Annotated in this window: 53 protein-coding genes, 1 tRNA gene and 1 pseudogene (1 of these 55 only partly in view); 38 read left to right on the top strand and 17 right to left on the bottom strand. The window is 64.0% G+C overall.

Annotated features, from left to right (window positions below; genetic code table 11):
* From QZY01_RS14125 to QZY01_RS14100, 6 genes are all read left to right on the top strand, one after another.
* Positions 1-594: the 3' portion of an alpha/beta hydrolase gene (locus QZY01_RS14125; RefSeq protein WP_294538062.1), read on the top strand. 81 nt of this gene lie to the left of the window's left edge; only the last 594 of its 675 coding nucleotides appear in the window; the start codon falls outside the window, past its left edge; its stop codon occupies positions 592-594.
* A 122-nt stretch (positions 595-716) separates the two neighbouring features.
* A complete protein-coding gene (locus QZY01_RS14120) occupies positions 717-2,000 on the top strand; it encodes an FAD-dependent monooxygenase (protein ID WP_294538061.1) in 1,284 nt (427 codons plus the stop codon).
* A gap of 132 nt (positions 2,001-2,132) precedes the next feature.
* Complete coding sequence (locus QZY01_RS14115; protein ID WP_294538059.1) at positions 2,133-3,038, top strand: PEPxxWA-CTERM sorting domain-containing protein; 906 nt, start codon at positions 2,133-2,135, stop codon at positions 3,036-3,038.
* 150 nt (positions 3,039-3,188) lie between these two features.
* Positions 3,189-3,968 carry an exodeoxyribonuclease III gene (gene xth / locus QZY01_RS14110; RefSeq protein ID WP_294538058.1) on the top strand — a complete coding sequence of 260 codons (780 nt, stop codon included), beginning with the start codon at positions 3,189-3,191 and terminating at the stop codon, positions 3,966-3,968.
* 54 nt (positions 3,969-4,022) lie between these two features.
* Entirely contained in the window at positions 4,023-4,484 is a 462-nt protein-coding gene (gene ruvX / locus QZY01_RS14105) for a Holliday junction resolvase RuvX (protein ID WP_294538165.1), read from the top strand.
* A 135-nt stretch (positions 4,485-4,619) separates the two neighbouring features.
* Positions 4,620-4,934, top strand: a complete 315-nt coding sequence (locus tag QZY01_RS14100; RefSeq protein ID WP_294538056.1) for a hypothetical protein — start codon at positions 4,620-4,622, stop codon at positions 4,932-4,934.
* Positions 4,935-4,982: 48 nt separating this feature from the next.
* On the opposite strand, the gene dprA is transcribed toward QZY01_RS14100, so the two are convergent.
* From dprA to pyrC, 3 genes are read right to left on the bottom strand one after another with little or no spacing between them, the layout of a single operon-like run.
* Positions 4,983-6,230, bottom strand: coding sequence for a DNA-processing protein DprA (gene dprA, locus QZY01_RS14095; RefSeq protein ID WP_294538054.1), 1,248 nt, complete (start codon positions 6,228-6,230; stop codon positions 4,983-4,985).
* Positions 6,227-6,832, bottom strand: coding sequence for a glycerol-3-phosphate 1-O-acyltransferase PlsY (gene plsY / locus QZY01_RS14090; protein WP_294538053.1), 606 nt, complete (start codon positions 6,830-6,832; stop codon positions 6,227-6,229). The genes dprA and plsY overlap by 4 nt, the downstream gene beginning before the upstream one ends.
* Positions 6,829-8,154: a dihydroorotase gene (pyrC, locus tag QZY01_RS14085; RefSeq protein WP_294538052.1), complete on the bottom strand. Its 1,326-nt coding sequence runs from the start codon at positions 8,152-8,154 to the stop codon at positions 6,829-6,831. The genes plsY and pyrC overlap by 4 nt, the downstream gene beginning before the upstream one ends.
* A gap of 141 nt (positions 8,155-8,295) precedes the next feature.
* On the opposite strand from pyrC, the gene thrB reads away from it, so the two are divergent.
* The 4 genes from thrB (at position 8,296) to ubiA (ending at position 11,331) form a co-directional block, all read left to right on the top strand.
* Positions 8,296-9,363, top strand: coding sequence for a homoserine kinase (gene thrB, locus QZY01_RS14080; RefSeq protein ID WP_294538051.1), 1,068 nt, complete (start codon positions 8,296-8,298; stop codon positions 9,361-9,363).
* Complete coding sequence (gene rnhA, locus QZY01_RS14075) at positions 9,348-9,794, top strand: ribonuclease HI (protein ID WP_294538049.1); 447 nt, start codon at positions 9,348-9,350, stop codon at positions 9,792-9,794. The genes thrB and rnhA overlap by 16 nt, the downstream gene beginning before the upstream one ends.
* 127 nt (positions 9,795-9,921) lie before the next feature.
* Entirely contained in the window at positions 9,922-10,377 is a 456-nt protein-coding gene (locus tag QZY01_RS14070; RefSeq protein WP_294538047.1) for a hypothetical protein, read from the top strand.
* 3 nt (positions 10,378-10,380) lie between these two features.
* Positions 10,381-11,331 (top strand): 4-hydroxybenzoate octaprenyltransferase, encoded by a 951-nt coding sequence (ubiA, locus tag QZY01_RS14065; RefSeq protein ID WP_294538045.1) that lies wholly within the window; start codon positions 10,381-10,383, stop codon positions 11,329-11,331.
* Positions 11,332-11,333: 2 nt separating this feature from the next.
* Here ubiA and QZY01_RS14060 read toward each other — a convergent pair whose 3' ends face one another.
* Positions 11,334-11,858, bottom strand: a complete 525-nt coding sequence (locus QZY01_RS14060; protein WP_294538043.1) for a DUF6101 family protein — start codon at positions 11,856-11,858, stop codon at positions 11,334-11,336.
* Between the two features lie 349 nt (positions 11,859-12,207).
* On the opposite strand from QZY01_RS14060, the gene QZY01_RS14055 reads away from it, so the two are divergent.
* From QZY01_RS14055 to QZY01_RS14000, 12 genes and pseudogenes are all read left to right on the top strand, one after another.
* Positions 12,208-13,029 carry a 3'(2'),5'-bisphosphate nucleotidase CysQ gene (locus QZY01_RS14055; RefSeq protein ID WP_294538041.1) on the top strand — a complete coding sequence of 274 codons (822 nt, stop codon included), beginning with the start codon at positions 12,208-12,210 and terminating at the stop codon, positions 13,027-13,029.
* Positions 13,030-13,082: 53 nt separating this feature from the next.
* Entirely contained in the window at positions 13,083-13,319 is a 237-nt protein-coding gene (locus QZY01_RS14050) for a DUF4170 domain-containing protein (RefSeq protein WP_294538039.1), read from the top strand.
* Positions 13,320-13,557: 238 nt separating this feature from the next.
* A complete protein-coding gene (locus QZY01_RS14045) occupies positions 13,558-14,844 on the top strand; it encodes a 3-deoxy-D-manno-octulosonic acid transferase (RefSeq protein WP_294538037.1) in 1,287 nt (428 codons plus the stop codon).
* A 100-nt stretch (positions 14,845-14,944) separates the two neighbouring features.
* Positions 14,945-16,009: a tetraacyldisaccharide 4'-kinase gene (gene lpxK, locus QZY01_RS14040; RefSeq protein ID WP_294538035.1), complete on the top strand. Its 1,065-nt coding sequence runs from the start codon at positions 14,945-14,947 to the stop codon at positions 16,007-16,009.
* 814 nt (positions 16,010-16,823) lie between these two features.
* The gene (locus QZY01_RS14035; RefSeq protein WP_294538033.1) at positions 16,824-17,528 is read left to right on the top strand and encodes a PEP-CTERM sorting domain-containing protein; all 705 of its coding nucleotides are present in this window, start codon (positions 16,824-16,826) and stop codon (positions 17,526-17,528) included.
* Positions 17,529-17,882: 354 nt separating this feature from the next.
* Positions 17,883-19,334: an anion permease gene (locus tag QZY01_RS14030; RefSeq protein WP_294538031.1), complete on the top strand. Its 1,452-nt coding sequence runs from the start codon at positions 17,883-17,885 to the stop codon at positions 19,332-19,334.
* A 350-nt stretch (positions 19,335-19,684) separates the two neighbouring features.
* The gene (locus QZY01_RS14025) at positions 19,685-19,861 is read left to right on the top strand and encodes a CsbD family protein (protein WP_294538029.1); all 177 of its coding nucleotides are present in this window, start codon (positions 19,685-19,687) and stop codon (positions 19,859-19,861) included.
* A gap of 135 nt (positions 19,862-19,996) precedes the next feature.
* The gene (locus QZY01_RS14020; RefSeq protein WP_294538027.1) at positions 19,997-20,161 is read left to right on the top strand and encodes a DUF3309 family protein; all 165 of its coding nucleotides are present in this window, start codon (positions 19,997-19,999) and stop codon (positions 20,159-20,161) included.
* Between the two features lie 192 nt (positions 20,162-20,353).
* Positions 20,354-21,022, top strand: a complete 669-nt coding sequence (locus QZY01_RS14015) for a DsbA family protein (protein ID WP_294538025.1) — start codon at positions 20,354-20,356, stop codon at positions 21,020-21,022.
* A gap of 108 nt (positions 21,023-21,130) precedes the next feature.
* The gene (gcvPA, locus tag QZY01_RS14010; RefSeq protein ID WP_294538023.1) at positions 21,131-22,477 is read left to right on the top strand and encodes an aminomethyl-transferring glycine dehydrogenase subunit GcvPA; all 1,347 of its coding nucleotides are present in this window, start codon (positions 21,131-21,133) and stop codon (positions 22,475-22,477) included.
* On the top strand, positions 22,474-24,024 hold the full coding sequence (gene gcvPB, locus QZY01_RS14005) for an aminomethyl-transferring glycine dehydrogenase subunit GcvPB (protein WP_294538021.1): 1,551 nt from the start codon (positions 22,474-22,476) through the stop codon (positions 24,022-24,024). The genes gcvPA and gcvPB overlap by 4 nt, the downstream gene beginning before the upstream one ends.
* A gap of 50 nt (positions 24,025-24,074) precedes the next feature.
* Positions 24,075-24,449: pseudogene (locus tag QZY01_RS14000) on the top strand (DUF559 domain-containing protein); the annotation flags it as partial.
* 220 nt (positions 24,450-24,669) lie between these two features.
* On the opposite strand, the gene QZY01_RS13995 reads toward QZY01_RS14000, so the two are convergent.
* Entirely contained in the window at positions 24,670-24,924 is a 255-nt protein-coding gene (locus QZY01_RS13995; RefSeq protein ID WP_294538173.1) for a hypothetical protein, read from the bottom strand.
* A gap of 211 nt (positions 24,925-25,135) precedes the next feature.
* Positions 25,136-25,636, bottom strand: a complete 501-nt coding sequence (locus QZY01_RS13990) for a hypothetical protein (RefSeq protein ID WP_294538020.1) — start codon at positions 25,634-25,636, stop codon at positions 25,136-25,138.
* A gap of 663 nt (positions 25,637-26,299) precedes the next feature.
* Between QZY01_RS13990 and smc the strand changes: the two genes are divergently transcribed.
* Positions 26,300-29,755, top strand: a complete 3,456-nt coding sequence (smc, locus tag QZY01_RS13985) for a chromosome segregation protein SMC (RefSeq protein WP_294538018.1) — start codon at positions 26,300-26,302, stop codon at positions 29,753-29,755.
* A gap of 40 nt (positions 29,756-29,795) precedes the next feature.
* Here smc and QZY01_RS13980 read toward each other — a convergent pair whose 3' ends face one another.
* The gene (locus QZY01_RS13980; protein ID WP_294538015.1) at positions 29,796-30,377 is read right to left on the bottom strand and encodes a TMEM175 family protein; all 582 of its coding nucleotides are present in this window, start codon (positions 30,375-30,377) and stop codon (positions 29,796-29,798) included.
* A gap of 399 nt (positions 30,378-30,776) precedes the next feature.
* On the opposite strand from QZY01_RS13980, the gene QZY01_RS13975 reads away from it, so the two are divergent.
* The 7 genes from QZY01_RS13975 (at position 30,777) to QZY01_RS13945 (ending at position 34,334) form a co-directional block, all read left to right on the top strand.
* On the top strand, positions 30,777-31,133 hold the full coding sequence (locus tag QZY01_RS13975; RefSeq protein WP_294538012.1) for an AtpZ/AtpI family protein: 357 nt from the start codon (positions 30,777-30,779) through the stop codon (positions 31,131-31,133).
* Between the two features lie 51 nt (positions 31,134-31,184).
* Entirely contained in the window at positions 31,185-31,946 is a 762-nt protein-coding gene (locus QZY01_RS13970) for a F0F1 ATP synthase subunit A (protein WP_294538010.1), read from the top strand.
* 52 nt (positions 31,947-31,998) lie between these two features.
* Positions 31,999-32,226, top strand: coding sequence for a F0F1 ATP synthase subunit C (locus QZY01_RS13965; RefSeq protein WP_294538163.1), 228 nt, complete (start codon positions 31,999-32,001; stop codon positions 32,224-32,226).
* 62 nt (positions 32,227-32,288) lie between these two features.
* Positions 32,289-32,840, top strand: coding sequence for a F0F1 ATP synthase subunit B' (locus tag QZY01_RS13960; RefSeq protein WP_294538008.1), 552 nt, complete (start codon positions 32,289-32,291; stop codon positions 32,838-32,840).
* A 14-nt stretch (positions 32,841-32,854) separates the two neighbouring features.
* On the top strand, positions 32,855-33,334 hold the full coding sequence (locus QZY01_RS13955; protein ID WP_294538006.1) for an ATP F0F1 synthase subunit B: 480 nt from the start codon (positions 32,855-32,857) through the stop codon (positions 33,332-33,334).
* A 375-nt stretch (positions 33,335-33,709) separates the two neighbouring features.
* On the top strand, positions 33,710-34,018 hold the full coding sequence (locus QZY01_RS13950; protein WP_294538004.1) for an HdeA/HdeB family chaperone: 309 nt from the start codon (positions 33,710-33,712) through the stop codon (positions 34,016-34,018).
* A gap of 28 nt (positions 34,019-34,046) precedes the next feature.
* A complete protein-coding gene (locus tag QZY01_RS13945; RefSeq protein ID WP_294538002.1) occupies positions 34,047-34,334 on the top strand; it encodes an HdeA/HdeB family chaperone in 288 nt (95 codons plus the stop codon).
* Positions 34,335-34,433: 99 nt separating this feature from the next.
* On the opposite strand, the gene ppc is transcribed toward QZY01_RS13945, so the two are convergent.
* Positions 34,434-37,202, bottom strand: a complete 2,769-nt coding sequence (ppc, locus tag QZY01_RS13940; RefSeq protein WP_294538000.1) for a phosphoenolpyruvate carboxylase — start codon at positions 37,200-37,202, stop codon at positions 34,434-34,436.
* A gap of 149 nt (positions 37,203-37,351) precedes the next feature.
* A complete protein-coding gene (locus QZY01_RS13935; RefSeq protein ID WP_294537998.1) occupies positions 37,352-37,825 on the bottom strand; it encodes an NUDIX domain-containing protein in 474 nt (157 codons plus the stop codon).
* Between the two features lie 266 nt (positions 37,826-38,091).
* Between QZY01_RS13935 and mbfA the strand changes: the two genes are divergently transcribed.
* Together mbfA and QZY01_RS13925 are read left to right on the top strand one after the other, a co-directional pair.
* Positions 38,092-39,063 carry an iron exporter MbfA gene (gene mbfA, locus QZY01_RS13930; protein ID WP_294538161.1) on the top strand — a complete coding sequence of 324 codons (972 nt, stop codon included), beginning with the start codon at positions 38,092-38,094 and terminating at the stop codon, positions 39,061-39,063.
* Complete coding sequence (locus QZY01_RS13925; RefSeq protein WP_294537996.1) at positions 39,063-39,932, top strand: metallophosphoesterase; 870 nt, start codon at positions 39,063-39,065, stop codon at positions 39,930-39,932. Before mbfA ends, QZY01_RS13925 begins: the two co-directional genes overlap by 1 nt.
* A 3-nt stretch (positions 39,933-39,935) precedes the next feature.
* On the opposite strand, the gene QZY01_RS13920 is transcribed toward QZY01_RS13925, so the two are convergent.
* The 5 genes from QZY01_RS13920 to QZY01_RS13900 all read right to left on the bottom strand — a co-directional run bounded on the left by QZY01_RS13920 (position 39,936) and on the right by QZY01_RS13900 (position 43,338).
* Positions 39,936-40,529, bottom strand: coding sequence for a hypothetical protein (locus tag QZY01_RS13920; protein WP_294537994.1), 594 nt, complete (start codon positions 40,527-40,529; stop codon positions 39,936-39,938).
* A gap of 51 nt (positions 40,530-40,580) precedes the next feature.
* On the bottom strand, positions 40,581-40,829 hold the full coding sequence (locus QZY01_RS13915; protein ID WP_294537992.1) for a hypothetical protein: 249 nt from the start codon (positions 40,827-40,829) through the stop codon (positions 40,581-40,583).
* 133 nt (positions 40,830-40,962) lie between these two features.
* Positions 40,963-41,754, bottom strand: a complete 792-nt coding sequence (locus tag QZY01_RS13910; RefSeq protein WP_294537990.1) for a ferredoxin--NADP reductase — start codon at positions 41,752-41,754, stop codon at positions 40,963-40,965.
* Positions 41,755-42,171: 417 nt separating this feature from the next.
* Entirely contained in the window at positions 42,172-42,843 is a 672-nt protein-coding gene (locus QZY01_RS13905; protein ID WP_294537988.1) for a hypothetical protein, read from the bottom strand.
* Between the two features lie 420 nt (positions 42,844-43,263).
* Positions 43,264-43,338, bottom strand: a tRNA-Thr gene (locus tag QZY01_RS13900).
* A 243-nt stretch (positions 43,339-43,581) separates the two neighbouring features.
* Here QZY01_RS13900 and QZY01_RS13895 point away from each other — a divergent pair.
* Entirely contained in the window at positions 43,582-43,761 is a 180-nt protein-coding gene (locus tag QZY01_RS13895; RefSeq protein ID WP_294537986.1) for a hypothetical protein, read from the top strand.
* Positions 43,762-43,882: 121 nt separating this feature from the next.
* Positions 43,883-45,178 carry a UDP-N-acetylglucosamine 1-carboxyvinyltransferase gene (gene murA, locus QZY01_RS13890; protein WP_294537984.1) on the top strand — a complete coding sequence of 432 codons (1,296 nt, stop codon included), beginning with the start codon at positions 43,883-43,885 and terminating at the stop codon, positions 45,176-45,178.
* Positions 45,179-45,184: 6 nt separating this feature from the next.
* On the opposite strand, the gene QZY01_RS13885 is transcribed toward murA, so the two are convergent.
* Complete coding sequence (locus QZY01_RS13885) at positions 45,185-48,859, bottom strand: hypothetical protein (RefSeq protein WP_294537982.1); 3,675 nt, start codon at positions 48,857-48,859, stop codon at positions 45,185-45,187.
* 279 nt (positions 48,860-49,138) lie between these two features.
* On the opposite strand from QZY01_RS13885, the gene QZY01_RS13880 reads away from it, so the two are divergent.
* Positions 49,139-49,558: a MerR family transcriptional regulator gene (locus QZY01_RS13880; RefSeq protein WP_294537980.1), complete on the top strand. Its 420-nt coding sequence runs from the start codon at positions 49,139-49,141 to the stop codon at positions 49,556-49,558.
* A gap of 211 nt (positions 49,559-49,769) precedes the next feature.
* Here the strand turns inward: QZY01_RS13880 and QZY01_RS13875 are convergent, their stop codons facing one another.
* Positions 49,770-51,617 (bottom strand): M3 family oligoendopeptidase, encoded by a 1,848-nt coding sequence (locus QZY01_RS13875; RefSeq protein WP_294537978.1) that lies wholly within the window; start codon positions 51,615-51,617, stop codon positions 49,770-49,772.
* Between the two features lie 240 nt (positions 51,618-51,857).
* Between QZY01_RS13875 and QZY01_RS13870 the strand changes: the two genes are divergently transcribed.
* Entirely contained in the window at positions 51,858-53,336 is a 1,479-nt protein-coding gene (locus tag QZY01_RS13870) for a sigma-54 dependent transcriptional regulator (RefSeq protein WP_294537977.1), read from the top strand.
* Between the two features lie 100 nt (positions 53,337-53,436).
* Here QZY01_RS13870 and QZY01_RS13865 read toward each other — a convergent pair whose 3' ends face one another.
* A complete protein-coding gene (locus QZY01_RS13865) occupies positions 53,437-53,841 on the bottom strand; it encodes a hypothetical protein (RefSeq protein ID WP_294537975.1) in 405 nt (134 codons plus the stop codon).
* On the opposite strand from QZY01_RS13865, the gene QZY01_RS13860 reads away from it, so the two are divergent.
* Complete coding sequence (locus QZY01_RS13860) at positions 53,840-55,240, top strand: L,D-transpeptidase family protein (protein WP_294537973.1); 1,401 nt, start codon at positions 53,840-53,842, stop codon at positions 55,238-55,240. The genes QZY01_RS13865 and QZY01_RS13860 overlap by 2 nt on opposite strands.
* A 274-nt stretch (positions 55,241-55,514) precedes the next feature.
* Positions 55,515-56,058, top strand: a 544-nt coding sequence (locus tag QZY01_RS13855) for a DUF882 domain-containing protein (RefSeq protein WP_294538159.1), incomplete at its 3' end; no start/stop codon positions are given.

Genomic DNA, 56,058 nt, shown 5'->3' with positions numbered 1-56,058 from the left:
GCGATCATTTTGCATCCACATCCGCAATTTGGCGGCACGATGAACAATCAAATCGTCTATCATCTTTATTATGCCTTCGCCGAGCGCGGTTTTTCGGTGCTGCGCTTCAATTTTCGCGGCGTCGGGCGATCGCAGGGCGCGTTCGACCATGGCCAGGGCGAATTGTCCGACGCGGCTTCGGCCCTCGACTGGGCGCAGTCGATCAGCCCGGAAGCGCGCTCCTGCTGGATAGCCGGCGTTTCGTTCGGTTCCTGGATCGGCATGCAATTGCTGATGCGCCGCCCGGAAATCGAAGGCTTCATCTGTATCGCGCCGCCGGCCAACCGTTTCGATTTTACGTTTCTCGCCCCCTGCCCTTCTTCCGGCCTGTTCGTCCATGGCGACCAGGACCGCGTCGCGCCGATCAAGGAAGTCACCGCCGTGATCGAAAAACTCAAGACACAGAAGGGTATCCAGATCGAACACGTAGCGGTCGAAGGCGCCAATCATTTCTTCGAGGACCGCGTCGACGAGTTGATTGCCAAGGTCGGAGTATATCTCGACAAGCGGCTCGGCAATCCTCCGCGCATCGCCATCGCCTCCCGCACCGACTGATATTTTTTGCCGCTTCCCGCGTAAGATAACAGGCGGGATCGTTGAAACGTCCTATCTTCAAATGCGTTTTACCGTTCCTGGTTTCGCAACTTTAGAGCCTTGCGCATCGGAGTGAATACGCCATGAGCCAAACGGACGCGATTTCGGCGGACCAAACCCCTATTTCTTGCGACGTTCTGGTCGCCGGGGCCGGCGCGGCCGGGCTTTCTGCCGCCCATGCCTTCGCAACTCAGGGCCGCAAGGTGGTGATCGTCGGCAAGATCGAGACCCATGCGGCGGGCCGCACCGTCGCCCTGTTCGAGGGTTCGCTCCGTTTCTTCCGGGCTCTCGACCTTTGGCAGGCTTGCGCCGTTCATGCGAACCCGATGGAGGGCATTCGCATGATTGACGACACCGGCTCGATCTTCCCCTCGACGCCGAGGGAATTCCGCTCGCGCGAAATCGACCTCGACGCATTCGGCGAGAATATCGAGAATAATGCGCTGGTCGCGGAACTGGCCGCAGCGGCGCGGAAAAACCCCGACATCACCTTGATCGAGGATCTGATCGATTCCTTCGAATTGAACTATCTGGGCGCGAGGGCGCGGCTCGCCTCGGGCGGTTATATCGAGGCCAAATTCGTCGTCGCCGGCGAAGGCCGCAATTCCCAGGCCCGGCAGATCGCCGGCATCACGGTCAAGACCTGGACCTACCCGCAGGTCGCCTTGACCGTGCTGCTGGCTCATGAGAAGCCGCATTACAATATTTCGACCGAATTCCACAAGCGTTCCGGTCCCTTCACCTTCGTTCCGCTGCGCGGACGCGAGGGCGCGCCGCATCGTTCCAGCCTAGTCTGGCTGGTGACGCCGCGCGACGCCCTGCGCCTGCAAGCGGAGTCGGCAGAAATGCTCGCGGCCGAGATCGAGGACGAATCCCATGGACTGCTCGGCGCCATCGCCATCGACGGGCCGCTCGGCTCCTTTCCGATGGGCGGGCTGAAAACCTCCCGCGTCACCGGACTGCGCATGGCGCTGATCGGCGAATCGGCGCATCTTTTTCCGCCGATCGGCGCGCAAGGGTTGAACCTGACCCTGCGCGACATCGCCAATCTCGTCGATTGCCTCGAAGGCGTCGATCTCGACGAGACCGACCGGATCACCCGCGCGCTCGAGGATTACGAGCGGCATCGCGCGCGCGACATCGGCCTGCGCGTCAATGGCGTCGATATTTTGAACCGCTCGCTGCTGGTCCATGCCCTACCGGTGGATTTCGCCCGAGCCGCCGCGCTTAATTTCTTCGCCGCCATCGGCCCCTTGCGGCGCGCCCTGATGCGTGAGGGCGTGACGCCGCATGGGTCGACGCCGAAGCTGATGCGCGCGCGCCCGCCCCTGCGCAGGACCAGGGTTCAGGTGGCGCAAAAGTTTTAGCGCTTCGCGCGGCAGCCGGCGCGCCGCTCCCCAGCGTCGGACTGAACGAAAGCCGGGCCTCGCTCGCCCTTTGACATGACCTTTCGTTCTGCTACTTTATGTAAGTGAATTACATAAAGAGGGGTACGAACGATGAAAGCACTTCGACCGGCCATGATGGCCGGCGCCCTGACGGTCATGATGACTGCATCCGGCAACGCCAATCTGCTCATCATCGGCAATGGCATCGGCGGCAAAGTCCCGGTGACCGATGGAGAGACCTTGTGGTCGCTGGTCGGCGGGGTCCAGACCAGCACGACCGCCGGTTACAACGCCAAAAACGCCATCCTGCGCAACTATATCGTGGCGACGAGCACGACCGGCGCGCATACAACCTTCTCGCTTGGCGAGATCGACCCGTTCTTTGGCGGGACGAATGGCGCGCCCTATATTGCGGTCAGCGGCGGCGTTTACACGCTGATCGACCCCAATCCCGGCGCCTCGGGACGCGACATCGGCAATCTGAAAAGCCTGCAGGTGATCGCCGCCCCGGCCTCCAAAGGCACGGGCGGCGGCCAGTCGGCCAAAGTCAATCTCTCGGGCAACGTCATTAATCCCGGCGCTTACACATTGAGCGACCTGAAGAACGATTTTGCGCCCGCGCAGACGACTTGGAGCGGCGTTACCTATGCGGGCGTTTCCTTTTTCAATTTCGTCAACGCAAGCCGAACCTCCGATATTACCGGCCAGATTGTCGTGACCACGGCGACCGACGGTTATGTCGTGACCTTGTCGCTGGCTGAACTCGACCCGTCGCTCGGCGGCAATCCCAACGACCTGCTGGCCTATGCGGCGACGAACACCGACTTCCCGGCCAATGGCGTCGCGCGCCTCGTGTTCCCCAACGACAACAGGCGCGGACGCTGGAATTCCAATCTCGACTTTGTGAGCGTGGGCGCCGCCGTGCCGGAGCCCTCGACCTGGGCGATGATGCTTTTGGGTTTAGGCGTTCTCGGCTTTGCGGGACGCCGACGGGCGAAGGCTTCGGTCGCGGCCTGAGCAAAAGCAACCGATCGAACCAGGAGAGGCCGCCGCATGGCGGTCTCTTTTTTTGCGCTTCAGCGGCATAAGCTCCATGATGCGGGCTTGGGCGGACAAGGAATCGCTCGCGGCAGCCATCCGCCGCCGTTCGCCGCCGGGAATTTTTCGATGCGCATCGCCACCTGGAACGTCAATTCGGTCCGCCAGAGAACCGAAGCCTTGCTCGCCTATTTGCAGGAGGTTCAGCCGGATGTCTTGTGCCTGCAGGAATTGAAATGCCAGGAAGCGGCTTTTCCGCGCCTCGAAATCGAATCGGCCGGCTATAACGTCGCCATCCACGGCCAGAAAAGCTATAATGGCGTCGCCATCCTGTCGAAAACGCCGTTCGAGACCTCCCTCGGCCTGCCCGGCGACGAAAGCGATGAACAATCGCGCTATATCGAGGCCGTCATTCCCCGCGGCCGGACGGTTGTGCGGGTCGGCTGTCTTTATCTACCGAACGGCAACCCCATCGAGAGCGAAAAATACACCTACAAACTCGCCTGGATGGACCGGCTCATCGCTCATGCCCGAAAACTTCTGGCCTTTGAGGAAATCCTGGTCCTGTGCGGCGATTACAATGTCATTCCCGACGCGCGCGATGTTTACGACCCCGCCGGCTGGATCGACGACGCCTTGTTCGCGCCGGGAACGCGCGAAAAGTTCCGGCAATTGCTGGCGCTGGGTTTTATCGACGCGCTGCGCGCCGCCACCGACGCGGCCAAAAACTATACGTTCTGGGATTATCAGGCCGGCGCTTGGCCGCGCGACCATGGCTTGCGCATCGACCATCTGCTGTTGTCGCCCCAGGCCGCCGACCGCCTCGCTTCGGTAGCCATCGACCGGGACATGCGGGCCCGCGAAAAGCCCTCCGACCATGTGCCGATTCGAATCGATCTGCGCGATTGACGCCCGCCCCCGTTCCAGGCCCAAAACATGAGCGAACAGCAAAAAATTCCGGCAATGGCCACTCTGGAGGAAATCGCCGGGCTGTTGGGTCGCAACGACAGGCTGATGGGCATCGATCTCGGCACGAAAACCATCGGCCTCGCCCTGTCGGACGTCGAGCGACGGCTGGCCACGCCGCTGGAGACCATAAGAAGACTGAAATATACCGCCGATGTCGGGAAAATGCTCGATCTGGCGGACAGGCATGGCGTCGCCGCTTTCGTCATCGGCCTGCCGCTCAATATGGATGGTTCGGAAGGTCCGCGCGCTCAATCGACCCGCGCCTTTGTCCGCCAGACTTCAGGCCTGGCGCGCCGCCCCTTCGTGTTCTGGGACGAACGCCTCTCCACCGCCGCCGTCACCCGCGAACTGATCGCGCAAGACGTGTCGCGGGCCAAACGCGCCGAAGTCGTGGACCGCATGGCGGCTGCCTATATTTTGCAGGGCGCGCTGGACCGCCTCGCAAGACTCGGTTGATCCGCGATGCAAATGGAACTGTTAAAGCTTTTATGGAAAATGAAATAATGCCACACTCCCTGGCGTGGAGACTATTTCAGCCCCCGGTGAAGCCGCGTCCGTATTTTTTGGCGGCAAAAGCCCGGCGAGGCGAAATTGAATATTGATCGAGGCGTCATGTTCAAGAAATCGAAAAACGCGATGGCCGCAGAGGCCGATCCGGGCGATAGCGACCGAGGCGAGCAGCTTGCCCGCCAAGAGGCCGAACTCCGCTACGATCAAGACGAGGACGAAGAACCCGGCGAAGGTTCGACCGAGGAGACCGCGCGCTATATTTCCGACATGGTCGGGGCGCTGGCCGCCATGGCGGGCGAAGCGCGACTGGACCTCTTGACTTATCTGTTGAACATGGCGCGCGTCGAAGCCGAATTGCAGTCCCGCCAAAGCGAAGCCCCGGACGAGGATTTGTAGGGCTTTTTTCTTTACAGCGGGCGCTAAAACCGGGAAAAGCCCAAGAAATCATTGCCGCCAATCGCGGTCGATCAGCGACACCCGGTCGCCGCCGTGGCGTTCGATGCGGCCCTCGATCTCCAGTTCCTGAAGGATCAGGCGGATTTCGCCGATCGAACTGCCGCTGGCGCGGGCGAGATCGTCCATGCCGATCGGCGCCGGACCCAACAGCGCCTCGACGCGCTGGCGCGGCGGCGGCAAGGCTTCCGGGAGGGCTTCCGGCGCCCCCTCCGGCGATTCGCCGGGCGCGTTCTGTGGTTGTTTTTCGCGCGGCGGCGCTGCCGGAAAGCCGCCGGGAAAGTCAAGGCCTTCCAGTTCGTCCCACAAGGGCTCTTCGAAGGGAACCGGATCGGGTTCGAACAGCAGATCGTAGCGCGTCGCGCCGCGCGCCGCCAAGGGCGCCAGCAGGTCGATGATTTCGTCGGCTCCGCCGCACAGATAGGCGCCCTCGCGGATCAGATCATTGGCGCCTTCCGCCCGCGGGTCGAGCGGCGAGCCGGGCACGGCGAAAACCTCGCGGCCCTGTTCCTGGGCGAAGCGCGCGGTGATCAGCGACCCGGAGCGCCGCGCCGCTTCGACGACCACGGTGGCCAGCGTCAGGCCGGAGACAATACGGTTGCGGCGCGGAAAATCGCGTCCGCGCGGCTCGTAGCCGAACGGCATTTCCGAGACCACCGCGCCGGTCTGAGCGATTTGCTCGATGAGCCCGAGGTTTTCTGGCGGATAGGGCCGATCGAGTCCCCCGGCCAGCACGCCTATGGTTCCGCTCGCCAAAGCGGCGCGGTGGGCGCAGGCGTCGATGCCCCGCGCCAGCCCGGAGACCACGGCATAGCCGGCTGCGCCAAGCCCCCGGGCGAGTTTCTCGGTCATCGCCAGTCCCGCCGCCGAAGCGTTGCGCGAACCGACCAGCGCGACCATCGGCTTCTCGAAAATCTCGGCTTTTCCCCTCAGGCAAAGCAAGGGCGGCGGCGCCTCGATGGCGCGAAGGCCGGGCGGATATTCGCCTTCCCCGAGGGCGACAAACCGCGCTCCCAATCGTTCCGCGCGTTCCCATTCACGCAAGACGCTTTCGCGCGTCGCCATGACGATGGCGCGGCCCTTGCCCCTGCGGATCAGTTCCGGCAGCGCCGCCAGCGCCTGCGCGGCGCCGCCATGGCGATTGAGCAGGGCGCGGAACGTGCGCGGCCCGACGTTTTCGCAGCGGATCAGTTGCAGCCAATCCAGTTTCTGCTCGGTCGAGAGGCGCAAATCCGTCATTTCTTCTCGCCGATGCGCCCTTCGGTTCCCGCGCGCAGGCGGGCAATGTTGTCGGCGTGCTTCCACCAGAGAATCGCCGCCATGACCACGACGATCCCGGCTTGGGCGGGAAGTCCCAACGCCCACAAGACCAGCGGCGAAGCGGCGCTGGCGACGAGCGCCGAAAGCGAAGAAAAGCGCGACAGACCGGCTGTCGCCAGCCAGATCGCGGCGAAGGCGAGGCCCGCCGGCCAGGCGAGGCCGAACAGGCAGCCGAGAAAAGTGGCTACGCCTTTGCCGCCCCTGAACTTTAGCCAGACCGGAAATATATGGCCGAGAAAGGCGGCAAAGCCCGCAAGAAGCCCGGCGAGCGCCGAAAATTGCGAAAAGATCAGCACCGCCGCAGTTCCCTTGAGCCCGTCGAGCAGCAAGGTGGCGGCGGCGATATCCTTCCTCCCGGTGCGAAGAACATTGGTCGCGCCGATATTGCCGGAGCCGATGGCGCGCACGTCGCCGAGCCCCGCCGCCCGCGTCAGCAACAGGCCGAAGGGGATCGAGCCGAGCAGGTAGCCGACGACGACAGCCGCGAGAGACAGCAAGGGCGGAGGCGGAACGAAATTCATGCGCGCTCCATCTGGACCGGGGCGCCATGGGCGAACAGGCCGGCGACCAGCGTCGCCTTGACCACGCCTTGCAGGCGCGCCTCGTCGAAAGGCGTATTCTTGCAACGCGATTTTAGATGTTCTTTTCGCAGCACGAAAGGCTCGTCGGGATCGAACAAGATCAGGTCGGCCGGGGCGCCTTTCGCCAGGCGTCCCTGCGGCAGGCGCAGGATTTCCGCCGGTCGGCTGGTCATGGCGCGCAACAGGCCGGGCAAGGAGATCCGGCCGGCGTGAACCAGCCGCAAGCCTGCCGCCAGCAGGGTTTCCAGCCCGATGGCGCCGAAATCGGCCTCGGCGAAAGGCAGGCGCTTGGTTTCGACGTCCTGCGGATTATGATCGGAGAAGACAATGTCGATCAGGCCGCTGGCGACCGCTTCGACCAGCGCCAGCCTTTCCTCCTCGCGCCGCAGCGGCGGCTGGAGCTTGAGAAAGGTGCGATAGTCGCCGATGTCGTTTTCGTTCAGGGTCAGGTGATTGATCGTCACCCCGCAGGAGACGTCGAGCCCTTCCGCCTTGGCCCCGGCAATTACGTCGAGCGCCAGAGTGGTCGAGATCGGCGCGGCGCAATAGCGTGCGCCGGTCATGCGCACGAGTCTGATGTCGCGGTCGAGCGCGATGGCTTCGGCCTCGCGCGGCACGCCGGACAGGCCGAGCCGCGTCGCCAGTTCCCCGGCGTTCATTACCCCGGAGCCGGCGAGATCGCGGTCTTCCGGAAAATGCACGATCAGCGCGTCGAAATCGCGCGCATAGGTCATGGCGCGGCGCAGGGTCTGGCTGTTGCGGATCGAGCGCGACCCGTCGGTGAAGGCGACGGCGCCGGCCTCGCGCAATAGTCCGAATTCGGCGATTTCCTGGCCTTCGAGCCGCTTGCTGACGGCGGCGGCGGGCAGCACGCGGACGCGGCCGTGATCGCGGGCCCGACGCTTGAGGAAATCGACCACGGCGGGATCGTCCACCGGCGGATGGGTTTCGGGACTGGCGATCAGCGTGGTGACGCCGCCGGCGGCGGCGGCGGCGGTGGCGGTGGCGATGGTCTCGCGAAATTCCGCGCCGGGTTCGCCAACGAAGGCGCGCAAATCGATGAGGCCGGGCGACAGCACGTCGCCGCTGCAATCGTAAACGGCGATAGCTTGCGGCAGGTTTCCCACCGTCACTTGCGGCCCGAAATCCCGGATCAGGCCATCCTCGACAAGAACGCCGCCGCGCCGCTCGACGCCTTTCTCGGGGTCGATCAGGCGCGCATTGACAAAGGCCAGCGGCGGATGGGGCTTTATCTGAACCATGGCTTTCGATAACGCGCGGAACCTGTTTGGGCAATCGCGGCTTTGCAGCGCGGCGCTTTTTTTGGCCACTCGCACGTTTGACGCTTGGCCCGCGCGCCGCTAACACGAATGCGGCCATGGTGGCCATGGGTTTCCGGGGCGATGGCGGTTTACACGGATGTCACGGACGAGGCTCTGTTCGCCTTTCTCGCGGCCTATGATCTCGGCGGCGTCCTGGCCTTCAAGGGCATTGCGGAAGGCGTCGAAAATTCCAATTTCCTGCTGCATTGCGCGCGCGGCCGCTTCATCCTGACGCTTTACGAGAAACGGGTGAACCCCGCCGACCTGCCGTTTTTCATCGGCCTGATGGAGCATCTGGCGGCGAAAGGCCTGTCCTGCCCGCTGCCCGTCAAGACGCGCGACGGCAAGGCGCTCGGCGAACTGGCAGGGCGCCCCGCCGCCATCGTCACCTTTCTCGACGGCGTCTCCATGCGCCGGCCGCACACCCTGCATTGTTTCGAGACCGGCCGGGCGCTGGCGCAATTGCATCTTGCCGGCCAGGGTTTTGAACTGTCGCGGCGCAACGCGCTGGCGCTGGAGGACTGGCCGCCCCTGTTCGAAGCCTCCCGCTCCCGCGCCGAAGAAGTGGCGCCCGGCCTGGCCGATGAAATCGCCCAGGAGATCTCCGCCTTGCAGCGGCAATGGCCCTTCGACCTGCCGCAGGGCGTCATCCATGCCGACCTTTTCCCCGACAATGTGTTCTTCATCGGCGAGAAGCTTTCCGGCGTGATCGATTTTTATTTCGCCTGCAACGACGCCCTCGCCTACGATCTCGCCATTAGCCTGAACGCCTGGTGTTTCGAGCCGGACGGCGCGTTCAACGCCACCAAGGGCCGCGCCCTGCTAAAAGGCTATGGGAGTCTGCGCCCCCTCGACGAGGAAGAGCGGCTGGCCTTGCCGATTCTGGCGCGCGGCGCGGCGCTGCGCTTTCTGCTGACGCGGCTCTACGACTGGCTCAATGTGCCGCCCGGCGCGCTCGTCCGGCCGAAGGATCCCCTCGAATATCTCGGCAAGCTGCGCTTCCACCTGACCGTCGACCATGCCAGCGCCTATGGCTTGGACGAAGAAGGCTTGGACGAAGAAGGCTTGGACGAAGAAGGCTTGGGCGAAGAAGGCCTGGGCGAAGAAGGCCTGGGCGCGAACGGTTTGGGCCAGTGCCCAAAAGAGTGAAAATCTGGACCGACGGGGCCTGTTCGGGCAATCCCGGCCCCGGCGGCTGGGGCGCCATTCTGTCATTCAACGGCATCGAGAAGGAATTTTGCGGCGGCGAAGCCGCGACCACCAATAATCGCATGGAATTGATGGCCGCCATTTCGGCGCTGGAGGCTTTGACCCGCCCTTGCGCCGTCGATCTGCACACCGATTCACAATATGTCCGGCTGGGCGTCACCTCCTGGCTGCACAACTGGAAGCGCAACGGCTGGCGCACCGCCGACAAGAAGCCGGTGAAAAACGACGAACTCTGGAAAAGGCTCGACGAAGCCGCGGCGCGTCATGAGGTCGAATGGTTCTGGGTCAAGGGCCATGCCGGCGACGAGAGGAACGAACGCGCCGACGCGCTCGCCCGCGCCGGCATGGCGCCGTTTCTCGCCTCTCGCTGAAGGCTCGACCTTGCTTGCGGCGATGACCGCCCCTACATGCAAAACTTGCTTCCGCCCAGCCGCATTTGCTAAGAACGCGGCGAGGCTCCGGATCGGCGGGGCGGGGACGCAACAGAGCGGACAGTTCATGGCCATGCCTATCTTCGCCCCGGCGCGCATATTTCTGCTGCTCGCCGGCTTTCTCGCCCTCTTGCTCTGCGCCGCCTCCGGCGCGCGGGCGCAGAGTTGCAACGAAGACCTCGGCGCTTTCGGCAAGAAGCGCAATTCCGAGATCGAGGCGCTAAACGCCATCTCCAAATCCCATGGCGGCAAGCTCGATCCTATCGCCGCCTGCCCGCATTTTCGCACCATGAGCTCGATCGAGGGGCAAATGCTCGCCTATCTCGTCAAGAACAAGGAATGGTGCAACATTCCTGACGATTTCATCAACGGGTTCAAGACCAATAGCGGAAAAACCGGGAGCATGGCCAAACAGGCCTGCGATCTCGCCGCCAAGGTCAAGAAGATGCAAGGCCAGGGCGGCGGCCTTGCCGGAGGCGGGAATTTGCCGCCGCCGCCGAAATTGCCCGCCGGACCGCTCTGATAAATGGGCGCGCCGACGCGCCAGTTGAACGACACCCTCCTGCCCGACGCCGGCGCCGCGCGGATTTGGCGGATGCTGCCTGCGAGCTGGATCCCCTATGTCCAGCTGGCGCGGCTTGACCGACCGACCGGCTGGCAGTTGCTGCTGGCGCCCTGTCTCACGTCCTCCTGCCTTGCCGGCGTTTTCACGCTGCAAAAGCCAGATTTCGCTCAGCTCGCGCTGTTTGCCGTCGGCGCCGTCGTCATGCGCGGCGCGGGATCGACCTTCAACGATCTGATCGACCGCAAGATCGACTCGCAGGTCGAGCGCACGCGCGCCCGGCCTCTGGCCTCGGGCCGGGTCGGTCCGTTCAAGGCGCTCCTGTTCATGGTGGCGCAGGCGCTGATCGGGCTGGCCGTGCTTTTGAGCTTCAACCCTTTCGCGATTGTGCTGGGGATGGGCTCGCTGCTGCCGGTTGCGGTCTATCCCTTCATGAAGCGCGTCACCTCCTGGCCGCAGGCCGTTCTAGGCCTCTCCTTCTCATGGGGCGCACTGATGGGCTGGGCGGCGCGCACCGGCGATCTGCAAGCGCCGGCCCTTTGGCTTTACGCCTCCTGTGTATTCTGGACGATCGGCTATGACACGATCTACGCCCTGCAAGACAGCCGGGACGATGTCAGCGCCGGTGTCAAGTCCACTGCCCTGCTGTTCGGCGACCACGTGAAGTTGGCGGTCTCACTACTTTATCTGGCAAGCGTGCTATGCGCCGAATGGGCGCTGGCCGGCGCCGGCGCCGGAATTCTGGCGCAACTCGGCCTGATCACCTTCGCCTGCCATCTCGTCTGGCAGGTCCGAAAGCTCGACAAGGCGGACGAGGCGATGGCGCTTCGATTGTTCCGCTCGAACGGTCCCGCCGGCTTCATCCTCTTTGCCGGCCTGTTCGCGGAGAACCTGCTTTATTATCTGGTGAGTTGATTTTACTCGTAGCAGACGATTTCGCGCTCATCCCGAAACACCGCCATGACGCGGCCGCCCGGCCCCTGTTGGCGCAGGCCAGAAATTTTCGAGCGCCTCTGCTTGAGCGGCCAGCCCCGCTTGCGCGGTTGAACGGCGCCCAGAACCAGGGCGCCGAGGCTCGAATCGAGGACGACGGTTTTCAGGTCGGAGCCGAGCGTCAGGCGCGGCAACTGAAAAAATTGCGCCCAGGCTTTCCATTCGAGCGCGATCTCGCGCTCGCTTTTCGCCTCGGCCAGCGTCACCGCCAGATCGGGATCGCGGTGATCGAGCGCAACCCGATAAAACGAGCCGCGCGCGGTTTCCACCAGCGCCAGCGACACGCCGCGAAAGGACCGGATCGGCAGGGCGAGGCGCATCCGCACCCCGGCCACCCGGCGGTCGATGGCGATGGCGTCGGCGGCGATCGAAATCTGGCGCTGGCCGCCGTCGGCGCGGGGGTCGCGGGCGAAAATCCGATCGATCGCTTTGGCTTGAGGCGTCGTCATGTTGGGCTCCAGTCGGCGGGTTTCGGCTCTTGCGACAAGATTGGGCCGCAACCGCCCACCGCCCGGCTAAAAAAATAGGCGGCATTTTATGCAATCCGCGATGGCTCTCCCCGGCCCGCCTATTCCCGTCGGGCATGGCGAAAATCCCGGTAAAAGAATTGTTCAAATTGTCGACAGTTCGGCTGGCCGCTTTCGAGACGAGCCGGCTCCCCGCGCGGCCGAAATGGCTTGCGCCGGCGCGGAGCGGCGTTTACACGGGATGGATGTTCCGTTTTGGCGTCAGGCGTTTTCTTTTTGCGAAATATTTTCGCTTTCGCTTGAAAACGCCCTAGAACCCAGGCTTTCGCCCTTGCCCGATCTTTCCGCTTTTGCAGCCATTCTGCCTCGCGTCGAGGCGATTGTCCGCGAAGCCGGCGACATCGCAATGGAATATTTCCGGCATGGCGCGCCGACGCAGGCGCATGTGAGCCTGAAACACGGCGGCTCGCCCGTCACAGAGGCCGATCTGCGCATCGACCGCCTCTTGTACGCCCGCCTCGCCGAACTGGCGCCGGGCATCGGCTGGCTGTCGGAAGAAACCGTGGATTCGCCCGAACGCCTCGCGCATGAGACGCTGTTCATCGCCGATCCCATCGACGGCACGCGCGGCTTCATGGCCGGCGACCCCTGTTTCTGCGTCTGCCTGGCGCTGGTGTTCGGCGATCGCCCGGTTTACGGGATCGTCCACGCGCCTGCGCTAGCGCAAACTTTCGTGGCCAGCATCGGGGCCGGCGCAACGCTCAACGGAACGCCGCTCGCCGTCTCGACACGACAGGAGCTTTCCGGCGCCCGACTGGCGGCGCCGGAGAATCTGCACAGGATTCTGGGCGGCGCCGGCCTGACCTATTCGCGCCAGCCCCGTCTTCCCTCGCTCGCCATGCGGCTGCTTCGCGTTGCCGAAGGCCAGTGCGACGCGGTGCTGGCGCGGGAAAATTCCTGCGACTGGGATATTGCCGCCGCCGATCTGATCCTGCATGAAGCAGGCGGCGTCTTGACCGATCTGCAGGGACGCGCGCCGTCCTACAATCGCGCCAGGCCGGAACATCCCGTCCTCGCGGCGGGACCGCCGGTCCTGCAGGCCCGATTGATCGAAGCTGCGGTCGGCGGCGCGGCGACAGGCCGCAGGGCTTGATGGATGGACTTTCGCCCCGGAGGGCGCCAACCGATTCTGGAAGGGAGAAGCGTATGAGCCACATAGTCGAACCCAAACAATTGCTGCACCTGGTTTTTGGCGGCGAATTGCGAAATCTCGCCACCACGGAATTCAAGGATCTGAGCGAGATCGACCTGGTCGGCGTCTATCCCGATCCCGCCTCCGCCCATTCAGCCTGGAAGTCCAAGGCGCAATCGACAGTGGACAATGCGCAGATGCGCTATTTCGTCGTCGAACTTCACCGCGTGCTCGATCCCTCCGACGACTGACGGCATCGCGATTGCCGGGGTAAATCCCGGACAGAAGCAGCGGCGCGAACGCCGCCGCCGCCTTTTTGCCTGAAAAGACGGGCATGAAGCGCGTCTGAAATCGCCGTCCCGCTCCTGGCGCAAAGCGGCGCGCCTTGAGCGCATCAATAAAACGAAGAAAATAAGCGAAGAAATGGAAGCCCTGATTCGATGGCCTCGCGTCAGGAACTCCCGCGTCACGGGAAGAAGCCAGCCGCACATGAAGACCGAGGTATTTTTGCCCGTCTATCGCGCCGCCGCCAGCGGGCTTGCGCCCATCAGCGGCCTGTTCCTGTGGCGGCGGGCGCGGCGCGGCAAGGAAGACCAGAACCGGCTCGGCGAGCGGCGCGGCGTCGCCGGCCTGCCCCGCCCGGAAGGCCGTCTGGCCTGGCTTCACGGCGCGAGCGTCGGCGAGGGTCTGGCGTTGCTGCCTTTGGTGGAGCGGCTGATCGCCAAGGGCTTCCATGTTCTCGTCACCACCGGCACGGTGACTTCGGCGCGCATCCTCGCGCAGAGGCTGCCCTCCGGGTCCAGCCACCAATATGTGCCGCTCGACGCGCCGCGCTTCATCGAAAGCTTTCTCGACCATTGGCGACCCGACCTGTTCCTGCTGGCGGAATCGGAAATCTGGCCGAACACCATCTGCGCCGTCCACGCGCGCAACATTCCGATCACCCTGGTCAACGCCCGCCTGTCGCCGCGCTCTTTCGCGCGCTGGCGCCGGTTTTCGGGCTTTATCTCGACGCTGCTCGGCAAGATCGACCTGTGCCTGGCGCAGAGCCAGGACGACGCCGCGCGGCTTTTGCAGCTCGGCGCGCCTCGCGTCGATGCGGTCGGCAATCTCAAATATGACGTCGATGCGCCGCCCGGCGACCCGGTCAGGCTCGACGCGCTGGCGAAACAGATCGGCCAGCGCCCGGTATGGATCGCCGCCTCGACCCATGCCGGCGAAGAGCTTCTGGCCCTGCGCGTGCACAAGCAATTGGCGGCGCGCTTCCCCGATCTTCTGACGGTTCTGGCGCCGCGGCACCCGCAGCGCGGCGCGGAAATCGTAGCCGCGGCGCGCGCCGCCGGAATGGAGGTCGCGCAGCGCTCGGCCAACGAGCCGATTTTGCCCGCGACGCGGGTCTATGTCGGCGACACGATGGGGGAGCTTGGGCTGTTCTATCGCCTGTCGAGCGTTATTTTCGTCGGCAAGTCGCTGGTGGGCCACGGCGGCCAGAATCCGATCGAGCCGGCGAAACTGGGGTCGGCCATCCTGCACGGCCCCCATGTCGGCAATTTCCTCGACGTCTATGCCGCGCTCGACGAAAAGGGCGGCGCGATCGAAGTCAAGGACGCCGAAGCGCTCGCCCTGACCCTGACGGCTCTGCTGACCGATCCGGTCCTGTTGCGCCGCACGGCGGAGGCCTCGCGCGAAACCGTCGGCGCGCTCGGCGGCGCCTCGGACAAAATCATGCAGGCGCTCGAACATTATATCGCCCACATGATTGTATCCGAGCATTAGGACTCATGGACGCCGGTCCAATTTATTTTCGTTAAAAAAAGCTTCTGGCTTCGGCTGGCGGCGGCGACTAAGCTGATCCTTCCTCAAAATGCGAGGGGCTATGCGCGCGCCCGATTTCTGGTGGTCCGCCCAGCCAAGCCTGTTCGGCCGGCTGATGAGCGCTTTGCTGTCGCCTTTTTCCGCGTTGTACGGTCGCGCGGTCGTGCGCCGGATGGCGCAAACGGGCTCCAGGGTCAGCGCGCCGGTGATCTGCGTCGGCAATTTCGTCGCCGGCGGCGCCGGCAAGACGCCAACGGCGCTGGCCCTCGCCAAATGGCTCAAGCGCGCCGGGGAAACCCCCTATTTCCTGTCGCGTGGCTATGGCGGCGCGCTTTCCGCCGACGGCGGCGCCCATCTCGTCGCCCGCCACCGCCATTGCGCGGCGGAAGCCGGCGACGAACCGCTGCTCCTCGCCCGCGTCGCCAATACCGTGGTGGCGCGCGACCGGCCGACCGGCGCCATGCTGGCGCTGGCCGGCGGCGCCAGCATGATTGTGATGGACGACGGATTGCAAAACCCCAGCCTGCGCCGCGATTTCACGCTGGCGGTGATCGACGGCGCGGTCGGCTTCGGCAATGGAAGGCTATTGCCCGCCGGCCCGTTGCGCGCGCCGCTCGATCTGCAATTGAAACATACCGACGCCGGACTGGTGATCGGCGAGGGAACGGCTGGCGAAAAAGCCGGCAAGTTGGTCGCCGAGGCCGGCAAGCCGGTGTTTCATGGCCGGTTGGCGCCGGACGCCAACGCCGCCCTGCGTATGCTGGGGTCGAAGGTCGTAGCCTTCGCCGGCATCGGGCGTCCGCAAAAGTTTTTCGATTCGCTGGAGGCCTGCGGCGCGCGACTGGTCGCCCGCCACGCCTTCCCCGATCATCATCCCTACCGTCTGGCCGAGATCGCCGCCCTGCAGCGCCAGGCCGAGGCGCTCGACGCGCTGCTGGTGACAACGGAAAAGGACATGGTCAAGCTGTCGGCCTTTCTGCCGCTGCTGCGCCCAAAATTGCCTTTGCCGGAGGCCCTGCCGGTCGTGCTGGTCGTCGACGAGGCGGAGGCGCTGCGGCAATTGCTGCTGAGCGCTCTCGCCCAATGCCGCGCGGCGGGCCGGTTTACGGGGCAGGTGGAGCTTTAGGGATCTGGATTTTGGCAATGCGACAAGTCCATTGTCGCGACTTGATGCGGCGACCGCCGGAAGCGTTACGGGTGAAAATGAATTTGACGGGGTGAAAACGCCTTTCGACCCGCGGATTTTGTTCTTGTTTTGTTTCACGTGAAACAACGGCGATGCATCGCCGAGCCGGCATGGGCGCGCGGCTCGCCGCTAGTTTTCGTCTAAATTATTGTTATAGCGAGGAAACTCGTCGTTGAGAGCAAACCGGAAGCGAGCGTGCGCGCGCTGTTTGGCTCGGTGCGAAGACCTGCTTGAGGCGGGAGATTCGAATACCCCTATAGGTTGAAAAAGGTGAAAATTGACCAATTCTTGAACGAAAATGGCGCGAATATTGCAAAAATCGCACGTTTTTTCTCTGTTTTTTGCGCCAGACTGCAATCATGAGTTGAACTTTTTCGGAAAACCGAGGGGATTGCAACGACAGAACCGGAGGAAGATCGACCGATAGCGCAGACCGCCTCAAGTGCAAGGCGAGCGGCAGGAACTCGGTGGATCGAATTGCGCGATCATGGCCGATTCGAGCCTTTCGCGAGAGATCGCCGCGCCATTCGTTCCCTGTCCACGATTTCCCGGGGCGTTGGCGGCAATTCGGAAATTTGTTGCAATTGGGGATTTGGGCAGGACGGCGCTAATTGGGGATTTAGTAAAGTGTCAATCCCCGCAGTTCGTTGACATTTTTCAGAGATTGGTTGAACCTTTATTCAGATGAAGTCTCAATTCGAGAATCGTCTATCAAGAAAGGTGGGCTCTGGCTCCGCTACGAAAGGATTTTGGGATGAAACGCGCCAGTCTGTTTACGTTGGCTTTTTTACTCTTGGGCGCCGGGCAGGCCTCGGCGGTCTCTCTCGTCGGCGTTACTTTCAATAGTTCCGGGGGAGCATCCCAATGGACCAACGAGACCGCCCTGGGGACGACCAACAACCTTCCCTCCGAATCGGGCGCTGGTTCGGGCATTTCGTTGACCACCAGCGTGAACGGGGCGTACGCCCCTTTCGGCATTTCGGTTAACCCCGCCACGATACCGAGCGGCAATCCGAACCTGGGTGGGATCAACGGCAACATCTACGGCGAAAACAGTTTCACGGCGGCCCTGAGCGGACTGAAGGCAAACGCGACTTACGACGTTTGGGTGTTCGCAACGCGCCAAAATTACCCGACCAATCAACTCGTGACCATAACCGGCGCCGGGACCACCAGCTTCTACCAGATTGACGCATCAACCAAAGAATTGATCGTCAACTCCGTGATCGGCAGCAGTTCCAAATCTCTGGGTTATTACGCCCTGCCGATTGTCGCTGACGGCTCGGGCCACCTGACGATCACCGTCGACAACTATGCTGGCTCTTACGGAGCGGCCGTCAGCGGCTTGGCCATTGCATCGGTCCCCGAATCCTCGACCTGGGCGATGATGTTGATCGGCTTTGCGGGCCTCGGCTTTGCTGGATATCGGTCGCGCAAGTCCGTTTCGTCCGCGGCTTGACCGTAAGGACGCGAGCCGCATCGGCACAGGCCATGGCGTCTAAATTGGGGGATTTGGCGTAGGCGCCGCTTGATCTGGATGCTTATCGGTCTCTGGATCGCGGATTGTTGGGACAGAGCCATTCTCTTCCATACCCGAAGCGCAGGAACTCGGGGCAGGAAACGAATTGTGCGGGCGCGGCGTTTCGAGGATTTACGCAGCGGTCGGAACGCAATTCGTTTCCTCTCCCCTATTTGGTTAAGGTGACGCTTCACTAAATCCCCGGCGGCGCTAATTTGCCGATAACGATCCCGGAAGGCGCCCGCGATCTGGCGTGAGGCGCGCGGAAATGTTCGGGTCCAGCGGGGGCAAGATATGCCGGCTTCTTGGAAACTGTTGGCGCCCGTGGCGGTCGCGCTCGTCCTGGCGCTGATTCCGGCTCCGGAAGGATTGGACCCCTACGCCTGGCGCTATTTCGCGATCTTTTCCGGCGTGGTCGTCGCCCTCATCTTCGAGCCCATTCCCGGTGCGCTGATCGGGATGATCGGGGTCACCCTGATCGCGCTTCTGTCCCCATGGGCGCTTTACAGTCCGGAAGAACTCGCCGAACCGGGCTTCAATCCTTCCTCGGCCTCCTTGTCCTGGGCGCTATCCGGGTTCAGCAATGGAACCGTCTGGCTCATCTTCGCGGCCTTCATGTTTGCGCTGGGATACGATCGATCCGGACTCGGCCGGCGTCTGGCCTTGTTGCTGGTAAAGGCGATGGGCCGGAGAACCTTGACGCTCGGATATGCCGTCGCTCTGGCCGACCTGGCGCTGGCGCCCTTCACGCCTTCGAGCACCGCGCGTTCAGGCGGCACGATTTTTCCTATCATCCGCAATCTGCCGCCGCTTTACGACAGCCTGCCGAATGACCCGTCGTCGCGCCGGATCGGCGGCTACGTCATGTGGACGGCGCTTGCGGCGACCTGCGTGACGTCTTCGATGTTCCTGACCGCCCTTGCGCCCAATCTTTTGGCGCTCGAACTGGCCGAGCGGACCGTCAAAACAAGCATCTCGTGGATTGAATGGTTCGTCGCCTTCGCGCCGGTCGGGATCGTGCTGCTTGCAGCCGTGCCTTTTCTGACCTGGAAGCTTTATCCGCCGGAGGTCAAGGAGGCCCCGCAAGTTGTGGAATGGGCAGGAAACGAACTGACCAAACTCGGCGGTCTGACGCGCAAGGAATATTTACTGGGCTTCCTCGTGATGGCGGCGCTTGGATTCTGGATTTTCGGCGAACCCCAATTCAACAGCACGACGGTCGCCCTGGCCGTGCTCTGCGCCATTGTGCTCACCGGGATCGTGACCTGGGACGACGTGCTCTCGAACAAGCAGGCCTGGAGCACGCTGGTCTGGTTCGCCACGCTGGTCGCGCTCGCCGGGGGACTGACGAAGGTTGGATTTGTGGAATGGTTCGCGGAGAGCGCCGGGCATCATGTCGATAAAGTCCCCGCCAATGTCGCGCTGGTCGGTCTGGTCGTCATTTTTTACCTGAGCCATTACGTATTCGCGTCGGTCACCGCGCATGCGACGGCGATGCTGCCCGTCATGCTCACGCTCGGCTCCGCCCATCCCGACATGAACATGAAGGCGCTGACCCTGTCCCTCGTCCTGACGCTCGGCATCATGGGCGTTCTCACGCCTTACGCGACCGGACCGAGCCCGGTCTATTACGGGAGCGGCTATATCCCGCCCAACGACTATTGGCGCCTTGGCCCGATTTTTGGCTTCGTGTTCCTGTTGGCGTTTCTGGCGATCGGAATTCCCTGGATTCTGCTGATAACGTGATCGTCGAATCGCGCGCTTACATTCTTCCGCAAAGGTCCGGAGCGAACTCGCGGGTTGGGGTGAAACTTTGCCAAATCCCCGATCGCAGCAATTTGCAGCCTCAAGTGGAAGGCGAGCGGCAGGAACTCGGGGACTGGATCGAATTGCGCGATCATGGCCATGCATTCCGCCAGCGCGCCTCCCGAGAAAAGGGCGAAATTCATTTCCGATACCCGCCATTCCGATGCCGGACCGCGCCTGCGTTGAGTAGTTTCCGAGCCTGCCTTGGCTGTCGAAACGCCTGATAATGTTCCTGTTACGGGGGCGCCGCCGAACCCGACGAGGGGCGCGGAAAACAACAGGAGGCTCGGATGGTTGACAAGGATCGGATCGTCGGACTGGCGAAGGAAATCAAGGGCGCCGTCAAGCAGGCGGCGGGCAAGGCGCTCGGCGATATCAAGCTGGAGTCGGAGGGCCTCGCCGAAAAGACCGAAGGCAAGGTTCAAAACGCCGTCGGCGGCTTGAAAGACAAGATCAAAGAAAGTTGAAGGCTGGAATCAAGCCGGGAATCGGCCTGGTACCCTAGCGTTGAATAACGCCGACCCGCGCGCGAAGGGCTCTGGCGCAGCTTCGGCTGCCGCGCCAGCGCCCGATTGCGGCCAATCGAAAAAAGGATTTCTGCAATGTCGATCGGTACGATTCTTCTGGTTATCCTGATAATCGCTTTGTTGGGCGGTTTCAGCGGAATTGGCGGCGGCCGCTTCTACGGTACCGGCTACTATGGCGGCGGCGGTCTTGGACTCGTCGTCATCGTGCTGTTGGTCTTGTTGGTGCTTGGCAGGATTTGATCGGGCCAAGGCCCAGCTTCGCCTGCGAATTGGCTCTCGCAAGGCGGCTGGCGCCGTTAAATGACTGCCGGAATTCGGGGACCGAATTCCGGTATCCGGCCTTTGCGCCCGGCTTATCCACTCCCCGTTTTGCGGTGCGGCGCACAAGCGTGTAAGAAGGGAAAAAACCCTCCCTTACGCAGGATCGCTCCCATGTCTGCCTTCCGCCGCGGCGCCAATCGCCGAAATTTTCTGATGTTTGGCGGCGCTCTGGCCCTGGCCGGGGCCTCTTTTCAGGCGCTGGCGCAGGGCGCGCCGAAGGCCGCGCCCGCCGCAAAGACGCCGCTCGACCTGCTGCTGGCCGAGCCCGCCCTGCCCGATGTCTGGCTCGGCGACCCCAAAGCGCCGGTCACCATCATCGAATATGCCTCGATGACGTGCAGCCATTGCGCCGATTTCAACGTCCGCACCTTTCCGGCTCTGAAAGCCAAATATATCGACACCGGCAAGGTGCGCTTCGCCCTGCGCGAATTCCCGCTTGATCCGCTCGCCGCCGCCGGCGCCATGCTGGCGCGCTGTTCGGGCGACAAGCGCGAGGCCATGGTCGAGCTTCTGTTCCAGCAGCAGAAAAACTGGGCCTTCGTCAATAATCCGCTGGAGGGCCTGCGCGACACGATCAAGCAGACCGGAATGGGTCCGGCCGCCTTCGAAGCCTGCCTCAACGATCAGGCGCTGTTCGAAAAGGTCAATGCGGTCCGCGATGTGGCGGCGCAGAAATTCGGCATCAACTCCACGCCGACCTTCTTCATCAACGGCGACAAGAAGCCGGGCGAGATTCCGCCGGAAGCGCTCGATGAGGTTCTCGCGCCCTATTTCAAATAAATCCGCTCCCGCAGGCGATTGCCTGCGTATGAATTTCGAGGGCGAACGCCAAGGGCTCGCTGGCCACGATTCGGCGTGGCCACCGAACATCGATAAAGAGGACCGCCGATGCGCTATCTGCCGCTCAGTTCCGACGATCGCGCCGACATGCTGGCGCGCATCGGCGTCGAGACCATTGACGATCTCTACGCCGACGCGCCGCAAGACGTTCTGCTCAAGACCCCGCTCGACCTGCCGCGCCGCCGAAGCGAAATCGAGGTCGAGCGCCGCCTGTCGGCCCTTTCCGCCAAAAATGTCGCGGCGGGCGCCAAACCGTTTTTCGTCGGCGCCGGCGCCTACAAGCATCATGTGCCGGCCAGCGTCGATCACCTGATTCAGCGTTCGGAATTCCTGACCAGCTACACGCCTTATCAGCCGGAAATTTCGCAGGGCACCCTGCAGGTGTTGTTCGAATTCCAGACCCAGGTCGCCAATCTGACCGGCATGGAAGTCGCCAACGCCTCGATGTACGACGGCTCGACCGCGACCGCCGAGGCCATATTGATGGCCCATCGCGTGACCCGGCGCCGCAAGGCGCTGCTTTCCGGGGGGCTGCACCCGCATTACGCGGAAACCGCGCGGACCCTGTCGGACATGGCCGAGGACGAGATTGTCCTGCTGCCGCCCGACCCTTCGGGCGCGGAAGACCTGATCGGGGCGCTCGACGACAGCCTGTCCTGCCTCGTGGTGCAGAACCCGGATTTCTTCGGCCATCTGCGCGACCTGCGCCCGCTCGCCGAGGCGTGCCATAAAAAGGGCATCCTGCTCGTCGCCGTGGTCACGGAAGTCGTGTCGCTCGGGCTGATTGAATCGCCCGGCGCGATGGGCGCGGATATTGTCGTCGGCGAGGGCCAGTCGATCGGCAACGGCCTTAATTTCGGCGGCCCCTATGTCGGCCTGTTCGCCACCCGCGAAAAATTCCTGCGCCAGACGCCGGGCCGGCTCTGCGGCCAGACCCTCGATGCGGAAGGAAGGCGCGGCTTCGTTCTGACCTTATCGACGCGCGAACAGCATATCCGCCGCGAGAAGGCGACCTCCAACATCTGCACCAATTCCGGCCTCTGCGCCCTGGCCTTTTCGATCCACCTATCCATGCTCGGCGCGACCGGGCTCAAACAACTGGCGCTGATCAATCACGCCCATGCCGTGGCTTTGGCCGAGGCTCTGGAAAAACGCGGCGACGTCGAAGTGCTCAACCGCAGCTTCTTCAACGAATTCACCCTGCGGGTGAAAGGCGACGCGGCGGCGCTGGTCGAGGCCATGGCGGCGCAAGGCGTATTGGGCGGCGTGCCGGTATCGCGGCTGCTGCCCGGCGCCGGTCTCGACGACCTGCTGCTGGTCGCTTCCAGCGAAATCAACACCGACGCGGACCGCGCCGCCTTTCTGGCCGCGCTCGACCGGGGAATGCAGCAATGAACCAGCTCGGCCGCCCCACCCAGGCGCATTTCGTCACCCGCGAGGCGCCGGAGACCTTTACCGCCAATCGCGCGCTGCAAATCAACGAGGCGCTGATTTTCGAGACCGGGCGCGAGGATTTTACCGGCGTCGATCTCGACGCGCCGGCCCCTTTCACGCCGCGCCTTGGCGGGCTGGAGCGCCAGAGCGAACTGGGGCTGCCGGGCCTCAGCGAGCCGGAGACGATGCGCCATTATGTGCGCCTGTCGCAAAAAAATTACGCCATCGACGCCGGGCTTTATCCGCTCGGCTCCTGCACGATGAAACATAATCCGCGCCTCAACGAGAAAATGGCGCGGCTGCCGGGCTTTGGCGACATTCATCCGTTGCAGCCGGTCTCGACCGTGCAGGGCGCGCTGGAGCTGATCGAGGAACTGTCCGGCTGGCTGCTGGCGCTGACCAACATGAAGGCCGTGGCCATGTCGCCCAAGGCGGGCGCGCATGGCGAAATGTGCGGCATGATGGCGATCAAGGCGGCCATTGCCGCCAAGGGCGAGGCGGCGACGCGAAAAATCGTGCTGGCGCCGGAATCGGCCCATGGCACCAATCCGGCGACCGCCGCCGCGCTCGGCTTTTCGGTGCGCGCCGTTCCCGCCGGGCCGGACGGTCTGGTGCATCCCGACGCGGTCAAGGCGGCGCTTGGCCCCGATGTCGCCGCGATCATGCTGACCAATCCCAACACCTGCGGACTGTTCGAGCGCGACATTGTCGAAATCGCCCGGCTGGTCCATGAGGCCGGCGCTTATTTCTACTGCGACGGCGCCAATTTCAACGCCATTGTCGGCAAGGTGCGGCCCGGCGATCTCGGCATCGACGCCATGCATATCAATCTGCACAAGACGTTTTCGACGCCCCATGGCGGCGGCGGTCCCGGCGCCGGGCCGGTGGTGCTGTCCGAGCGCCTCGCGGCCTTCGCGCCGGTTCCGTTTCTGCGCCGCGACGGCGACAAACTGGGGCTGGTCGAACATGTCGCGGGAACGCAGGCATTTGGGCGCATGACCGCTTTTCATGGCCAGATGGGGATGTTCGTGCGGGCGCTGGCCTATATTCTCTCCCATGGCGCCGACGGGCTGGCCAAGGCCTCGGAAGACGCGGTTCTCGCCGCCAATTACCTGCGCGTCGGCCTGTCCGACCTGATGTCGGCGCCTTTCGGCGACCGTCCGTGCATGCATGAAGCTCTGTTCGACGATACGTGGCTCAAGGACAGCGGCCTGACCACGCTCGATTTCGCCAAGGCGATGATCGACGAGGGATTTCATCCGATGACCATTTATTTCCCGCTGGTCGTGCATGGCGCGATGCTGATCGAGCCGACCGAATCGGAATCCCGCGTCTCGCTGGAATTATTTTTGGCCACAATGCGCGATCTCGCAATGCGGGCGCTGCGCGGCGAGACGGAGCGTTTTCTCGGCGCGCCGTTCTATGCGCCGCGCCGCCGGCTCGACGAGACGGCGGCAGCGAGGAAGCCGGTGCTGCGGTGGAGGAAGCCGGAGCCGGTGGAGGAGTGAGGCGGGGCCTCCCTTCTCCCCTTGCGGGAGAAGGTGGCCCGAAGGGCCGGATGAGGGGTCGCCAGCCGCGAGAGCGCGACGACGAGGGAGGCAACATGCCGCAACATCAAATCCCTCCTCGAACGCGCGAGCTGGCAAAATCCATGCGGCGCCAGCCGACCGAAGCCGAGGCCGCGCTTTGGCGCATCTTGCGCAATCGCCGCCTGTCCATGCTCAAGTTTCGGCGGCAGGCGCCAATCCCTCCCTATGTTGCCGATTTTGTATGTTTCGAGCATCGCCTGATCGTCGAAGCCGATGGCTCCCAGCACGCGGAAAATATCCGCGACGAAAAGCGCGACGCCTTTCTCGGCGCTCACGGTTTTACCGTCCTGCGTTTCTGGAACAACGATATTCTGACCACCCCTCGCATGATCGAGGAGACGATACTGGCTCGCTGCGGAATGCCGTGGAGAGACTTTTGCGGCAGGGTGGCCTCTCCGTCCTCCCCTTGCGGGAGAAGTTGGCTCACCCATAGGGCGTCGAGACGGATAAGGGGTTTAAATTCATCAGCAAATGCAGGATTGACGTGGCGGCGAGAACCCCTCATCCGGCGCTTCGCGCCACCTTCTCCCGCAAGGGGAGAAGGGAAGCGGCGGCGAGATTCGTCTAATTGCCAAGTTGCCGCCAGAGCCAATCGACAATCGGGGCAGATTGGTCTTTCAGTTCGTGAAGGACCTTTCCCCAACCTGCAAGGCCATTGGCAACCTTGTCACCCTTCTCCGCGACTTCCAGCAATTTGTTGAAAGCCGCCGCCGCCGTAAAATCGCGCGATTTTTTCAGGTCCAACGTCCCAATTGGATCGGCGGGCGGTAAAATGACGCCGGGCGCGTGAGCGGCTCTATCTTCGTCGGCTGTCGTCAAGGCTCTTGCCTTGTCCACAGTCCCACAGGCGGCTCGCCGAGTGGATTCAAGCGCCCGATGCGCCTTCGGGTTTCGTCGCTGTTGAAGGCGGCGATCGGCCAGATAGGCGGTCAATCCGACAAAAAACCTCCGTCGCCGATTACGCGGTGACGGCGGCGCGGCGGCGATAGCCGGCGAGGCCGAGGCCCGCCATTCCGACCATCATCAGCGCCTAGGTGGACGCTTCCGGAACGGCAGACTGGTTGGCTAGAATATATGCAAAATTGAGATCTTTCGCGCCCGCGCCGCCATTCTGAGTGGACAAGAAGTAATAGTCGCCGGGAGCAAGCGGGACCGAAACGATCTCGGCAACCCAGTTCTTCTGGGCGGATTTTTCATAAAACGCCGAATAGAGCAGGGTCCCGGAGCCGGGCGCGCCGCTGAAAATTTCGAGTTGGCCGCTGGAATAGTCGAGGATGTTTCCACGCGGGATTTTGATAAAGCTCGAAAGACTGAAATCATAGATTGGATAGGCTGGCGAGCCCTCGGTGAAGGTGAAGGTGTTCGGCGCAAATACGGCGCCAGCAGGATTAGGATTGGTGGTATAGGGAGGGTTCAAGGCGGCGTTCGGCGTCGGCAGGACGCCGAGTTGGAAGACAGCGGCCAACGCCGACGACGCGGCGAACGTGGACGCGAGCAAAACGCCGACGATGAGGGGTTTCTTCAAGCTCATGTTGAACTCCCGCAGCTTTACCGGCGACCATGGTTAAATGGACAATAGAAGAATGTGTGAGAAACCGGGCGCCCGCTTTTCGCAGAGACCTCGCAAAAACAAAGCGTTCCAGATTCTATTGGGTTTGAATTAATCGCCGCTGGCATTCATATTACCGCACAAGCTCCAGGTATCATCAAGAGGGCTATGCGCCGCCGCCTGGGGAATAGCCTGCGGAATCTTGTTGCGCGTCGGCGCGATCTGGATTCGGCCGGAGTCTCTGGCAATGGCTTGGGTTGGCTGGCATGGACGGTTTTCGGGATTTTTTCCGCGGTCGAGCCTTCCCGCATGGGCAAGGCCGCGGCGGCGCGAAAGCCGGCGCTGCGGTGGAGGCCGCCGGAGCCGGCAGAGGCGTGAGGCGCCCTTCCCTTCTCCCCTTGCGGGAGAAGGTGGCTCGCGGAGCGAGACGGATGAGGGGTTCGTCGGCGCGGAAACGAACCTCACCGGCGAGGTTGCGTCTGCGTCGGGAAACCCCTTATCCCGCGCTTCGCTCCACCTTCTTCCGCAAGGGGAGAAGGCAAGAGGCCCGCTCTTTTCCCCAACTTTCGCGCCGGTTTCGCTTGATTCGGCGGCGCTCTTGCCCCCTTGATTCAATCTTGGACCGGGGGCGCTGAACCAGACGCAATGAAATTCGACAGACTGCGATTGACCGGCTTCAAGAGTTTCGTGGAGCCGACGGATTTCGCCATCCAGCCCGGATTGACCGGCGTGGTGGGGCCGAACGGCTGCGGCAAATCCAATCTCGTCGAGGCCCTGCGCTGGGTGATGGGCGAGAGTTCCTACAAGCAGATGCGCGGCGCCGGCATGGACGACGTCATCTTCTCCGGTTCGGGCTCGCGTCCGGCGCGCAATCACGCCGAAGTCGGGCTGGTGCTCGATAATTCGCGCCGCGCCGCGCCCGCCGCTTTCAACGATTCCGACATTCTCGAAATCACCCGCCGCATCGAGCGCGAGGAAGGCTCGACCTATCGCGTCAATGGCAAGGAAGTGCGCGCCCGCGACGTGCAATTGCTGTTCGCCGACGCCTCCTCCGGCGCCCGCTCGCCGGCAATGGTGAGGCAGGGCCAGATCGGCGAGATCATCGCCGCCAAACCGCAGCAGCGCCGCCGCATTCTGGAAGAAGCCGCCGGCATTGGCGGGCTGCATTCGCGCCGCCACGAGGCCGAATTGCGCTTGAAGGCCGCCGAGGACAATCTTGTGCGCCTCGAAGACGTGTTGCAGCAGATCGGCGCCCAGGCGGAAGGCTTGCGCCGGCAAGCGCGACAGGCCGCCCGCTATCGCACGCTGGCCGCCGAAATCCGCCGCCATGAGGCATTGATCGCGCTGATCGCCTTTCGCGCGGCGACACTTGAAGCCGAGGAGGCGCAAGGCCAGTTCGAGGCCAATCTGCTCGATGTCGCCGAGCGCACCCGTTTGCAGGCCGAGGCCGCGCGGACGCAGGCGCTGGCCGCCCATGCCCTGCCCGGCTTGCGCGAGGCCGAATCGCAGGCCGGCGCCGCCCTGCAAAGGCTGGTCCTCGCCCGCGAGGCGCTCGACGGCGAGGAAAAGCGCGCCGGCGAGCGCAAAACCGAGCTTGAGCGCCGCATAAGCCAGCTTTCCGCCGATATTTTGCGCGAACGCGCCCATTATGAGGATTCCGCCTCGGCGCTGGAGCGGCTGGAGTCGGAAGACGAAGATCTGGCTTTCAGCGGCGAGGGCGAGGCCGATCTCGCCGAGGAAGCCCGGCTCAAATGCGAGCAGGCCGAGGAAAAACTCAAAAATTCCGAGCGGGCGCTCGAACAGGCGCAGGACGCCTGCGCCAATGCCGAGGCGCAGCGCGGCGCCCTCGCCGAGACGGCGCGGCGCCAGCAACAGGCGTTTGCGCGTTTTCAGTCCGAACGGGCAGGACTCGACGCGGAGATCGAACAGCTTCGCGCCGACGCCGAACAGGATGCGGATTTGAGCGAAAGCCTCGCCGAGGCCGAGCGCTTGCTCGACGCGGCGGCGAGCGCCGAAGAACAGGCGCTCGAAGCCGAAACCGCGCTGGCGCTGGCCCGCGACGAGGAGGCTTTTTTGCGCGGCCCGCTGGCCGAGGCCGAGCGCAAGGCGCAAAAGCTGGAGACCGAGGCGGCGACCCTGCGCAAATTGCTGCAATCGGGCGGCGACGGCAAATGGCCGGCGGTTCTGGAACAAATCGTCGTCGCCAAGGGCTATGAGGCGGCGCTGGGCGTGGCGCTCGGCGAGGACCTCGACGCCTCCGACGACGACAACGCTCCCGTCCATTGGACCATCACCCAGAGCGCCGGCGATCCCGCCCTGCCTCGCGGCGCGAAGGCCCTGACCAAATGGGTTGAGGCCCCGCCCGCGCTTTTTCGCCGTCTGGCCCAGATCGGCGTGGTCTCCCGCGAAAAAGGCGCGGCGCTGCGCCAGCATCTGAAGACCGGCCAGCGTCTGGTCTCGGTCGAAGGCGATCTGTGGCGCTGGGACGGCTTCACCCAGGGCGCCGAGGCGCCAACCGCCAGCGCCCGCCGTCTTGCCGAAAAGAACCGGCTCGGCGATCTCGAAATCGAGGCGCGGCAGGCGCGCGCCGCCGTCGAAATGGTCGAGGCCAGGGTGGAGGCGGCGCGGGCGGCGGCGGCGGCAGCGGCCGAGGCCGACCAGCGCGCCCGCCAGCAGGCGCGGCTGACGCAAAAGGCCATGACCGAAGCGCGCGAGGCCGCCGGCGCCGCCGAACGCCGGCAGGCGCAGGCGCTGTCGCGTCTCGCCAGTTTGCAGGACGCGCGCAACAGAACCGGCGAATTGGCCGACGAGGCGCGGGAGCGGCTGATCGAAGCGCAAGCGGCGCTAGACGAACTCGCCGAACCGGCGACCCTGCTGGGTGAGCGCGACGCCTTTCGCGCCAGAAACGCGCTCGACCGCGCCGAGGCGGCGGAAACCCGCGCCGCCTTGCAGGCTTTCGCGCGGGAGGCGGAAACGCGGCTGCGGCGGCGCGAAGCCATCGCCAAGGAGAAGAAGTCATGGCTCGACCGGCGGGCGCGATCGCAGATTCAGACCGAGGAAATCGAGGAGCGCCTGAGCGAGGCGCAGGAGGAGCTTTTTCTGCTCGCCGAGGCCCCCGACGAATTTGTGCTGCAACGCCGCTCGCTCGGGCAAAAGATCGAACTGGCCGAAGGCGCGAAAAAAGCCGCCGCCGACGTCCGCGCCATCGCCGAGACCGAATTGGCCGAGGCGGACCGCGCCGCGCGCTCGGCGGTCGAGGCGATGGGCGCCGCGCGAGAGATTCGCGCGCGGCTGGAGGCGCGGGCGGAAGGCGCGCGGGCGCGGCTCGAAACCTTGCTGCGCGACATCGCCCAGCAATTGCAGTGCCCGCCGCAGGGGCTGTTCGCGCTGGCCGGCCTCGCCACGGGCGCCGAATTGCCGGCGATGGCGGCGGTTTCGGCGCGGCTCGCCCAATTGAAGCAGGACCGGGAAAAGCTCGGCGGCGTCAATCTGCGCGCTGAGGACGAATTGGCGACGATCGAGGACGAACAGTCCAAACTCGCCGCCGAGCAGGCCGATCTCGGCGAGGCGATCCGCAAATTGCGCGCCGCCATCGGCAGCCTCAACAAGGAGGGCCGCGAACGCCTGCTCGCCGCCTTCGGCAAGGTGGACGCGCATTTCCGCGAATTGTTCGTGCTGCTGTTTGGCGGCGGCGCGGCGGAGTTGCAACTGGTCGAATCCGACGATCCGCTGGAGGCGGGGCTGGAGATTCTGGCCAAACCGCCAGGCAAGAAGCCAACGACGATGACGCTGTTGTCGGGCGGCGAACAGGCCCTGACCGCCTTGTCGCTGATCTTCGCGGTGTTTCTGACCAATCCCGCCCCGATCTGCGTGCTCGACGAGGTGGATGCGCCGCTCGACGACGCCAATGTCGAGCGCTTCTGCGACCTGCTCGACGACATGCGGCGCAAGACCGACACGCGTTTCATCGCGATCACCCATAATCCGATCACCATGGCGCGGATGGACCGGCTGTTCGGCGTGACCCAGGCGGAACGCGGCGTCTCGCAACTGGTCTCGGTGGAGCTGGAGCAGGCGGAGAAATTACTGGAGGCAAGCTGAGGAACAGGCTTCGGCGACCGGGAATTCATATCTCCCGGCGCTATGTTTCCCCCTTCAGTCTTTTCTCGATCCGCCGGTCCGGGACCAGCCAGATCGTCGCCACCCCCACATAGAACAGAGCGCCGATCCAGGGGGCGACGAAAGCGCCCGCTATGCCGAAAACGTAAAACAACAGCGAAATCTTGCCCTTGAAATCGCCGCCGATGGCGCGATGCAGCAGGCTTTCGCCCTCCTGCGCCCGCAACAGCGCCGCCACCAGCACGCTATAGGCCAGCCCCGACGCCAGCAGCACGCAGCCATAAAGCGCCACCGGAATGCGGGCGAATTCGGTGTCGCTGGCCCAGGCGCTGGCGAAAGGCAACAGCGACAGCCAGAACAACAGATGGGTATTGGCCCACAGCACCGCGCCATTGACCTTTTCCACCGCATAAAAAAGATGATGGTGGTTGTTCCAGTAGATGGCGACGTAAAGAAAGCTCAGCACATAGGCGAGAAAGGTCGGCCCGACCGGCGCAAGATCGGAAAGGCGCGCGCCATGCGGCGGCCTCAACTCCAGAACCATGATGGTGATGATGATCGCCAGCACGCCATCCGAAAACGCCTTGATCCGTTCGCTCGACACATGCGCCCCCTTTTTCAGGTCCCAAGCTCAGGCTAATTCATTCCGCCGCCGGACGAAAAGCATGGATTGAAAGCCCCATCCGGAACGCGAGGCGAGAAAAGCCTGTCCGACCTTGGGAGACCCCCGCCAAAAACAGCAATAAAGATTTATTTTTCAATTACTTAGTCCCGTCACAGAAACGCCGCTCTTGTCTTGACAGGGCGAAGCCCCACCAATATGGTGCGCGCGGTTCACGAAGGGCGGAATGTTGTTACATCCCGTTGCAAGTCCGATTCCTCATCGGGCTTCGTCTGGCAAACCTCCTGCGCTTGCGGCGGCTGCGAAATCTGCGTGCGGCCCGGCTTCCGATCCATGCCGGCGGTCGATCGATTTCGGCGGCTTGGCCCTTGGGAAGAAAAGATGCAGGAAAGCCCGGACGATGCCGATGAACTGAAGGCGCGGCTCGCACGATTGACGAGCGACCTTCAAACGCAGCGCGAAGCCGGCCAGCGGCAGGCGGATCGCAAGGCGGAGGCGGACCTGACCGACAAAGGCATGGGACAGGCGATGAGCCTGGGCTTTCGTGTGTTGTCGGAATTCGTGGCGGCCATTGTCGTCGCAACGCTGATCGGTTGGCGTCTCGACCTCTGGTTCGGAACCGACCCGCTGTTTTTGATCCTGCTGATGGGATTGGGCGTTGCGGCGGGTTTCTGGAGCGTCTATCGGCTGGCGGTGAAACCGCCGCAGCGGCGCGGTGACAAACAGCCGCCGCGATAATCTGGTTTGGGCCGGGGCCTCCCCCGTCCTGCAAAAAGTGAAGGGCAGAACATGTCGGAAGCTGGTCCCGCGATTGATCCGATCCACCAATTCCACATTCATCCGATCGCGCCCCTGAATATTTTCGGCGTCGACGCGTCCTTCACCAATGCTTCGCTGTTCATGCTGATCGTGTTCCTGGCGATCGCCTTCCTGATGGTCCTTGGCACGTCGGGCAGCCATATCGTCCCCAACCGCCTGCAGGCGGCGGCGGAAATGGCCTATGAATTCGTCGCCAGCACCGTGCGCCAGACCGCCGGCGAAGCCGGGATGAAGTTCTTCCCCTTCGTCTTCTCGGTGTTCATGTTCGTGTTCTTCTCGAACTTCATCGGCCTGATCCCTTACACATTCACCGTGACCAGCCAGATCATCGTCACTTTCGCCTTCGCCTGTTTCATCATCGGTCTGGTGATCGCCTATGGCTTCTACAAGAACGGCATGCATTTCCTGAATCTGTTCGTTCCCTCGGGCGTTTCGCCGGTGCTCTTGCCCTTCATCGTGCTGATCGAAATCATTTCCTTCGCCTCGCGCCCGATTTCGCTGTCGGTTCGTCTGTTCGCCAACATGCTGGCCGGCCATATCACCCTAAAGGTGTTCGGCGGCTTCGTCGCCATGCTGCTCGGCGCTGGCGTCTATGCCCTGCTCGCGCCGCTGCCGCTGATCGGCATCGTCCTTCTGACCGCATTCGAACTGCTGGTCGCTTTCCTTCAGGCGTATGTCTTCGCCATCCTCACTTGCGTCTATCTCAACGACGCAATTCACCCGGGCCACTGATAAATCACCCAACAACAAATGGTCGCCCTTCAATATCTGATGGAGTTTCATGATGGATCCTGTTGCAGCTAAATATATCGGCGCCGGTCTCGCCGCCATCGGCATGGGCGCCGCCGCCATCGGCGTCGGCACCATTTTCGGCAACTTTCTTTCCGGCGCGCTGCGCAATCCGTCCGCCTCCGACGGCCAGTTCGGTCGCGCCTTCATCGGCGCGGCGCTGGCCGAAGGTCTCGGCATTTTCGCCTTCCTCGTGGCGATTCTGCTGCTCTTCGTGAAGTAATTTTTTCGCGCCGGCGGTCTTTCGCCGTCGGCGCGGATTTCCCGTCATAACAGGATCGATCCATGGCTCACGACGTCGAAGGGCATAGCGCCGGAACCGAAGTTCCCGGCAATCCCGCGCAGGAGGGCGCCTTTCCGCCTTTCGATCCGGCCAATTTCACGTCGGAACTGATCTGGCTGGTCCTTACTTTCGGCGCGCTCTATCTGCTGATGTCGAAACTCGCGCTGCCGCGAGTCGCCGCGATTCTCGCCGCGCGCAAGGACAGGATCGACTCCGATCTGGCTACCGCCGCCAAGGCGCAGGATGAGGCCGCCGCCGCCGCCGCCGCCCATGAAAAGACCCTCGCCGACGCCAGGGCCAAGGCGCAATCCGTGGGTCAGGCCGCCCAGGCAGAACTGAACGCCCAGGCCGACACCCGCCGTCACGCGCTCGAAGCCGATCTCAACGCCAAGCTCGCCACGGCCGAAGCCCAGATCGCCGCGACCAAGACTGCCGCCCTGTCCAATGTCGATGCAATCGCGACGGAAGCCGCGCAGGCGATTTTGCAGCACATCACCGGCCAACCGGCGGACGCCGCCGCTGTCGCCGCCGCCGTCGCCGCTCAGAAGGCCTGAAGGAAGAACGCAAAATGGACGCAGAATTTTTCGTCGCCCTCGGCTTTATCCTGTTTGTGATGGTGCTTGGCTATCTTGGCGTTCACAAGACGCTCGGGGGCGCGCTCGACGGGCGCATCGCCAAGATCAAGGACGAGTTGGCCGAAGCCTCCCGCCTGCGCGCCGAAGCCCAGGCCCTGATGCAGAGTTTCGCCGCCAAGACCGCCGAAGCCGAGGCGCAGGCCGCCAGCATCGTCGCCCAGGCCAGGGCGGAAGCCGAAGCCATCGCCAAGGAAACGCAAGTCCGGCTGGAAGAATATGTCGCGCGCCGCACCAAACAGGCGCAGGACAAGATCGCCCAGGCCGAAGCCCAGGCGACCGCCGACGTGCGCGCCGCCGCCGCCGACGCTGCGGTCAAGGCGGCGGAAACCGTGCTCAAGACAAGCGCGTCGGGCGCCGGCGGCGCGGGCTTTATCCAAGAGGGCATTTCCAGCATCAAGACGCTGGTGAACTGAGGATGGCTCGATTGGAGTTGAAAAGCCGGGGATCGCCCCGGCTTTTTTATTTTGCGATGGGCGGGGCGGCGCGCCGAAACCGCCAGACCGACCCGCGTCAAGCCGAACGCAAAAACAATCGCCGCTTGCGCGATTGCGCGGCGCAGCGAGGGCGACCGCGTATCCCCAATTATTTTTCGGCTGTCCGGAAATGCGCTGGCATCCTCCAAAAAATCGTGCTTTCGTCTCCCGCACGGTTCGGTACGGCGCGTCGTTCCCTTCATTCTGGCGCCGCGTTGACCGCCTCGAAATGACCCGCCCAAGGGCGCCAATTGGCGGTCCGAAGGCGGGTTTGTTTGCACAGTCTCGCCCTTGGGCGAATGGGAGAGGTGAAACATGAATAAATTTGCGGTTTGCATGGCTCTTGGCCTGGCTTTCGCGCCAACGGCCAGCTTTGCTCAGGTTGACCTCGATACGACCCGGATCACCTGCGGCGAATTCGTCGCGCTGCCTCCCGCCGACGCCGACGGTCTGGCAGCGTGGTTCAGCGGCTGGTTCAACCAGAAGCTCGGCGACACTTCGGTCGATCTCGAAGCTTTCCATCGCAATGTCGCCAACATCGCGTCGTTCTGCAAGGCCAATCCGAAGGACCAGTTGTTCGGCGTGATCCAGCAGGCCGTGAACAAAGCCGCCAAAAAGCATTGAACCGCGTCGAGCCATTCGGAGAAAGCCCATGAAGACCAAACTGATTCTCGCGGCGGCGGCGCTCGCCTTTGCCCTTCCCGCCAAAGCCCAGGTCGTGATCAATCTGGACGAGATCACCTGCGGCCAGTTCCTCAACACCGGTGAAGTGGACCGGCTGCTGATTTCGTCCTGGGTGGGCGGATATTTCAATTCCTCCCGCAACCTGACCCTGATCCAGTCGGAATATGTGAAGCGCAACCACCGGGTCATCACCGAATATTGCGAGAAGCATAAGTCGGCGAAACTGCTCGAATCGGTGATGAAGGAATATCACTGATCGGGATAGCCGGCGCGAACCGGTCTAATTTTCCGCCCCCTCGGTCCCGCCGAGGGGGTTTTTCATTGCCCGCCGACGGCGGAATTTTTAATTCCCGCCTCACCCGGTATTGCGCAACCCCGCCGCGATGCCGTTGATCGAAAGCAAAATCCCGACCCGCGCCTTGTGGTCGATCTGGCCGGCGCGCCAGCGGCGCAAGAGTTCCGCCTGCAAATGATTGAGCGGCGCGATATAGGCGAAACGATGGGCGATCGAGCGGGCCAGCGCCGGATTATCGGCGAGGCGCCGTGTCTCGCCGGTGGCGATCTCCAGAGCCTGCGTGGTGCGGTTCCATTCCGCCTCTATTCGAGAAAAAATCCGGTCGGCCTCCGCGCGGTCGGGCGCGAGGTCGGCGTAAAGCCGCGCGATCGAGAGGTCGGCCTTGGCCAGCACCATGTCCATGTTGGACAATAAGGTGCGGAAGAACGGCCAGGTCTCGTTCATCCGGCGCAACAGGACCTTTCGCTCGTCCCCGCCGTCGCGCAGAAAAATCTCGACCGCCGCGCCGAATCCGAACCAGCCCGGCAGCGCCACCCGGCTCTGGCCCCACGAAAAACCCCAGGGAATGGCGCGCAGATCCTCGATTTTCCGTGTCGCCTTGCGCGAGGCCGGGCGCGAGCCGATGTTGAGTTCGGCGATTTCGGCAATCGGCGTCGAGGCGTAGAAATAATCGACAAAGCCCGGCGTCTCGTAGACCAGCGCGCGATAGGCGGCCATCGACAGGCTTGACAGTTCCGCCGCCGCGTCGAGAAATTCCTGCTGCGGGCGCTGGCCGTCGGACAAAAGGGTGGCCTCCAGATCTGCGGCCATCAGGGTTTCGAGATTGCGCCGGCCGATGTCGGGATTGGCGTATTTGGCGTTGATCACTTCGCCCTGTTCGGTCAGGCGGATCTGGCCGCGCACCGTGCCCGGAGGCTGCGCCAGAATGGCCTCGTAGGACGGACCGCCGCCGCGCCCCACCGCGCCGCCGCGCCCGTGAAACAGCCGCAAGCTCATGCCGGGCAGCGTGTCGAACAGCGCCGCCAGCGCCGTCGAGGCGCGGTAAAGCTCCCAGTTCGAGGTCAGGTAGCCGCCATCCTTGTTGCTGTCGGAATAGCCGAGCATCACGTCCTGCACGCCGCTGGAGCGCCGCACCAGATCGGCGACGCCCGGCAGTGCGTAAAAAGCGCGCAGAATGGATTCGGCGGCGCGCAAATCCTCGATGGTCTCGAACAAGGGCGTGACGATCAGTTCGAGCCGCGCTTGCCCCTGCCCGGCCTCGTCGAGGGTTCCGTGCAAAAGGCCGCATTCCTTTTGCAGCACCATGACTTCGAGCAGATCGCTGACGCTTTCGGTATGGCTGATGATGTAATGGCGGATCGTTTCCGCGCCAATCGACTGCCGCAGCGCGCGCGCCGCCTCGAATACCGCAAGTTCTTCGCGCAGGGAGGCGGAATAGGCGAGATAGGGCACGCGCAAGGGACGCGGATCTCCGAGCAGGCGCATCAACAGATCGATACGGCTCTGTTCCGGCAGCGCCGAATAATCCGGCTCGATCCGCACCGCCGCAAGCAATTCCGCGATCATCGCCTCGTGGCGGTCGGAATTCTGGCGCAGATCGGTCGTCGCCATGTGAAAGCCGAAAATTTCCACGGCGCGGATCAAAGGCGCCAGCCGGCCGGGGACCAGCGCCCCGCCATGATGGGCGATCAGCGAATCGCGCACCGTGCACAGGTCGGCGCGCAAAGCCGCAGCGTCGGGATAGGGCTCGCCGGGCGCAGCCGCATGGCGCATGGCCTCGCCGCCTGTCAATGCGGTCAAGGTGCCGGCCAGCCGGGCGTAGACGCCGATCAGGGCGCGGCGATAAAGTTCGTCGGCGCGGTGCGGATTCTGGTCGTGGGACGCGTCGGCCAGGGCCTCCAACTCGGGCGTACATTCCACCAGAGCGCGCGACATCGACAATTCGGCGCCCAGTTGATGCGTCTCGGTCAAATAGTGCCGCAGGATGACGTCACTATGCGTTTTGGCCGCGACCTCCAGCGTATGGGCGTCGACATTGGGATTGCCGTCGCGGTCGCCGCCGATCCAATTGCCCATGCGGAAGAACGGCGGGATCGGGCGGCCCAGCCTTTTCTCCAGATAGGCGTAGAGTTTCGGGATCTCGCGGATGAAGGTCGATTTGTAATAGAGCAGCGCGTTGTCGATTTCGTCGCTCACCGTGAGGCTGGCTGTGCGCAGGATGCGCGTCTGCCAGAGTTGCAGGATTCGGGCGCGCAGCCGCGCTTCGTTCTCCTCCAGTTCCGCCGCATCGTGGCAATGTTCGCGCGCGGCCAGAAGATCGGCGACGGCCCGCTCGGCGTCGAGCGTGGAGCGCCTTTGCACTTCGGTCGGATGGGCGGTCAGCACCGGCGAGACATAGGAATGTTCCAGCGCCGCGCTGATTCTGTCTGCGGAAACGCCGGCTTGCGCGAGCCGGTCGAAGCAATAGCCGAGGCTTCCCGGCCGGGTGTTCGGGACATGGGCGGCGCGGCGGCGCAGAAAATGCCGGTCCTCGGCGATATTGGCGAGATGCGAGAAATAGGCGAAGGCGCGGATGACCGAAACCGTATCCGCCGGAGTCAGGCTTTCCAGCAGCGCGCCGAGTTCGCGGCTCGCCGCATTGTCGGAGCTGCGCTGGTCGGCGACCGAGAGGCGGCGGATGGTTTCGACCAGCTGGAAAACCGTTTCGCCTTCCTGCTCGCGCACGGTATCGCCGAGAATCTGGCCCAGCAGCCTGATGTCCTCGTAAAGCGGGCCCTGCTTGGCGCTTTCGGCCTCGTTTTCTTCGGCTAAATTCAATGTCAGGTTCATGGTCGGCTCCAGATAGATGGCCCATGGCGCGCAAGCAAGATTTCGTCGAGCAGCCGCGCCTTGTCCCCTCTTCCCCATCGGGCGTTCAAGAATCGCCGGTCCTGCGACAGGCTGTGCGAGGCGAGGGAGACGCCACGCCGAATACGATCCTACCAGATTGGATCGGGCGGCGCGGCTTCGAAATATTCGGCCAGACGGGCGCGGGTCGAAACCGTGGCCTCCGCCGGCAAGGCGTCGAGCGCAAAGAAGCCGGATTCGGCGATTTCCCAGTCGGGCGCACGATTTCGCGTCTGACGCACGTTGTTCGCGACATAAAGCGCGACATGGTCGCGCCGCGAATGGCGCGGATTATAGTAAAAGCCGATCAGGCGCGGCGGCTCGCTGCATTCGAGCCCGCCCTCCTCGGACAACTCGCGGGCCAGCGCGGCCAGCGCCGTTTCGCCCGATTCGACGCCGCCGCCCGGCAGGTAGAAACCCGGCGTATAGGTGTGGCGCACCAGAAAGACGCGTCCCGCCGCGTCAAGAGCGATGGCGCGCACGCCCAGCGTCGCCGGCCGCGTAAGCAGGCCCAGCGCGCGCTGGGCCTGCCGGACGATTTTTTGCCAGGCCGCCATTTCCGACATCAAAGCGCCTCTACTGGATTCGCCGGCATTTTCAATCTAGAACTAAACCAAGTGGACCCTCTCGGCCAGCAGGGCTTGGCCTGTCAAGCAAAGCCCTTGCCAAGCCCTATGGATAATGAGGATCCGGTCTCCTGTTTCGGTGCGTATGCGTTCAGCACAGGCCAGGTCCCAGCAAAACGGCGTCCCGGCGAAACGGCGGCGCCATTTTGCGTCCGTCGAAGGGCCGCAGGGCAAAAACGCTGTCAAGGAACGGACCAGGCATGAGTTTGAAAAATTTTTCCGACCTGACCGAGCGCGAAGTTCTCGCCATAGCCATCGCCTCCGAAGAGGAAGACAGCCGGATCTATGTCGGTTTCGCCGAGGAACTGGCCGACCGCTATCCCGCCACCTCGAAAGTGTTTCAGGAAATGGCGTCGGAAGAAGACGGCCACCGCCGGCAATTGCTCGAACTCTACCAGGCGCGTTTCGGCCCGCACCTCCCCGCCATCCGCCGCGAGGACGTCAAGGGATTTCTCAACCGCCGCCCGAGCTGGCTGATGAAAAACCTGCCGCTGGAGACGATTCGCAACCAGGCGGAGGCGATGGAGGCGGATTCCCAACGCTTCTACCTCAAGGCGGCGGAACAGTCGCAGGATGTCGGCGTCCGCAGGCTGCTCGGCGACCTCGCTCTGGTCGAGAAGAGCCACGGCGCCAAGGCCAATGCGCTCGCCGAAGCCATTTTGACCGAAAGCGCCCGCGACGCCGAAGGCAAGACCGCGCATCGTTTTTTCGTGCTGCAATATGTCCAGCCCGGCCTCGCCGGACTGATGGACGGATCGGTATCGACGCTCGCGCCCCTCTTCGCGGCCGCCTTCGCCACCCAGAACAACTGGAGCACGCTGCTGGTGGGCCTCGCCGCCTCGCTCGGCGCCGGCATCAGCATGGGCTTCGCCGAGGCCCTGTCCGACGACGGCTCGGTTACGGGGCGCGGCGCGCCGCTGGTCCGCGGCCTGGTCTGCGGATTGATGACGACCTTGGGCGGCCTGGGCCATACGCTGCCTTTTCTTGTGCCCGACAGCTGGCCGCATGCGTTCTGGACCGCGATCAGCATCGCCAGCGCCGTGGTCTTCGTCGAACTCTGGGCCATCGCCTATATCCGCGCCCGCTACATGGATACGCCTTTCCTCAAGGCCGTGGCGCAGATCGTGCTCGGCGGCGCCATCGTGCTGGCGGTCGGCGTGCTGATCGGCGGCGCCTGATGACGTCGCCTTTGTTCCGTCTCGCCCATCTTTCAGACCCTCATATCGGGCCGCTGCCGAAGCCGCGCTGGCGCGAACTGATCGGCAAGCGGGCCACCGGCTATATCAACTGGCGCCAGGGCGGCCGCTCGCGGGCCCATGACATGAAGGCGCTGACGGCGCTGGTCGCGGACATGCGCGCGCAGAGTCCGGCCCATGTCGCGCTGACCGGCGACGTCTGCAACATCGGCCTGCCGGGGGAGTTCACGCTCGCCGCAAAATGGCTTCATACGCTCGGCTCGCCGGACGACGTCAGTCTCGCGCCCGGCAATCACGACGTCTATCTGCGCTCCAGCGTCACCCACATGACGCGCGAACTGAGCCCGTGGATGCGCGGCGACGATGGCGGCCACCGCTTCCCCTATCTGCGCCGCCGCGACGGCGTCGCCATCATCGGACTATGCAGCGGCGTGCCGACCCTGCCCTTCGTCGCCGCCGGAAGACTCGGACGCGAGCAATTGGCGCGGTTGGCGCAGATGCTGCGCGATACGCGGGACTGCGTCCGCGTCGTGCTGCTGCACCATCCGCCGGTCGATGGCGGCGGCGGCATCCGCAACCTCGGCGATCATCGCCTGTTGGCCGAAGTGCTGTTGCGCGAGGGCGCGGAGTTGCTGCTGCATGGCCACAGCCATGCGATTTCCCACAAAAGCCTGCCCGGACCACACGGGGCGATCCCGGTGCTCGGCATCTGCTCGGCCTCGTCGATCGGTCGTAATCCACGCCGGCGCGCCGCCTATTATCTGATCGACATCGACCCGAACAGCCGACGCCTCGCCGTTTCCGCCCGCCAATTGGGCGCCGAGGGACAGTTTCACACCCTGTCGAGCTGAATTTTACCAAAGAACCTTTGGCAGCCGGCGCTTCCAGCGCTCACCGCGCGGCAGGCCGGTCGCTGCCTCGACGCGGTCGCCGTGCGACAGATGGCCGTGGGTCGCCTGACCTTGAGCGACAATTGGCGGGCTCGCGAAAGGCATGGGCGCGGGAGCGCTGTTTTTCGCAAGGCTCTGGCCTTGCAGGCGCCGCGCGGTTTTCGACTCGCGCGACGGCGCGGCCCGGTCCGCCGCGATGGACAGATATTCACGGCGCGCCGGGGCGACGACCGGCGCTTCCTCTCGCCGGACGACAGCGGGCCGTTGCTTTCTCGGCGAAGGCGGCGCGCCGGGAAGTTTTGGCGGCCTGCCGCGCCGGCGTTTTACCGGATCGGGGGCGACCCGCTCCGCTTCGGCGGCCTCCAGCACGACCGGCTCCAGTTCTATGGCGTCAAGGATGCGGCGCTTTGGCTTGGGCGGCTCCGGCGGCCGGGCGGGCTCCGCCACCGTTTTAGGCGCGGCCTCCGGCGATTTCGGCACGACGGTCAGAGACGCTGCGGAGGCGCCTCGACGCCCGCGCTTAACCTCGACCACAAACGGTTTCTGCGAACGAGCCACCCTCAACTCCATCAATGGGGCAAAGAAAAAGAATCAACCTGCGATTTTAATTTAGAACATTTTTATCTTGCAGGAAAATGGTATTACTAGCCAAGCGATTGTTTCAGAGTCGATAGTCTTGCGAACAAAAGCGCGCCGCCGCCGTGCGCCCGCCTTCGCCCTTCTGTCGTCTTCGACGTCGATCGCCGATGCGCCAACGGGTTGAAAAAATGCAGGTTCGTGCGTCAGCCAAACGCTTTTCCCATGTAAAGCGCGGCGGCGCCGAATATCGAAAGCTTGCAAAATCGCCTTGCCGCCCATGCCTTTGCGCCATCGGCGCGGGCGACGACGGCGATCAACCCGAGCCCGGTCCCCAGCCTCCAGCGCGAATTCCAGAACCGCCGCGGTTCTCGCTCGACGCCGCACGTCGGCGAGACCGGGGAACAAGGCTCGATCAAGCTTCGGCGAAGGCCTTTTCGATGACATAGCTGGCCGGGTCGCCGCCGGAGCCCTCCCGAAAGCCGCGCGCCTCCAGCATCCCCACCAGATCCCTGAGCAATTCCGGACTGCCGCAGATCATGACACGGTCCTCGTCCGGATTGAGCGGCGGCTGGCCGATGTCGGCGAAAAGCTTGCCCGATTCAATCAGATCGGTGATGCGGCCCTGGTGCACATAGGCCTCGCGAGTCACGGTCGGATAATGGATCAGCTTTTCGGTGACGATATCGCCGAAGAATTCGTTGGCCCTGGCGGTGGCGACCGTATCGACGCCATATTGCAACTCGGCGACTTCGCGGCAGCCATGGACAAGGATCAGCTTGTCGTAGAGGTCATAGACCTCCGGGTCCTTGAGGATGGCTGAAAAGGGCGCGACGCCGGTGCCGGTCGAGAACATGTAGAGCCGCTTGCCATGCAACAGATTCGGCTGCACCAGCGTGCCGGTGGGCTTGCGCCCGACCAGCACGGTGTCGCCGACTTTGAGATATTGGAGCCGCGAGGTCAGCGGGCCGTCGGGGACCTTGATCGAGAAAAATTCGAGATCGTCCTCATAATTGGCGCTGGCCATGCTGTAGGCGCGCAACAGGGGCTTGCCCTCGACTTCGAGGCCGATCATCGCGAACTGGCCGCTGACGAAGCGAAAATGCGGATCGCGGGTGGTGCGGAAACGGAACAGCCGGTCGGTATAATGCTGGACTTCGCGCACGGTCTCACGGTTGAAAGCGCCGCCGCTCTTCTTTTTATGCACGGCGTGCCCCGCATGCCCGGCCGTCCCTGTTTGCTTTCCGGCGACATCCCTCATTCCGACCCGTCTCCTTCGTGCTCGAAGCCAAAATCGCGGTTTGCGCGGCGCAATCGCGGCTTCGGCCCGATGCCTTCAACCTGTCGCTGCCTATGATCCGCCATACGCCAAAATCCGATTCCGTCGATTACTTTTGGCAAATTTCGCTAGCAGGAGCCAGCGAAAAGCGGCGTCCGCCATCGGCGACTTTCGCTGGCGCGCTGCACTGCGTCCGGCGACAAGAGCCCCGCGCAAACATCGACAGCGCTTCGGCGGTCGTATAGCGGCGCGGCGCAAATTGCAACTTGCGCGAAGGGTCGCGCCCCGTCGCCGCGCAAAAAAGACCGCCTCGCGGCGGCCTTTCGATCTTAAATCGAGTTCAAATCATGCGGCGAAGTTCGCGGCCTTGCGGCGATAGCCAAGGAAGCCCAGACCCGCGAAGCCGGCGAGCATCATCGCCCAGGTCGAGGTTTCGGGAACGGAGCCAACCGTCAGGAAAGCGACATATTCCGTGCCGGCGGTCAGCGCGAGATTGAATGGGCCGGAATCCGCCGTGCTGTAACCGGCGGGGATTGACAGGCGTTCATAGAACAGCGGCGTAACGGCGCGCGAGCCATCCCATGTCGCGATAAAGAAATCGGCGTTGCCGGCGGTGGGATTCGTGTAGATCTGGAAATTCCAGTCCAACATGTTGCCGCCGGGCGCGATAAATGTCTCGCCAAAGGTGGTCGTATCCGGCAGGCCGAAGTACAGGATGTTGCCGGAATCGTTGGTGTTAAAGTAAAAATTGGCTCCGGACGGCGAGCTGAACGTCGCGCTATAGACGGCGTTCGGGGAAGACTTACCCCACGGGTCCGGCGACAGGAACGGCGATACGCCTTTGGAAAAAAGGTAGACAAAGCGGCCGCCCAGGGGAGAGGCGGTGCTGGCCCCGAAGCTGGCGCCACTCACCGCGCCGGGAATTCCCGCGGCCCTGGCGGAGTTCGAGACCGCCGCGGCACCGACAAGCATTGAACCGGCCAAGGCCGCGCTCAGAAGAGTTGATTTGATTTTCATGCGCCCCCCAAATCGAACGGACTTTTATCAACTCAGTTAAATCTTACGCTGCACTGCACCAATTATCCTTACGGAAAGCCAAGGCCGAGATGATCGATAAAGGATAACAAAAGCCAGACCCGCAAGCAAGGTTTCGAATACGGGGCGTGTCATGAGATCGATTCCGCAAGGCCGAAATATTATCTAACACGCTGTTGTTGCACATTAAATTTTTGATCATGCAACAGTTGCCAAAAATGCGCAGCCGAACGCAATTCGATTCTGCGGGCTTGGCTTGAATCAGCGGCGCTTTTCCCATAGCTCTACTACAAACAACTATTTAACAAATTTATTTGTACGCGTAGCGGCCCTGTTTTGGCGATAGCCAGGGAAACCGAGAGCGACCCATTCGTACGACGATCGGAGGAATGACGGGGAGACTGGTGCTGCGAGAGAGGATTGAACTCTCGACCTCTCCATTACCAATGGAGTGCTCTACCACTGAGCTACCGCAGCTGAAGCATTGTTCCGAAAAGCGGCTTACTCTTCGCAAAAACACGCTTCTCAAGAAAACACGCTTCTCAAGACTCGCCCGCGCCGCCGGAAAGACGGCTCGTCGGGCGGGCGGTTTCTGCCACAGCGAAAGGGGCATGGCAAGCATCCGTTTCCGGCAATCGGCCGCTCAGTGACGAAATCAACCCGAAAGCTTGTTCTTTGGGCCATTCGCGCCTAGAAGGCCCCGACCCGAAAGCTGGACCCATGGATCAGGAAGCCCCTCCCGCCCCCGAACAACCGGCCACCAAGGCCGAACCCGCGCTCTCCCCCGAAAAACAGGCGCAAAAGCAACGCCTTGCCGAAGCTTTGCGCGCCAATCTTCGGCGGCGCAAGGCGCAGGTCCGGCAACGCAAAGCCGATTTCGGCGGCGAGACAGGCTCTTGAGTCCGTTAACGACCATGGTGCGCCGCCGCCGGAAAACCCGGACCGCAACGGCCCAAAAACCGCCGTCGCATTGAATATCAGCAAAGCGTGGACAAGAATCGCCGCGCCCGAGCGAGGCACAATGGATCGCATACGCATTGTCGGCGGCAATCCGCTGAATGGAACGATACCGATTTCCGGCGCCAAGAACGCGGCCCTGCCGCTGATGATCGCCTCGCTGTTGACGGATCGCACGGTCACGCTGGAAAATCTGCCGCGCCTCGCCGATGTGAGCCTGCTGGTGCGCATCCTCTCCCATCATGGCGTCGATTATTCGATCGACGGCCGCCGCCAGGGCGAGGAGCAGGACGCCGGCCAGACCGTCCACATGACGGCGCGCGAAATCGTCGACACCGTCGCGCCCTATGAACTGGTCTCGCGCATGCGCGCCAGTTTCTGGGTGGTCGCGCCGCTGCTGGCGCGCTGCGGCGAGGCGCGGGTCTCGCTGCCGGGCGGCTGCGCCATCGGCACGCGTCCCGTCGATCTGTTGTTGATGGCGATGGAGCGGCTCGGCGCGTCGATCGAGATCGACGCCGGCTATGTCGTCGCCAAGGCCCCCAAGGGCTTGCGCGGGGCCGAAATAAACTTTCCCAAGGTCACCGTCGGCGGCACCCATGTCGCGCTGATGGCCGCCGCCCTCGCGCAGGGGACGACCGTGCTGCATAATGCGGCGCGCGAGCCCGAAGTGCTCGATCTCACCGACCTTCTGGTAAAGATGGGCGCGAAAATTCGCGGCGCCGGTCAATCGACGATAGAGATCGACGGCGTCGCCCGGTTAGGGGGCGCGAAACATCGCGTGTTGCCTGACCGGATCGAGGCCGGCACCTACGCCATGGCGGCGGCGATGACCGGCGGCGATGTGTTCTTGCAGGGCGCGCGGGCGGAACACCTGCAAGCGGCCCTCGACATTCTCATCCAGACCGGGACGCAGATCGACGCCAGCGACGAAGGCCTGCGCATCCGCCGCGATGGCGGGGCGATTTTGCCGGTCGATGTCGCCACCGCACCCTTCCCCGGTTTCCCCACCGACTTGCAGGCGCAGTTCATGGCGCTGATGACGCGGGCCAATGGCGTCTCGCGGATCACCGAGACGATTTTCGAAAACCGTTTCATGCATGTGCAGGAGCTCGCGCGCTTTGGCGCACGAATCAAGCTGGACGGCGACAGCGCCATAGTCGAGGGGCGGCGCGTGCTCAAGGGCGCGCCGGTGATGGCCACCGATCTGCGCGCCTCGGTGTCGCTGGTGATCGCCGCTCTGGCCGCCGAGGGCGAAAGCATGGTGCAGCGCGTCTACCACCTCGATCGCGGTTTCGAGGCGCTGGAGCGCAAGCTCGGCCGCTGCGGCGCCGACATCGAGCGCCTTTCCTCGGGCGGGTGAAGTTTTTTAGAAACGCGACCACCCGGCGGCGCGCATGGCCGGCCCGGTGAACAGCGCCGTCGGGCGAATCGCCACGGCTGGCGGATCGTTGCTGGAGGCCGCCGGAGTCCTGGCTCGGAAATCGGCGGCCTGTTTCTTCGCGCTCTCCAACGTCCGGGCGTCGAGCCGAACGCCGATCTCGTCGCGTTTTTTCGCAGCGTCGTCGTCGCCTTGCTGTGCGGCGATGGCGAACCAGACATAGCTTTGCGCCAGATCGAGATTAACGCCGAGGCCTCGCGCGTAAAGAATCGCAAGATTGAACTGGCTGTCGCGCACGCCGAATTCGGCGGCGCGGCGGAACCATTGCCCGGCGGCGGCGTAATCGGGCTTGCCCTGGACGCCCTCGGCCTCGATCACCGCGAGATTATGCATCGCGCGGACATGGCCCTGGGCGGCGGCCTTCTGGTAAAAATCGCGCGCTTTCGCAATGTCGCGCGGGGCGCCGACGCCTTTTTCATAAAGGGCGCCGAGCCGGTATTGCGCCTGGGCGAGACCCTGGGCCGCCGCCTTCTCGAACCACGAGACCGCAACGGCAAGATCGCGGGCGACGCCGCGCCCCTCGACCAGACGCGCGGCGAGATCATATTGCGCGGCGGCGTCGCCCTTGTCGGCCATCTGCCTGAGAATGGCGATCTGCGCGCCATCGGGAACCGCCTCCGTCGCATTGGCGCGCGGCGGAATCGTTCCGACCGCCAGAGGGTCGATCTGGGCGGCGCCGGGCCCCGGTTTTGAAGCGGCGCCAGGCGCGGGAATGGCCGCGGGAGTTGGCGCTGCCGCATCGCCCGGCGAAGCCGGCGGCGTGGCTGGCGCGCCGGCGGCGGGAGAAGGCGCCGGCAGCTGCGGCGGCGCGGTCTCGGTTGCGGCGGGCGGGACGCTCCCCTCGCCCGGCTCGATCACCGACTGCATCGGCGGCGGCGCGTTGTCGAACAGGCGATAGGCCTGAACCGCTCCGAGCGCCAGAACCGCGAAAGCGGTCAGCAACAGCGCGGGCAGGCGGCGCCGGCCCGACACTTCCCCGGAATCGCGCGGGCGCTCATAGGCGGCGTGCTCGCCGAGGAGATTCGAAGCCAGCTCGGCGGCGCCCGGACGCCTTGCGTATGCCTCGGCCTTCTCGGCGGCGGCGCGCGCCGCAATCGCGCGCCGCGCCACCTCGATATAATTGGTGCGGGCCGGATTGGCGGCGGGTTCCGCCTCGCCCACCGGCGCGTCACGTTCGGCCTCATCGGGACGCGCGCCCGGACGGCCGGCGCCCGGCTCCCTGAGGAAATCCGCATCGTCGAAATCATAGGCAGGCGCCGATGGCCGGGTCGAGGGCGGCTCGGCGGCTTCGCCTTCGGCCCGCGCCGGTTCGTCGCTCCGGCTTTCCAGATCGGCCCCACGGCCTTCTATGACGTCGTCCTCCAGCATGGCGAGGCGGTCGACGACCTTTTCCAGCGTCTCATGCACGGCGGAAAGGGTCTGCTGCGCGCGCCGGTCCGAGGCGTTCTGCTTTTCGCGAAGATCGGCGATTTCGCGCGAGGCCTCGTCGTCGCGCGCCGGAAACCGCCATTCGGCGAGCGTCTCGCGAAAAGCCTGGCGCGCCGCGTCGCGCTCGGCTTCGCGGGCCGTCTCGAACCGCTGGGCCAGGTCCTCGATCGCGCGCTCGAGACGCGCGCCGATGCGCGGATCGCCGGCATCGAGCCGTTCGGAAACCTGCGCCACCTGGCGCTCCAAAGCCTCGAAGGCGCGGGAATCGGCCTGCGGCGCAGTGGCGGCGCCAAGCTTTTCGGCCAGCGCCCGCAGCAGGGGCTCCAGAGTCGGCGGGGTCGGCGGAGTCTGCGCTTCCGCCCGCGCGTCGTCGATGCGGGCGGCCAGCGCCTGATGGATGAAATCGAGCCGGCGCGAAAGGTCGTCGAAGCGCGACTCGCTCTCCGACGCGCCCTGGCCCACGCCGGCGACCCGATCGATCCGCCGGGCCAGATCTTCGAGCCGCGACTCGACGCCGCGCCAGCCCTCCGTTCCCTGCGCCAATCCCTCCTGCTGCGCGCGGCCGGCGTCGCGCGCCAGATGCGCCACTTGCTCGAGCTTTTCCGAGAGTTCGGCGACCTGCTGCTCGATCCGCCGCACCGGCTCCAATTGCGCAACGGCGGCGGCGATGGTCTCACGCAACTGTTCCGACTGGTCGCGAAGTTGCAGAAAGTCGGCGCGATCGGCGCCGCCCGCCTGACGCAAATGCTCGATCTTGCCTTCGACGTCGCGCAATTGCCCGGCGACGCCGTCGAAATGGACGGCGGCGCCGGCCTCGGCCTGCGCCACGGCGCGGCGCAGTTCCCCCGCCAGCGCTTCGATCGGCGCCAGCACGCCTTCGCGCAATCCGTCATGGCGCGAGCGCTCGATGCGCTCTCCCAGCGCCAGAACGGCGTTTTCCAGCGATTCCATCCGGTCGCGCGGCGCGACATCGTCGAGCGCGCGGCTCATCGCGGCGACCTGCCGGGCCAAAGCCTCGATTTCAATCGACGTGGCGGCGGCGGCGAATTCGCGGCGCATGGACTCGACGCGGCCCGACAAAGCCTCGACGCCCTGTTGCAACCGGTCGATCCGCGCGTCTTCCTGCTTTGCAACGGGGGGGTGGGAGGGCGCGGGCGCGTCGAGATCGCGCTGGCGCGCGGCGATTTCCGAAATGGCGCCGTGGAGGCCGCGCCGAAGCGACGCCGGAGCGACCCTTGCGGCAGGACGATCGAGCCGCGCCAGCAGCGCGTCAAAACGCTGTTCCAGCCCGGCGAAGGATTTTTCGCCCGTCGCCTCCAACGCGCCAACCTCGGATGTTTCGAGGCGGCCAAGCAGGGCGGCGAGGCGGCTGTCGATGCGTCGCAGCGCCGGTTCCTGGTCCGGCGCGGGGCTGGGCTCCTCGATGGAGGGCGCTTTCGGCAAACGCGCCTCAATCTCGGCGAGGCGATCCTGCACCGAGGCGATCATGTCCCGCAGCGGCTTGAAACCGTGCTTGAAACCATCCTCTCCGCCGCGCAGCAGCTTCTGTTCGATCTCGGCCAGCCGCGCGTCGACCTGCGCCAAGGCGTCGGCGCGCAGATTCTGCGCCGATTCGATCAGGGCGGCGACATTGGCCACAGCCCGCGCGGCGCCCGCCTCGACGCGGCCAGCCTGCTGCTGAAAGGCCGCCACCGCCTGTTCGAGCAAGGCCTCGGCGGCGGCGCTTTCGCGGCCGAAAGCCGGTCGCGGGCGAGGCGGCGGCTGAAGACGCGACGCGGCGGGGCGAACGGAGGCCCGGCCCCGGTCGGCGTCCTGCGCCCGGGCGGCGGCAAATGGTTCCTCCAGCGAATCCTGAACCGGCGGCTGCGCCGGCTCACGCAACGTTTCCCGAAACGCTTCTCGCTCTTGCCCACGTCCGATCTCGCCGCGCCGCCGCTGCGGCGGCGCATGCGCGTCCATGTCGCGGCTGAGGCGCGCCAGTTGCTCGGCGACGGCCTCCAGACGCTCGTCGGCGTCGAAACCTTCGGCGTCGGCGCCGATTTCGGCGGCGCGGTCGGCGATCGCCCGGTTCATCCATTCGCCCAGAGTCAGACCGTCGCGGCGGGCAGCTTCCTTCGCCGCCTCGCGCGCATCGAAATCAATGCCCTTGATGCTCCAGGGAACCGCCTTGTTCATCTTTGTTTCCCGGTTGTGCCGCCGGACGGTCCGTTCCGCCCGTCCCGCCGCACAACCTCCGCGCGAATCGCTGCGCGGCGAAGGGGGCGGCCCTCGCCCTCAACTTTCGGCTTTTGCGGTAAATAACCCGTTAACCCTGGTCGATTTCGGGACAGCGCGCGCCGCTGCGATTTCCCCTGCGACAAGGGGATTGAAGGTTGCAGAAACTTATATTACAACTTGTGCGTGTGTAGCGTAATGATTCGATTTCCCTTCGGGACCATTGCCAGGACCTCCCCCATGAACGCCAACGCCTTATTGAAAACGCCCGCCTTCGAAACCGAAAATCCCGTCGCCGAACCGCTCACCATCGGCGAAATCTCGCGCCTTTATGGCGTCACCTTGCGCGCCCTGCGCTTTTACGAGCAGCGCGGCCTGCTCAAGCCGATTCGCCGAGGCGGCGCCCGACTCTACGACGGGCTCCAGAAAGTCCGGCTGCAAATGATCCTGAAGGGCAAGCACCTCGGCTTCACGCTGACGGAAATCGCCGATCTGCTCGAAGCCGATTCCGCCCGCGATAAACAAGGCGACGATTTCATCCTCGACGAGAAAATGGTGCTGTCGCAATTACGGCATCTCGAAGGACGCCGCTCCGAGCTTGACGAGGCGATCGAGGAATTGCGCGCCGCGCACCGCAAGCTGGTCGTCGCCGCGCGCTGAGACGCTTTTCCCGGCCCGGCGCGCCAGCATTTACAGGGTCGGAGAAGAAACCCGGCCTTGACGATCCGGGCTTGAAATCGCTCAAGTCGCCATTGGCGTCCGACTCAATCCGCGTTGGACCCAGTGCGCGTCCGGCTCAACCTGCGTGCGACCCGGTGTGCATCCGACTCGGTCCGCGTCGCAATTTATCGCCTGTCCCAAACCCCTGCCGTCACACCGGCAGGCTCTCCAGTTCGTCGATCAGGCCCTCGATCATCGACAGGCCGATGTCCCAGAAGGCGGGATCGCGCGCGTCGAGACCGAAGGGTTTGAGCAATTCGCTGTAATGTTTCGAGCCGCCGGCCGAAAGCAGGGCGAAATATTTGTCGACAAAGCCTGGCTCGGCCTTTTGGTAGACGCCATAGAGCGAATTGACCAGGCAATCGCCGAAAGCATAGGCATAGACATAGAAGGGCGAATGGATGAAGTGCGGAATATAGGCCCAGAACGTGTCATAGCCCTCGCCGAACTCGATCGCCGGACCCAGGCTTTCCGCCTGCACGCTCATCCATAATTCGCAGATTTTTTCCGCCGTCAGCTCGCCCTGACGGCGTTCCTCGTGCAATTTGCGTTCGAAGGAATAGAAAGCGATCTGCCGCACCACCGTATTGAGCATGTCCTCGACCTTGGAGGCCAGCATGGCGCGTTTTTCGCGCGGCGTCGCCGCCTCGGCGAGCAGGCTGCGAAAGGTCAGCATCTCGCCGAATACCGACGCGGTCTCGGCCAGGGTCAGCGGCGTCGGCGCCATCAGCGGCCCGTTGGGCGCGGCCAGCACCTGATGCACGCCATGGCCGAGTTCATGCGCCAGCGTCATCACGTCGCGGGGCTTGCCCTGATAATTGAGCAGCACATAGGGGTGGACAGATGGCGACGTCGGATGCGCGAAGGCGCCCGGCGCCTTGCCGGGCCGCACCGGCGCGTCGATCCATTTTTTGTCGAAGAATTTTTCGGCGATTTCCGCCATGCGCGGCGAAAACTGGCCATAGGCTCCAAGCACGGCGGCGCGCGCCTGCGCCCAGTTGTAATGGCGCTGCGGCGCATCGGGCAAGGGCGCGTTGCGGTCCCAATGTTTGAGCTTGTCCTTGCCGAACCAGCGCGCCTTGAGCTGGTAATAGCGATGCGACAGGCGCGGATAGGCGGCGCGCACGGCGGCGACCATCGCCTCCACCACTTCCGGCTCGACGCGATTGGACAGATGGCGCGACTGCGCCACGTCCTTGAAGCCGCGCCAGCTGTCGGAAATATCCTTGTCCTTGGCCAGCACATTGGAAATCAGCGTGAAAATGCGCAGGTTCGCCTTCAGGGTCGCGCCAATCGCGTTGGACGCCTTTTCGCGCATGGCCGGATCGCTGTCCTGGAACAGGTTGAGCGCCGGCTCCAAAGTCAGCTCCTCACCGTCGACATTGAAGCGCAAGCTGGCGATGGTCTCGTCGAACAGCCGGTTCCAGGCGGCATGGCCGGTGACCGATTTTTCATGGAACAATTGTTCGATGCGGTCTTCGAGCTGGAACGGCCTTTCCTTGCGCAGATCCTCGATCCACGGCCGGTAATGCGCCAGCGGCGGCTCCGCCAGCGCGGTTTCGAGCGCGGCGTCGTCGAGCCGGTTCAGCTCCAGCTGGAAAAACAGCAGGTCGGTCGAGGCGGCAGTGATTTTTTCCTGCGCGTCGCCGTAAAACTTCGCCCGCGCCGGATCGACCGTGTCCTCGGCATAGGACAGGCCGGCAAAGGACATGATGCGGGTGATCAGGTCGTCGATCGCCTCATAGCGGGCAATCGCGTCGTAAAGCGCCCGTGAAGACTCCGGCCCTTCGAGCAAACCGGCGAGGCCGCCGCGATAAAGCGCCGCGAAATCCTGGCAATCCTGCGCGACCTTTTGCAAATCCGCGGCATATTCGGGGCTGTCGAGCCCGCTGTAGAGATCGTCGAGACGCCAGACCGGAAGCTCTTCGGCCTTGGCCGCGCCTGACAGACGGGGGTTACGGAGCAGTATCGACGATTCGCGGAAAGTTTCGAGGGTCATGGGGCTCGTGGCTTTGGGGTAAGGATTTTCGAGAGGTTCGCATCAAGCATGGCGCCGCGCAAGCGGCGACGATGGACCCGCCGCCTTTTCGAGCAGACGCACGCTGCGTCATGATTCGCCGCGTCGGCGCCGCGCCGACCCGCCGGAGCCCCTGCATTTTCCGCCATTAACACCGCATTTACCCTAATCGCGCAGCATGGGCGCAGGCTTAAAACGCCTTCGCAAATGAAAGCGCCTTCAATGATTTCGACCGTTCTGATCGCCGACGACGACCCCGTCCAGCGCCGCCTGCTCGAAGCCATGGTGCGGCGATTCGGCTATGAGGCGGAAACGGCGGAGGGCGGCGAGGCGGCGCTGGCGCGGCTGGAATCGACCGAGCGCGGCCCGGTGGACCTGCTGATTCTCGATCTGGTCATGCCCGATCTCGACGGCATGGGCGTGTTGGGAAGGATGCGCGAGCGCAAAATCGCCACGCCGGTGATCGTGCAAACGGCGCATGGCTCGATCGAAGCGGTGATTTCGGCGATGCGCGCCGGGGCGCTGGATTTCGTGGTCAAGCCCGTCGGCGCCGAAAGATTGCAGATTTCGATCAAGAACGCCCTGCGCTTCGAGGCGCTGGAGGGCGAAATCCGCCGCATCGGCCGCAAAGCCTCGGGACAATTGACCTTTCGCGATATTTTTTCACGCGGCGAGGACATGCTGCGCGCGATCCGGCTCGGCGAGCGCGCCGCCAAGAGTACGATTCCGGTGCTGATCGAAGGCGAATCCGGGGTCGGGAAGGAGTTGATGGCGCGCGCCGTGCAGGGCGCCTCCGACCGGCGCGGCAAAGCCTTCGTCACCGTCAATTGCGCGGCCTTGCCGCAAAATCTGGTCGAATCCATCCTGTTCGGCCATGAGAAAGGCGCCTTTACCGGCGCCTCGGAAAAACATGTCGGCAAATTCGTCGAGGCCAATGGCGGCACGCTGTTTCTCGATGAAGTCGGCGAATTGCCGCTGGAAACCCAGGTCAAGCTGTTGCGCGCGTTGCAGGAGGGCGAAATCGACCCGGTGGGCGCGCGAAAACCGGTGCGGGTCGATGTGCGGCTGATTTCGGCGACGAACCAGAATCTGATCGAATTGGTCAAGAAGGGCCGTTTTCGGGAGGATCTCTATTACCGCCTCAACGTCTTCCCGATCGGCATTCCGCCGCTGCGCGCCCGGCGCGACGACATCGGCGATCTGGCGCGGCGCTTTCTCGCGCGATTCGCCGCCGAAGAGGGCAAGCGGCTGCGCGGAATCTGCGCCGAGGCTCTGGCTCTACTGTGCGCCTATGATTGGCCGGGCAATGTCCGACAGCTCGAAAACGCCTTGTTTCGCGCCGTGGTCCTCGCCGACGGCGACGAATTGACCGTCGCCGAATTCCCGCAGATCGCCGCCCAGGTCGAGGGCTTCGACGTGCGGGTGCCGCCCGCGCCGGCGCCGTTTGGCCAGCGGGAGGTCCAGCGCGAGATCGTGCGCATCGAAGTGCGCGACCCCAATGTGTTGCGCCTGCTCGACGAAAATGGCGACGTGCGCCGCCTTGAAGCGCTGGAGGAAGCGACGATCCGCTTCGCCTTGTCCCACTATCGCGGCCAGATGTCGGAAATGGCGCGCAAACTCGGCATCGGCCGCTCGACGCTCTATCGCAAGATGAAGGATTACGGACTGGACGAAAGCGCCGGAGGCGCCGATGCGGCCTGAGCCGGATTTCGGACAAAATACGGCTGAAACAAAAAACGCCGGGCAGGGTTACGTTCGGGCCGGGGAGGCCAGGAGGCTGTTGCCGACGCGCAACGCTCGCTCAAAATGTCGGTCGCTGGCCACTTGCAGCCGACCCGGCGGCCGATTTAAGCCCCCGACCCGAACGAATTTTTGCTAGAGAAGAAAATTCGCCAATCGACCCGCCGGGGCGAGAATCTTTTGCCGGCATTGTTCCCGTTCGAGCGATTCGATTCGTTGAACCGGATCCAGCCAATTGTTTTAAAAGCATATTCCTGCCAAAACGGGTCGTCGGGCGTTTGGACGGGAACAGGCTCCAACTCGAAAGCCACGGCTTGACGCCGGCAAGTCCGCAATCGGCGCATCGCCATCTGAAGCTTGGCAATCGGGACGAATAGGGAAGGAACAGGCGCCTCATGTTGAAGCTTGGCTCGTCCGCCCGGCGATTCAAAGTCGCGACAAGCGTTTTGTCGGCGATGCTGGCCATGGCCGCGCCGGTTGCGGTCAGCAGGGCGCAGGAAGCCGCAACGCCGGCGCCCGCCTTGGCGCCCGTCGAAACGCCGGCCCCGGCCGGCGAACTCCAAGCTCCGGAAAAGCCCTCGTTCAACCGCGCCATCCGCGCCGCCCTGATCCGCGCCGCCGGCGAAACCAGCCGGGCAAATCCGCAGACCCGCGCCCGGCGGCAGGCGCTCGACGCCTGGTACGCCAGCCGGGGCGACGCGCCGGTCTGGCTCGAAAAGGGCGAGTGGACGCCCAACGCACGCGCCGCGTTCGAGCGTTTGCAGCGCGCGCCCGAGGACGGCCTCGACCTCAGCGCCTGGCGCGTCTACGCGCTCGAGCGCGGACCGGAAGCCTCGCTCGCGCTTGCCGACGTCGCCCTGTCCGAAGCGGTCGCCGCCTACGCCTTTCAGGCCAGCGGCGGGCGCCTCGACCCGGCGCGGATTTCGCGCCTGATCGGCGCGCATCCGACCGTGGTCGGCCCGGCGCAGGCGCTCGACGAAACGTCGCAGGCGCCCGACGCCGACCGCGCGCTGCGCGCCTTTAATCCGGACCAGCCCGGGTATCTGGCCCTGCGCGAAAAACTGGCGCAGCGGCGCGCGGGTCTGGCGCCGACGGCCCTGCTCGCTTCAACCGAACCGCCGCGGCGCGCCAGCGACGCCTCGGGCGCGAGGCGGGGAGGCAATGGCGCGCTGGAATCGGATCTGTTGGTCAATATGGAATTCTGGCGCTGGCAGCCGCGCGAGCCCGGCGCCGACCGGCTGGTGGTCAATATTCCGGAGTTCGAGGCGCGTCTTTACCGCGCCGACGCCGAAATCCTGACCACCCGCGTCATCGTCGGCAAGCCCGACAAGGCGACGCCGCTGTTTTCCAACAGGCTTGAATATCTGATCGTCAATCCGTCGTGGAACGTGCCGCAATCGATCATCAAGAACGAAATGATGAACAAGCTCGGTTCGCTGCGGCGGATGGGCTATGACGTCGATTATGTCGACGGCCGCCTGCATGTGCGCCAGCCGCCGGGCGAGCGCAACGCGCTCGGGCGGATCAAGTTCATCTTCCCCAACGATTACGCGGTCTATCTGCACGATACGCCGACGCGCGGCCTGTTCGCCGCTTCGAGCCGCGCCTTCAGCCATGGCTGCGTGCGCGTCGATCAGCCGTTCAGTCTGGCGGTGGCGCTGCTGCGTCCCGAGCGCGGCTGGAGCGAAGAGCGGCTCAAGAAAATGCTGGGGAAAAACGAGCGCCGCGTGTCCCTGCCCGAACCCTTGCCGATCCATCTCGTCTATTTCACCGTGCGGGCCGACGAGAGCGGACAATTGCAACGCTTCGAGGATATTTACGGCTATGCCGGCAAGGCGCGGCAATTGCTTGGGCTGGGCGGGTGATCTTCCGTCCCAAGCGCGCCGAATCCTGATTTTTCGCCAAGCTGTGGCTTTCTCGCGGCGGATGCGATATGGAATCGGGCCGTTCAAGCTGGAAACCAGTTGTTAACGTTTATTCGTCAACGGTGGATTCCATGTTTAATTGGCCGTTGACCCGGCCGTCGCCGCCATGAAAGCCACGACAGGAACGCGTTTGATCCCGGTTCGCTTCTCCGCCCTGGCGAAAAACGCCGCCCGCATTCAAATCGGCGGCAAAAAAGCCCGGACATTTGCCCTTCTGATCGCATTTTTCGCCTCGCTCGCGCCCAATGCGCTGGAATCGGCGGCGGCCAATGGCGATACGCGCACCCTGTTTCTCTATCATTCGCACAGCAAGGAAGCGATCGTCGCGACTTTCCGCAACGGAGGCCATTACGACGGCGCGACGCTCGAAAAGCTGAACTGGTTCCTTCGCGACTGGCGCACCGACGAGCCGACCAAAATGGACCCGAGGCTTTTCGACGCGCTTTGGGAAGCCTATCGCTCCGCCGGACGCAATACCGGCCCCGACGATCCGATCGTGGTGGTCTCGGCCTATCGCTGCCCTGCCACCAACGCCATGCTGCGCCGGCGCTCCAGCGCCGTGGCCGAACATTCCCAGCACATGCTCGGCAAGGCGATGGATTCCACCATGCCGGGCCTGTCGATGGAAAAGCTGCGCGAGATCGCCATGCGGATGCAGCGCGGCGGCGTCGGCTATTATCCCAACGCCAATACGCCTTTCGTGCATATCGACGTCGGCGGCGTCCGCCATTGGCCGCGCATGAGCTACGACCAGCTGG

This window comes from uncultured Rhodoblastus sp., assembly GCF_903903185.1.
In the GTDB taxonomy this organism is placed as follows: Bacteria; Pseudomonadota; Alphaproteobacteria; order Rhizobiales; family Beijerinckiaceae; genus Rhodoblastus.
The sequence above is the reverse complement of the archived record's forward strand: the minus strand, read 5'-3'. Positions and strand labels throughout refer to the sequence as shown.

Bases quoted from the DNA above. Each gene is read 5' to 3' on its own strand.
- QZY01_RS14120 (WP_294538061.1), top strand. From the start codon at position 717: ATGAGCCAAACGGACGCGATTTCGGCGGACCAAACCCCTATTTCTTGC.
- QZY01_RS14115 (WP_294538059.1), top strand. From the start codon at position 2,133: ATGAAAGCACTTCGACCGGCCATGATGGCCGGCGCCCTGACGGTCATG.
- xth (WP_294538058.1), top strand. From the start codon at position 3,189: ATGCGCATCGCCACCTGGAACGTCAATTCGGTCCGCCAGAGAACCGAA.
- ruvX (WP_294538165.1), top strand. From the start codon at position 4,023: ATGGCCACTCTGGAGGAAATCGCCGGGCTGTTGGGTCGCAACGACAGG.
- dprA (WP_294538054.1), bottom strand. From the start codon at position 6,230: ATGACGGATTTGCGCCTCTCGACCGAGCAGAAACTGGATTGGCTGCAA.
- plsY (WP_294538053.1), bottom strand. From the start codon at position 6,832: ATGAATTTCGTTCCGCCTCCGCCCTTGCTGTCTCTCGCGGCTGTCGTC.
- pyrC (WP_294538052.1), bottom strand. From the start codon at position 8,154: ATGGTTCAGATAAAGCCCCATCCGCCGCTGGCCTTTGTCAATGCGCGC.
- thrB (WP_294538051.1), top strand. From the start codon at position 8,296: ATGGCGGTTTACACGGATGTCACGGACGAGGCTCTGTTCGCCTTTCTC.
- QZY01_RS14070 (WP_294538047.1), top strand. From the start codon at position 9,922: ATGGCCATGCCTATCTTCGCCCCGGCGCGCATATTTCTGCTGCTCGCC.
- ubiA (WP_294538045.1), top strand. From the start codon at position 10,381: ATGGGCGCGCCGACGCGCCAGTTGAACGACACCCTCCTGCCCGACGCC.
- QZY01_RS14060 (WP_294538043.1), bottom strand. From the start codon at position 11,858: ATGACGACGCCTCAAGCCAAAGCGATCGATCGGATTTTCGCCCGCGAC.
- QZY01_RS14050 (WP_294538039.1), top strand. From the start codon at position 13,083: ATGAGCCACATAGTCGAACCCAAACAATTGCTGCACCTGGTTTTTGGC.
- QZY01_RS14045 (WP_294538037.1), top strand. From the start codon at position 13,558: ATGAAGACCGAGGTATTTTTGCCCGTCTATCGCGCCGCCGCCAGCGGG.
- lpxK (WP_294538035.1), top strand. From the start codon at position 14,945: ATGCGCGCGCCCGATTTCTGGTGGTCCGCCCAGCCAAGCCTGTTCGGC.
- QZY01_RS14035 (WP_294538033.1), top strand. From the start codon at position 16,824: ATGAAACGCGCCAGTCTGTTTACGTTGGCTTTTTTACTCTTGGGCGCC.
- QZY01_RS14030 (WP_294538031.1), top strand. From the start codon at position 17,883: ATGCCGGCTTCTTGGAAACTGTTGGCGCCCGTGGCGGTCGCGCTCGTC.
- QZY01_RS14025 (WP_294538029.1), top strand. From the start codon at position 19,685: ATGGTTGACAAGGATCGGATCGTCGGACTGGCGAAGGAAATCAAGGGC.
- QZY01_RS14020 (WP_294538027.1), top strand. From the start codon at position 19,997: ATGTCGATCGGTACGATTCTTCTGGTTATCCTGATAATCGCTTTGTTG.
- QZY01_RS14015 (WP_294538025.1), top strand. From the start codon at position 20,354: ATGTCTGCCTTCCGCCGCGGCGCCAATCGCCGAAATTTTCTGATGTTT.
- gcvPA (WP_294538023.1), top strand. From the start codon at position 21,131: ATGCGCTATCTGCCGCTCAGTTCCGACGATCGCGCCGACATGCTGGCG.
- gcvPB (WP_294538021.1), top strand. From the start codon at position 22,474: ATGAACCAGCTCGGCCGCCCCACCCAGGCGCATTTCGTCACCCGCGAG.
- QZY01_RS13990 (WP_294538020.1), bottom strand. From the start codon at position 25,636: ATGAGCTTGAAGAAACCCCTCATCGTCGGCGTTTTGCTCGCGTCCACG.
- smc (WP_294538018.1), top strand. From the start codon at position 26,300: ATGAAATTCGACAGACTGCGATTGACCGGCTTCAAGAGTTTCGTGGAG.
- QZY01_RS13975 (WP_294538012.1), top strand. From the start codon at position 30,777: ATGCAGGAAAGCCCGGACGATGCCGATGAACTGAAGGCGCGGCTCGCA.
- QZY01_RS13970 (WP_294538010.1), top strand. From the start codon at position 31,185: ATGTCGGAAGCTGGTCCCGCGATTGATCCGATCCACCAATTCCACATT.
- QZY01_RS13965 (WP_294538163.1), top strand. From the start codon at position 31,999: ATGGATCCTGTTGCAGCTAAATATATCGGCGCCGGTCTCGCCGCCATC.
- QZY01_RS13960 (WP_294538008.1), top strand. From the start codon at position 32,289: ATGGCTCACGACGTCGAAGGGCATAGCGCCGGAACCGAAGTTCCCGGC.
- QZY01_RS13955 (WP_294538006.1), top strand. From the start codon at position 32,855: ATGGACGCAGAATTTTTCGTCGCCCTCGGCTTTATCCTGTTTGTGATG.
- QZY01_RS13950 (WP_294538004.1), top strand. From the start codon at position 33,710: ATGAATAAATTTGCGGTTTGCATGGCTCTTGGCCTGGCTTTCGCGCCA.
- QZY01_RS13945 (WP_294538002.1), top strand. From the start codon at position 34,047: ATGAAGACCAAACTGATTCTCGCGGCGGCGGCGCTCGCCTTTGCCCTT.
- ppc (WP_294538000.1), bottom strand. From the start codon at position 37,202: ATGAACCTGACATTGAATTTAGCCGAAGAAAACGAGGCCGAAAGCGCC.
- QZY01_RS13935 (WP_294537998.1), bottom strand. From the start codon at position 37,825: ATGTCGGAAATGGCGGCCTGGCAAAAAATCGTCCGGCAGGCCCAGCGC.
- QZY01_RS13925 (WP_294537996.1), top strand. From the start codon at position 39,063: ATGACGTCGCCTTTGTTCCGTCTCGCCCATCTTTCAGACCCTCATATC.
- QZY01_RS13915 (WP_294537992.1), bottom strand. From the start codon at position 40,829: ATGGGCGGCAAGGCGATTTTGCAAGCTTTCGATATTCGGCGCCGCCGC.
- QZY01_RS13905 (WP_294537988.1), bottom strand. From the start codon at position 42,843: ATGAAAATCAAATCAACTCTTCTGAGCGCGGCCTTGGCCGGTTCAATG.
- QZY01_RS13895 (WP_294537986.1), top strand. From the start codon at position 43,582: ATGGATCAGGAAGCCCCTCCCGCCCCCGAACAACCGGCCACCAAGGCC.
- murA (WP_294537984.1), top strand. From the start codon at position 43,883: ATGGATCGCATACGCATTGTCGGCGGCAATCCGCTGAATGGAACGATA.
- QZY01_RS13885 (WP_294537982.1), bottom strand. From the start codon at position 48,859: ATGAACAAGGCGGTTCCCTGGAGCATCAAGGGCATTGATTTCGATGCG.
- QZY01_RS13880 (WP_294537980.1), top strand. From the start codon at position 49,139: ATGAACGCCAACGCCTTATTGAAAACGCCCGCCTTCGAAACCGAAAAT.
- QZY01_RS13875 (WP_294537978.1), bottom strand. From the start codon at position 51,617: ATGACCCTCGAAACTTTCCGCGAATCGTCGATACTGCTCCGTAACCCC.
- QZY01_RS13870 (WP_294537977.1), top strand. From the start codon at position 51,858: ATGATTTCGACCGTTCTGATCGCCGACGACGACCCCGTCCAGCGCCGC.
- QZY01_RS13860 (WP_294537973.1), top strand. From the start codon at position 53,840: ATGGCCGCGCCGGTTGCGGTCAGCAGGGCGCAGGAAGCCGCAACGCCG.
- QZY01_RS13865 (WP_294537975.1), bottom strand. From the start codon at position 53,841: ATGGCCAGCATCGCCGACAAAACGCTTGTCGCGACTTTGAATCGCCGG.